The sequence below is a fragment of the Provencibacterium massiliense genome (assembly GCF_900169495.1).
GTDB lineage: Bacteria > Bacillota > Clostridia > Oscillospirales > Ruminococcaceae > Harryflintia > Harryflintia acetispora.
Map to the genome: position 1 here is coordinate 168,144 of NZ_FWCH01000009.1, position 54,274 is coordinate 222,417.

A 54,274-nucleotide genomic window follows, 5' to 3' on the forward strand; every position below is an offset into this window, starting at 1 on the left:
CGCGCGCCCTTGCCCAGGAAATGGATCATGTAGATGGCGGCGGTCACCAGCTGGCTGAGGCCGGTGGCGATGGCCGCGCCCTTGATCCCCCAGTGGAGGCCGAGCACGAAGACCGCGTCCAGCACGATGTTGGTCACCGCGCCCGCGCAGATGCCCAAGGTCGAGAGGACCGGATGCCCGTCGGCCTTGATGAGCACCTCCATGGCGTAGGAGACCAGGAAGCTGCCGTTAAAGACGATGATCGGCCCCAGGTAGTGCTTGACATATTCCATGGTCCCGTCCGCCTCGCTGGCGCCCAACAGGGTGGCCAGCCGCTCGAGATTCAGCAGCGCAAGGGTCAGGATGACGAAGGAAATCAGGATGAGCAGCACGATGGTGCGGGAGAAGGCCTCCTGGGCCTTGCGCTCCTCCCCCTGGCCGAGATAGATCGAGGCGACGGTCGCGGTCCCCATCCCGAACAGGAGGGAGGTCGCGAAGATGAAGCTCACAAACGGCATGGAAAGGTTGACCGAGGCGAGCGCCAGCTCCCCGACCCCGTGGGCCACGAACAGGCCGTCCACCATGGTGTAGATCGCAAAAATCCACATCGAGGTGACCGAGGGTACGGCGTATTTTAAGAATTGTCTGAGACGCGATGTTTTTGCCGGTGGCATGGGTATGACCTCCAAACTAAGATGTTGTGTGTTCCGACGATTCTTATTATAAACCTTGGTACCGTCCCAAGGTCAAGGGTTTATTTTAAAAGGTTTTGAGGTGGGCGGCTTGAAGGAATATTATAAGATCGGTGAAATCTCGAAGCTCTATGACATCGGCACCGACTCGCTGCGCTACTATGAGGAGCTGGGGTTGCTGAATCCCAAGAGGGACTCCAACGGCTACCGGCTGTACAGCCTGCGGGACATCTCCAGGCTCAACGTGATCCGGGAGCTGCGCACCCTGGGGTTTTCGATGGAGCGGATCAAGAGCTATCTCGACCACCGCACGCTGCACTCCACCTTGGAGCTGCTGGACGACGAGCTGGGGATGATTGAGCGCAAGATCGCCGGGCTGCGCCGGCAGCAGCGAGACATCCAGGGCCGGATCAAAAATTTGAGCCCACGCGGCGGGGTGCGCTTCGAGGAAATCAGGGAGGAGCAATTTCCTGAGCGCCCGGTGCTGATGCTGGCGGGGGAGATCACCCGGGATGAAGAATTTGATTTTCTCATCAAACGCCTCAGCCGCCGGACCGAGAATACGCTCTATATCCTGGGGAATACCTACATCGGGGCGACGCTGCCGCTGGAATATCTGCAAAACGATATTTACAATCAGTTTAATTCTGCATTTTTTATACTGAACAACCGGCATATCAAGCCAGATTTCATCCTGCCGGGCGGAACCTATCTGACCATGACCTACCGGGGACCCTATACGCAGAGCAAACGGCTGTATGGGAGCCTGAAGGAATACGCCAGGGAGCATGGGTGGGTTTTCAGCCACGATCCGATCGAGCTGTACCGGGTGGACATCAATGAGACAGCGGACCCGCAGGAATTTGTGACCGAGATACAGGCGAGTGTGAAGGAAAAATAGGGTTGGGGGATTTCACCTGCCAGACTGCTGGTGGCGGGTGGCCCAATCTTCGCTTGGGCCACGGGGAAACCCCTTGATAGGGTTTCCCCACGCAAAAACCTCCCACTGGGAGCTTTTTGCTCCCCTTCCTGATCTTTGGAGGGCTTTTGTAATCGCGAGTGGCAGCAACCTGGGAAAGGTCGCGGGCTCTGCCCGCACCCGCCCAAGGGTTTGTAAAACCCTTGGGAATCCCGGGATTAAAACCGGCATTTTCTGCACAGACAGAAAAGAGGCCCGGGACCATCGGTCCCGGGCCTCTTTTTGTAATAATCTTATTTCAGGTTCGCCTTGAGGGTGTCGAGCTCGTCATGCAGCTCCTTGGGTAGTCTGTCGCCGAAGGTCTTGTAGAACTCCTCGATCCCGTCCGCTTCCTCTTTCCAGAGGTTCTTGTCGACGTCCAGCAGTCCTTTGACGGTCTCGACGGAGATGTCGCCGAGGCCCTCGATGTTGATGTCCTCCGCCTTCGGCTCGAAGCCGATCGGGGTCTCCACCGCGTCGGCCTTGCCCTCGCAGCGGTCGAGGATCCACATCAGGACTCTCATGTTGTCGCCAAAGCCCGGCCAGATGAAGTGGCCTTCGTCGTCGGTTCTGAACCAGTTGACGTTGAAGATCTTCGGGGCCTTGTCGCCCAGGCGCTTGCCCATCTCCAGCCAGTGGCCGAAGTAGTCGCCCATGTGATAGCCGCAGAACGGACGCATGGCCATCGGGTCGCGGCGTACAACGCCGACCGCGCCGGTCGCCGCAGCGGTGGTCTCAGAAGCCATGATCGAGCCGACGAACACGCCGTGCTGCCAGCTTCTGGACTGGTAGACCAGCGGAGCGGTCTTGGCGCGGCGGCCGCCGAAGATGATCGCAGAGATCGGAACACCGGTCGGATCATCAAACTTCGGGCTGACGCAGGGGCAATTTTTCGCCGGAGCGGTGAAGCGGCTGTTGGGATGCGCGCCCTTCGAGCCGTCGGTGCAGTCCCACTTCTCGCCCTTCCAGTTGAGCGCGTTCTTCGGCGGGTTCTTGTCGAGCCCCTCCCACCAAACGGTGTTGTCGTCGAGGTTATGCACAACGTTGGTGAAGATGGTGTTCTTCTTGGTGGATTCCAGGGCGTTGAAGTTGCTGTGCGCGTTGGTGCCCGGCGCCACGCCGAAGAAGCCGGCCTCCGGGTTGATCGCCCAGAGTCTGCCGTCGTCGCCGATTCTCATCCAGGCGATGTCGTCGCCGACCGTCCAGACCTTGTAGCCCTTGTTCTTGTAGACCTCGGGCGGGATGAGCATGGCCAGGTTGGTCTTGCCGCAGGCGGACGGGAAGGCCGCCGCGATGTACTTGACCTCGCCCTGCGGGTTCTCGATGCCCAGGATCAGCATATGCTCGGCCATCCAGCCCTCGTTCTTGCCTTGGTAGGAGGCGATGCGCAGCGCAAAGCACTTCTTGCCCAGCAGAACGTTGCCGCCGTAACCGGAGTTGATGCTCCAGATGGTGTTGTCCTCGGGGAAGTGGACGATGTAGCGCTTCTCCTCGTCGATGTCCGCCTTGGAATGGAGGCCGCGCACAAAATCGTTGGAGGTGTCGCCCAGCTGCTTGAAAGCGTCAACGCCCATACGGGTCATGATGTCCATGTTCAGCACGACGTAGATCGAGTCGGTCAGCTCGACGCCGACCTTCGAGAGCTTGGAGCCGATCGGGCCCATGCAGTAGGGGATCACATACATGGTGCGGCCCTTCATCACGCCGTCGTACATCTTGGTCAGGCGCTCGTACATCACCTTCGGGTCTTCCCAGTTGTTGATCGGGCCCGCGTCCTCTTTATTGCGGGTGCAGATATAGGTTCTGCCCTCCACGCGCGCCACGTCGTTGACCGCGGTGCGGTGCAGCAAGCACCCGGGGAGCTTCTCCTCGTTGAGCTTGAGCATTTCGCCGGTGGAGCAAGCCTCCTCGCGCAGCGCTTTGAGCTGCTCCTCGCTGCCGTCGATCCAGACAACCTTGTCCGGTTTGCACAGCGCGACCATCTCGTCGACCCAGTTGAGTACGTTCTTGTTGTTGGTCATTCCTGTTTGCCTCCATTTCCGCCGGCAGCATGCCGGCTTGTATTGCGTGCCTCCGGCGCATTGTCCAAAGGCCATTCTTGATGATGCCCGCAGAAAACATCAAATTTTCCACAACTATCATTATAGAGAAATGTAAAGCGCTTTTCAAGCGCTTTCGTTAAAATTTCTACAAAATTTCATGAAAAGTTCAAACTGTGCCCTTCCTCTTTAACGATTCCTGTATAGCCTGTCCAGCCGACCGCCAAAAAGAAGGACGGGGCGCGGCTACCGCCGCACCCCGTCCGCCCGCTGGCGAGCCTTTTATAAAAGAGGCCTACTAGCAACCGCAGCCGCAGCCGCCCTCGCAGCCGCAACCACCGCAACCGCCGCAACCATTGCCGCACCCGCAGCCATTGCCGCAGCCATTGCCGCCCCAGCCGCCGCAGCAGCAGATCAGGACGATGATGATAAGTATCCACCAGCAACCGTTGAATCCGTACATAAGAATTTTCCTCCTAAATTGAGATTTCACCATATACTATGCCTTGTGGGTAAAAATGGTTCCCTTTCGCCGTTCTTTCGGAAGAATAAGATTTGGGGCCCGCGACCATACTTGTTAATGGTTCTGACAAAGCAATTTCTGCATAAATTGGTAGAGGGCAAATCGCCTTGCAAAGCCTGCGGCACCATGCCGCCGGAAGGTCTTGCCGTCAGCCTTAGCACTGGGAGGTCATCACTCTTTGTACCGTTTTTCATCACTCACACAAAAAGCCAACGAGGCGCTCAACTGCGCCATACAGCTTGCCGGAGAGCTCGGGCATACTTATGTAGGCAGCGAGCATCTGCTCCTTGGACTGCTGCACGACGAACAAAACGTTTGCCGCCTTGCTTTCCCGGACAAAAAGGTGACCTACGAGCGGCTGTATCAGCTGATCAGCGATGCGGTCGGCCGCGGATGTCCCTGTGTGCTTACCCCTTCCGATTTTACGCCGCGGCTGCGGCGGATTCTCGAAATGGCAACCATCTACTCTAGGATATGCACGCAGCCCAATGTTGGTACCGATCATATTTTCATGGCGCTGTTAAAAGAGCCGGAATGCTATGCCCTGCGCTTTTTAAAACTGATGGAAATCGATCCGGAGCGCCTCTACCGTACCCTGACGGCGGCCGCCGCGGCCGCCGCCCCGACCGCGGCCGAGCGCGCCGCCCAGCCGAAGGGCGCCACCGGCAAGAAGGGGCTGCTCGAGCGCTTTTGCCGCAACCTGACCGCCCTGGCGCACCAGGGCCTGCTCGACCCGGTGATCGGGCGTGAGGAGGAGCTGCGCCGGGTGGTGCAGATCCTTTCCCGCAGGCAGAAAAACAACCCCTGCCTCGTCGGGGAGGCGGGGGTCGGCAAGACGGCCATCGTCGAGGGGCTCGCCCAGATGATCGCCTCGGGCGACGTGCCGGCGAGGCTGCTGCCCAAGCAGGTGCTTTCGGTCGACATCGCCCTGCTGGTGGCGGGCACCAAGTACCGCGGAGAATTCGAGGAGCGCTTTAAAAAGCTGCTCGACGAGGTGGTGGCCGCCGGGAACGTCATCCTCTTCATCGATGAGCTGCACACCATCATGGGCGCGGGCGCGGCCGAGGGGGCGGTGGACGCCGCCAACATCTTAAAGCCGCAGCTCGCGCGCGGGGAGATCCAGCTCATCGGCGCCACCACCATCAAGGAATACCGCAAGCACATCGAAAAGGACTGCGCCCTCGAGCGGCGCTTCCAGTGCGTGCAGGTGGGCGAGCCGGGGGTCGAGCAGTCGATCGCCATCATCAAGGGGGTGCGCGAGCGGTATGAGCAGCACCACGGCATGCTGATCACCGACGAGGCCATCGAGGCGGCGGTCAGCCTCTCCCGCCGCTACGTCCCCGAGCGCTATCTGCCGGACAAGGCGATCGACCTGATCGACGAGGCCTGCGCCATGGTCACCCTGGACGCCAAGAAGGAAGCGGATTCCTCCCTGGAGGGGCGCTGCGAGGCGGCGCTGCTCGAGGGCGACTTCGAGCTGGCCTCCACCCTGAGCCCCCAGCGCCTGGCCCAGGACCGGGACGGCAGTTACCAGTTCGGGCTGCTCTCGGGCGCCTCAACCCCCTGCCGCTCGCTGGGGGCGCAGGACATCAAGCGCCTGATCACCCTCTCGACCGGGATCGCAACCGACGCCGACGCGGATGAGGGGATGAGCGCCGGGGCCCTGGCCGAACGCCTCAAAAAACGGGTAATCGGGCAGGAGAAGGCCATCGAAGCGGTCTCACACGCCATCGCCCGCGCCAAGAGCGGGCTGAGCGACGAGCGGCGCCCGATCGGTTCATTCATCTTCCTGGGGCCGAGCGGAGTCGGCAAGACCGAGCTGGCCAAGGCGCTGGCCGAGGCCATCTTCCAGGATGAGCACAGCCTCATCCGGGTGGACATGAGCGAATATATGGAGAAGCACACCGTCTCCCGCCTGATCGGGGCTCCGCCCGGCTACGTCGGGCACGACGACGGCGGCATGCTCACCGACCGGGTGCGCACCCACCCCTATTCGCTGGTGCTGCTCGACGAGATCGAAAAGGCCCATCCGGACATCTTCAACCTCCTCCTGCAGATATTGGAGGAGGGCGAGGTCACCGACTCGCAGGGGCGGGTGGTGAGCTTCCGCAACACCGTCATCATCATGACCTCCAACCTGGGGGTGGGGCAGCTCGGACAGATGGCCTCCTTGGGGTTCGGCGCCGAGAGCTCGGACGGATACAAGAAGAGCGAGGGGATTGCCGGGCTGCGGCGCTTCCTGCGCCCCGAGCTGCTCGGGCGGGTGGACGAGATCGTCTCGTTCGGCACCCTGAGCGACCAGGAGATCGCCAAGGTCGCCTCGCGGGAGCTGGAGATGCTGCGCGAGCGCCTGGAGCGCAAGGGGGTCAGCGCCTCCTTCACCGAGGCGCTGGTCAAAGAGACCGCGCGCCGGGGCTATCACAAGGCGAGCGGAGCGCGCGAGCTGCGCCGGGTGATCGCCGCCGAAATCGCCGACCCGCTTTCGGATAAGATCCTGCACGGCGAGCTTTCGCAGGGGGACGAGATTGTCTGCGACTTCGACGGGAAGGAATACCGGTTCCAGATCGGGCAGGGCGCGGCGGTCTGAAGTGTCCGCGCCTTTCTGTAATTTGCAAAATAATTGGGATTCACAAGGGCCGGGGGGTCCTTGTGTGGAGGTTTGGGGGCAAAGCCTCCAAGGTTTTTTCGCCTCAATAAAAAGAGGAAAGGGTGAATCGCGCGTAGCGCGAGGGGGAAAACCCCGAGATGGGTTTTCCCCACCTCCTTAGTAAAACAAGGTCCCGGGCGCCGCCAATCAGGCAGCGCCCGGGACCTTTCGCAAAGAGGATTTACAGGTTGCTCCAGCGCAGGTTCTTGCCTCCGTCGATCAGGATGGATTCGCCGTGGATATAATCCGAGTCGTCGCTGGCGAGGAAGAGCGCCAGGTTGGCGATGTCCTGCACGGTGCCCATGCGCCGGGCGGGGATCTTGTCGAATTTGCGCTTGGTCTCCTCGGTATAGCCCGAGTTCATGCGCGTGTCGATGGCGCCCGGGCAGAGGATGTTGCAGCGCACGCCCTTGGTGCCGTATTCCGCGTCGACCTCCTGGGTCAGGCCCATCATGCCGAACTTCGCGGTGATATAGGGCAGCGGCGACAGGCCGGTGCCGCGGATCCCGCTGGCCGAGCCGATGTTGACGATGACGCCCTTGCCCTGCTCGACCATATGGGGGATGGTGTACTTGCAGATCAGGAACACGCCGCGGATATCCACGTCCATGATGAAGTCGAACTGCTCCGCGGTGATCTCGCACAGCGGGCGCGGCGGGATGAACACGCCCGCGCAGTTGACCAGGATGTCGATCCGCCCGAAGGCTTTGATCGTCTGGTCGACCATCGAGATGATATCCTCTTCCTTGGCCAGGTTCACGTCGATCCCGATCGACTTGCGGCCGGTCTCCTGGATGAGCCGCACGACCTCCTCGCCGTCCTTGCCGTCGGTCGGGGTGGCGCCGGAGTAGTAGCTGACGGCCACGTCGGCCCCCTCGCGGGCGAAGCGCAGGGCGATTTCGCGCCCCATTCCGTTGGAAGCGCCGGTGACGAGAGCAACCTTGTTTTCAAGTTTCATAACGTTTTCCTCCTCAATCTATTCAATTTGTGTTCCCCGTAGAGTCATTTCGCAGCAGCCTTCTGGGCCACCCGGCGGGAATTGATCCGCATGGCCGCCAGCAGGGCGATCAGCGCCAGCGCGGCGAGCACGCCGGAAAGCACGAACACGTTGACATAGCTCCCGAAGGCCTCCACGCACTTGGCGGCCGACATGGGCCCGATGAACGAGGCCACCGTATAGCCGCTGTACATGACCGACCAGTTGGAGGACATGTGGGTGACGCCGAAGGTGTCCGAGCAAAGCGCCGGGAAGACGGACATAATACTCCCGAAGCAGAACCCCACGACGGACAGCGCCAGCACAAAGGTCGGGAAGGAGTGCACAACCCCGAAGAAGAACATATCCGCCGCGGTGATGATAATGATGGCCAGCACCGTGCGGTAGCGGCCGATCTTATCCGAGAGCGAGCCCATGATCAGGCGTCCGGCAAAGCTCATGACCGCCAGCAGGCTGACCATCATGGCCCCCTGGGAGCCGGTCATGCCCACCAGCTCCTGCCCGATCCCCGAGGCGTGGCCGGTCATGATCATGCCGGCGGTGGCGCCCGTCATCAGCACGAACCAGAGCAGATAGAATACAGGGTCCTTGACCATTTCGCCGGTGCGCTTCTCCTGCAGGATGCCCGTTTTCACTGTGGCGACGGGCGGCTCCCAGCCCTCGGGCTTCCAGCCCTTGGGGGGCGCGGTGATCAGCCAGAAGGTGGCGGCCATCAGCACCAGGAAAATGGCCCCCAGGCCCTTGAAGGAATTCTGTACGCCGAAGCGCTCGAGCAGGAAATAGCCCAGCGGGGCGAAGGGCAGCGGGGAGAGGCCCGAGGCGCCGATAACCAGCCCGTTGGCCAGGCCCTTGCGGTCGGGGAACCAGCGCGGGATGGTGGAAACCACCGTGTTGTACCCGAAGCCGGTCCCGATCCCGACGATCAGGCTGAAGAATATGTAGAGCTGCGGCAGGCTACGGGCAAAGCCTGTCAAAAACCAGCCGCCGCCCCAGAAGATGAGCGCCACCAGCATGAGCTTCCGCGGGCCCACCTTGTTCTGCAGCTGCCCGGAGACAAGGTTTGCAAAGAACGTGACGAGCAGCAGCATGGAATAGGCCAGGGACACCTGGCTGAGCTGCCAGCCGTTCGCCTCCATCAGGGGGGCGTTGAAGATGCTCCACACATACGTGGCGCCGAGGCAGATGTTGTTGATTACCAAAGCCGCAAGAATGACCCAACGATTTCTTTCTTTTACCAAAGCCGATCCCTCCATCAAACGAATTTGTTTCTGACGGCAGCGCCGCCGCGCCTCCTCCTTTCACAAAATAATCATGGATATTTGAAATATTTTATTAAATTTCAATATTCATTGACAATATTATAACAAATTGATAAGATGAAATAAATCAACAGTTTACTGTCCAGCATGCCAACGAAATGATGTCAGAAGGGGCGGTAAAAGGGGCATAACGTTAAAAAAGCCTATTTTTCATCCATCTGTCGTCCCGGCTTCGCCGGGGCCGGGGCGGGTCCCGGGAAAGGAGTGGTCGTCCGCGTGGATATCCGGTACATGAAATATTTTTTGCAGATTTGCAAGGCGGGGAGCATACATAGGGTGGCCAAGGAATCCTACATCAGCCAGCAGGGGCTCAGCCGGATCATCGCCGCCATGGAAAGCGAGCTGGGCTTTTCTTTGCTGCACCGTTCCCGCAGCGGGGTGACCCCCACGCTGCAGGGCGAGGTGTTTTACAAATACGCCCGGCGGATCGTGAGCGAATACGAAGCCATGCACGAGGAGCTCGGGCTGATTATGGAGCCCGTCCACGAACAGGTGAGCGTGGTTTACGCCTATGGGGTGCTCAGCCAGCTCACCATGCAGATCCCCAACGCATTCCGCATCGACCATCCCGAGATCGACCTGCTGATCGGCGAATATCCCTACTTTTCCGCCGAACGCATGGTGCAGGACGAGAAGTTCGACCTGGGCTTTGCGTACCTGCCCATCGACCGGGAACGCTTCGATTTTACCCCGGTCTTTAAGGCCCCCTGGCCGCTGCTGGTCCACAAGGACAATCCCCTTTCAAAAAAGAGCACCGTCACCTGCGCCGAGGTCGCGCAGCAGAACCTGGTGCTCATGAGCGAGAGCTTCAAGGGGCATTTCACCTTCCTCAACCGCTGCCGGCAGCTGGGGATCACCCTCAACGTCATTGCCACCATCAACGACCTTTCCGAGTCCTACAAGTGGGTCCAGGACAACGAAGCCGTGGCTTTCTCGACCTTTCAGGCCTGCTCCCAGATCAACGACCCCGACATTTGCACCCTGGTGCTGGACGACGAGGTCTGCGTGGCCAACATCGGGATCATCTGCCGCCGGAGGGAGCCGCTTTCCCCTGCCGCGCAGACCTTTTACGACTACACCGTCGATTATGTGGACGACCTGCCGCCCGAAAAGCGGGAAATCCGCTGGCCCCGGACATAATAGTAGGCGGGGGAAGCTAAAAAAGGCAGCGCCGGAAGATATCTTCCGGCGCTGCCTTTTCATTTGTTTTTAGTGGATTTCAGGGCCCTGTTCGTCCTGCCCCTCCTGGCCGTAGCTCCCGTCGCCCGGTTGGCCATAGTTTTGCTCCCCACCCTCCTGGGGGAAGCCGGGAGTCTGCGGAATGTGCGGCGGCACGAAGCCCGAATAATCGGGGTGCAGCTGCTCATACTCGTCGATGGCGGTGTTGAAGAAGGCCACCGAGGCGGCGTTGATGTAGAGGCTGACCGCGAAAATCCCCGCGATGAAGACGATCAGCATGAGCATGAGCAGGGCAATCGAGCCCAGCCCCGGCCCGGCAATGGCGACAAAAACGGTCACCACCAGGAAGGGGACGATACACAGCAGCATCCAGCCGATGAAGGAAAGCTGGAAGGTGAAGTAACGCCAGACGTACTTGCCGCCGATCTTAAAGGAGCTGCCCAGCAGCTTGCCGAAGGTGATCGAACGGTTGCGCAGCGCGATGAAGTAGCTGGCCATCATGAAGGAAGAGATCAGCATGGCCAGCACCATGACCAGCAGCATGCACAGCAGGAACGAGCCCAGCATGGAGGAAAGGTTGATATTGGACTGAACCCCGCCCAGCAGCCCGATGGATACGCTGGCGAAGATGCTGCCCAGCATGATGATCATGATCGGAATCATCACCGCCATCATGATGACGGTCAGGATCAGGTTGACCCCGATGACCTTGAGCGAAACCCGGTAATTGGAAAAGAAATCGAACAGGTTGCCCACCCGGCACTGGCGCTTGTAATAGACCATATTGTTGATGTGCAGCAGCCCGAGCATCAGCGGATAGGTGATGAACAGGATGGCGATCGACCAGATGAAGGTCAGCGCCTGGCTGTTCCCAAAGAACATGGAAATTAAGGACAGCCCCACCGAAATGCCGAAATATGCAAGATAGCTGCCCACGAGCAGGCCCTTGTTTTCCCCAATCATCTGCCGGCCCACCGCGCGCGCCTCTTTTGCTTTAATCAAACTAACATCTCCCTCGTCAAAACATCGTTTTATCTATATGATAGCATGGAATGGTCTAATGTCAATCAAATTTTGGAGCTTCTTGCAGGATGGCCTCGTAAAATGCTATAATGGGCCTCATGATACGGGAAAGGGGATTTTTATGGTGCAGAAGATCGCGGGATACATGCGCAAGGCGATCGCCGAATACCAGATGCTCGAGCCGGGGGACCGCCTGGCGCTGGGCATTTCGGGCGGCAAGGACTCTCTCGCCATGCTCGCGGGGCTCTGCCGGCTGCGGGAATATCTGGATATCCCCTTCGATATGGAGGCCTTCACCCTCGACCCCGGCTTTTCGGGGGAGCAGACCGACTATTCCCCCATTGAAGCGCTCTGCCGGGAATGGGGGGTGCCCTATACCGTGCGGCGCACCGGGATTGGGGAGATCATCTTTGACGTACGAAAGGAGCAAAATCCCTGCAGCCTCTGCGCGCGCATGCGCCGGGGCGCGCTGCACGACCTGTGCAAGGAACACGGCTGCAACAAGCTGGCCCTCGGCCACAACTGGGACGACGCGGTGGAGACCTTTGTGATGAACCTCTTCCAGGAGGGGCGGATCGGCTGCTTTTCGCCGGTGACCTATCTTTCGCGCAAGGATCTGACCGTCATCCGGCCGCTGATCTACGCGCCTGAGAAGGAGATTCTCGGCGCGGTGCGCAAGGAGGGGCTGCCCATCGTCAAGTCGAAATGCCCGGTGGACAAGACCACCAACCGCCAGCAGACCAAGGACTGGCTCGCCGAGATGGACCAAAAGGACCACGGCTTCTCCAAACGGCTCTTCGGCGCGATGAAGCGCGCCCATGTCGACGGCTGGTGAGCGCACAGGGCGCGCCCGAAAAATTACTGATTCAAGCATAAACATGCCTGTTCCTTCCAATAGTAGCATTGAAAAAATCTTTGGAGGGAACGATATGGAATTCAAGGACAGCAAGACCTTTTCCAACCTGATGGCCGCCTTCGCAGGCGAGAGCCAGGCGCGCAGCAAATACAGCTCCTATGCCGACAAGGCCCGCAAGGATGGGTACGAGCAGATCGGGGATATTTTCGACATGACCTCGGACAACGAGTGGAAACACGCCGAAATCTGGCTCAAGTACCTGCGCGGGGGCGAACTGCCAGGCACGCTGGACAACCTTAAGGACGCCGCAGACGGCGAGCATTACGAGTGGACCGAGATGTACCCCGACTTTGCCAAGGTAGCCAAGGAGGAGGGCTTCACCGAGATCGCCGCCAAGTTCGAGCTGGTGGCCAAGGTGGAGAAGGAGCACCATGAGCGCTACGTTAAACTGCGGGACAACCTGAGCCAAAACCTGGTCTTCAAGCGCCCCACCTCGATCACCTGGATCTGCCGCGCCTGCGGCCACATCCACGTCGGGGAGAGCGCCCCGGTGGTCTGCCCGATCTGTGGACGCCCGCAGGCCTTCTTTGAAGAGAAGAGCGACAACTATTAATTAAGAAAAACCTGGGAGGGACCGCCGCGAGGCGGTCCCGAATAAAAAAGTATCGTACGAGCGAACGGCATAGTCAGTTGACTATGCCGTTTTGCTGTTCGTCGCGTTCGTATCCGGCAGTTCAATCACACCAACACATCAGCTCCGTTTGCAGGATAGCAACCCTTTCCCGTAGCTCCTTCTGTTCGGCTTCGTAACCGCCGGACAGCTTTGTAAACCGTTCGTCAGAGATTTTTCCAGATACGCCGTCCTCATAAAGCCGCCCCAAAAGCCTGTCCCGCTCTTTGCCCGCCACACGGCCCGGATTTTCATGAAGGAAGCCCACAAGAGAGACAGCATCAGCGCGCCGGAAAGCTCCGTGGCCGAAGAGCTCAAAAAGGGTTTAGAGGCGGCGGCGAGCTTCAAAGCAAGCGAGTTGGAACGGCTGGTCATGATTTTCTGCAAGCAGACGAGGCTGAAATACAACCGCTTAACGGAGGAAGAAAAACAGTGGCTTGTCCGGAGCGCGCACAAGCTCGAGCCGGCGAAAAGCCCGATCAGTCGGGGAAGCAAGAGGCGGTGACGGGTTGGACGGGGCTACTCAGACTTAAGTAGGTTAGGCAGGTCCATAAAATGTCCTAAAAACCTGAACTACACATAACCTAATGAGTATGGTACTATGTAAAGAGAATACATTGAATTGAAAGGACGTGCCTTATGTGTGAAAAAAGCCGCTGCTCTTGGGCGGGGGATCTCCCCATATACATAGACTACCACGACAATGAGTGGGGACGGCCCGTACATGACGATGACAAGCTGTTTGAAATGTTGATTTTAGAGGGAATGCAGGCCGGGTTGAGCTGGCTTACCGTTCTCAAAAAAAGAGAGGCGTTCCGGGAAGCGTTCGATGGATTCCAGCCAGGCAAGGTAGCTCTTTACGATGAGAGAAAAATACAGGAGCTGCTGGCAAACGAAGGAATCATCAGAAACCGTCTCAAACTGAACGCCGCTGTAACAAATGCCCAAGCGTTTCTAAAAATACAAGAAAAGTACGGGAGCTTTCATAAATTCATTTGGGCATATGTGAATGATACTCCAATTCAAAACCACTGGGAGAAAATGGAGCAGGTGCCGGCCACAACCCCACTCTCGGACCGAATCAGCAAAGATTTGAAAAAGATGGGATTTCGATTTGTCGGCTCGACGATCGTCTATGCGTTCATGCAGGCTACGGGCATGGTGAATGACCATATGACGGAGTGCTTTGTATATCAGGAGGGCAAGGCATAATTTTACATCCGATGTTGCACATTTCCATAAGGAGTATTAAAAAGAATGTGTCCCATTGTGGGACACATTCTTTGCTTATAGGGGGGATTCTCCCCAACGAAGCAAACATTTTGGTCCGTAGGGCCAAAATGGGCAAGTGTGCATACGCTTGCCGCTATTGTTTTAGCGAAACCGCCCCTTCCCCAGCCGGCGCGGTTTCCCCCGTCCCGTCCGGGACGAGTTTCAGCAGCACGGAGGCGTAGAACACCCCGCCTTTCTGCTCAAACTGCACCGTGCCGCCGTACCGGGCGGCGATCTCCCGCACCGAGGCGGCCCCGATTCCGGCCCCCTCCCGTTTGGAGGAAAGCGGCGTGTCCCCGTCGAATACCACGGGCGTCGCGCATGGATTGTCCACCAGAATTAAAAGCGTGGAGCCGCCCCGACGCTTTACCCGGAGCTTGATGGCCTGCGGCCCTCCCGCCGCCTCCCGCTTGCAGGCTTCCACCGCGTTTTCCAGCAGGTTCCCCAGCAGCACCGTGATGTCCGTGCCGGACACCGGGCAGTCGTCCGGGTAGTCTACTCCCGCTTCAAACTCGATTCCGTTATCCCGCGCCAAGGCCGCGTAATAGCAGACAATGGCGTTTACCACGTCGTTGCGGCAATACCGCTCCCAAGTGTCCGGAGGCAGGTGGTTCTGATAGAGGTCGATGTATTCCGCAAGGCCCTCCTTGTCGTCATGCTCTATGTAGGACTGTACCACGGCCAAATGCTGCCGGAGGTCATGGCGGGCCTTGCGTGTTTCATCCATGTGCGCCGCCAGCAGGTCATATTGCTTTTTCTGCGCCAGCAGGCTCCGGTCGGCGTACCGGAGCGATTCTTCCAGCTGCGTCCGGCTCCGTGAGATTTCCAGCACCCGGAGCGCCACATGGGACACATAACAGGCCCCGAACAGCATGAGGTAGCGGCAGACTAGAAACTGCCATGAGGCGAAGGCGTACACGTCGGTCACGGTACAGTAAAGCAGGCCGAACAGCGTGGAAAACAGCGGGATCTTCCAGAACCGCCGCCAGATTTCCGGGTCCTCGATTTTCAGCGCGTCCCGCACCGTATGGAGGAAAAACCGGAGAAGAAACGGACAGGTAATCAGGTAGATCACAATGCGGGCGACGTTGTAGACCAGATAGGGGTGCCGGCCGGACATGTCCGGGAAAAAACGGCTTTCAATAAAGTTCGCGTTGCCCATGACAAAAAACTGCCACGCCAGCGTGAGCAGCCAGGTAAACAGGAGCTTGGGCAGGGTGTCCTTAATCAGCGAAAAGGCGCAGGCCAGATATGCCAGCATAAAGACGTAACGGAGAATGGTCGTCCACCGGGCCGCCGCCTCATAGCCGCCCAGGTTGACGGCGTAAAAGGACGCGCTGTACGCCGTCGTCAACACCAACTGCACCAGCACCACATACCGGAAGGGAATCCGCAGCCTGCCGCGAAAAATCCAGTACCGGGGCATGGTAAAGGGAATGGTATCGAGGAACGGGAACAGCAGCACCATCAGCGTGTCCATCATGTTCATCATAAAAGCGCGTCCTCCCTTTCCCGCTGGAACAGATAGGAGCTGTACAGCCCCTCCAGCGTCTTTTTCTCCCGCTGGGCAAAGGGGACGCTGGCCCCATTGTCCATCAGGAACGCCAGGGCGTCGATGCGCTCCACCCGTTCGGCGTTGACGATACAGCCCTTGTAGCAGGTCAAAAATTGCGGGTAGGGGGCCAGCAGACCGTTCAGCTCCCCAAAGGGGACGCGGAACCGGAGGACGCCCCGCCGCTCCGTGTGGATTTGGGTATAGTGTTCGTCCTTGTCACACCAGAGGATTTCACGGAGCAAGACGCGCTCCTGCTTCACGCGGATAAAACGTGCGCCCCGTATCTTCTCCACCCCGCAAAGCTCCATTGTCTTTTCAAAATCGCCGTAGCCATAGGGCTTTACCAGATACCCGCAAGCCCGCACCCCGTAGCTCTCGACGGCGTGGCTCTCGCTGGTGGTGACGAACACCAGCGCCGCCAGCTTGTCCCTCTCGCGGATTTTCCGGGCCGTTTCAATGCCGGAAAGCCCGTCCATGTACTGGTCGATAAAAATAATGTCCCACGCCTCCGGCTGGAATTGGGACAAAAATTCCTCCCCGCTGGAAAACTCCTTCACGCTGGGTGTCTCCCCGGCGTAATGCTCGCTAAAATATTGGTGCAGGCACTTTTGTAAATCCTCCCGGCACGTTTCCAGGTCGTCTATGATTGCGGCTTTCATGTCCGAGGCCCTCCTTCCTTATCATAAATTTTTTTGATGTCAAGACCATTTTACCGCAAAAATCCCGTTTTGGCCATGCAAGTCGCGACCAAAAATGTCAAGTTACGGCCACCCTCTTGAATACCGCCATTTTTTCGATTATCGTGAAAGTGTAGAAAACGATCTGGACAGGAAGGAGGCCGCGTATGTGGAACATGATTGTCTGCGACGGTGACAAGCCGGAGCGGGAGCAGCTGATGGAGTTGGCCCGCCGGTGCTTGGAGAAAATGGAGATGGAGGCAACGGTCACGGGCTGCGCGGGCTGGCCGGAGCTGGACGGCATGGCAAAGCAGGCGCTGCCGGACGCGGTGATCGTGGCGCAAAGCGGCGTGGAGGGGCTGAACACCATCACCAGCGCGCGGCTGCTGTCCCGGAAAATCATCTGGTTTTCCGATCTGGATTTCGGGGTGCAGGCGTACCGGCTGTGTGTGCCGTTCTTCTGCCAAAAGCCGGTTACGCGCTATAAGATGGAGCAGGCGCTCTCCCGGTTCATGGAGGATTGCCAAGGGGCCGGGTAAACAGGGATTCAAATAAGCAATCAAAGCGGATTGGAAGGGGGTATACTCCCTTATCCGTCCGCATACCAAGCGATAGGCGGGAACGGTTTATGATTAGAAATGGGAAACGGATAAGGGCGGTGCTGCTGGCCGCCGCGCTGGTGTTTACCCAGCTGGGGGCCACGGCCTACGCGGCGGAACCCCCGGCAGACGCCGGCCTGTGCGAACACCACCCGGAGCACACCGCGAAGTGCGGCTATACGGAGGCCCGGCCGGGCCACGATTGCGAGCACCAACACACGCCGGACTGCTACGCAGACGAGCCAATCTGCGGCATGGACGAGGACGCGGAGCAGACGGACGCCGACGCGGGCCACACGCACGGGCAGGCGTGTTACGCGCTGGACTGCCCCCATGAGCGCGGGGAGCATGATGCCGATTGCGGCTACATGGAGGCTGTCCCGGACCGGTCCTGCGGCTTCGTCTGCAAGGTCTGCGCCGGGGAGCCGGACAAGGACATCGGCAAAGAGGAACCCGCCGCGGACAAAAACGATTTGACCCCGCCCGAGAAAACGGGGCCGAAAAACGTTTCGCCGAAGGGCGGGGAGGCTGTCACCGTCACGGCCTTTGACGGTCTGGACGACGAGGTGGAACGTCAGATTGTCCCGGCCGGTACGCCGCTGGACGATCTGACCCTGCCCGCCACGCTGGGCGCGTCGGGCTACATCGTGGCCGGCGGCGCCGACCCGGAGCCGGAGGCAATCACCATAACCGGCGTGGCGTGGGAGCCGGACAGCCCGTGGGACGATACCGCCGGGCAGGGCGGCTATACCTTCACCCCGATCCTTCCGGCCGGTTATACGCTGGCCGGCGGCGTGGAGCCGCCGGAAATCAATGTGCGGATCGGCGGGGCAATCACGTTTGCCCTTCAAAGCAGCGTTCTGACCGCGGAGTTTGACAACAACGGCAGCGGCGGCACAGACGCGGACAACAACAAAATGAACGACGCCATTGCCGCCGCGCTTGCCGTCCTCCCGGCCGACAGCTACAAAACCATTACCACCATCAAGCTCACCGGCGACGCGGCGGAGATTACAAAATGGAACTGGAAATACCTGATCGGCCGATACGACGAAAGCAGCGGCTGGGACAGCCTGACGGCCCTCGACCTGTCCGGCATGACGAACCTGACCACGGTTAAGAATGATACGGGCTATACAGGCTCCAATCCGACAAAGCTGAAAACCGTGGAGCTGCCGGGCGGCGTGGCTGAAATAGGGGATTCTGCGTTTTCGAGCTGCTCGAGCCTTAACGAGATCATCATGGAACCCATGACCGCGCCGACGCTGGGGAATGACGTTTTTAAGGGCACAAACATCACTTTCTACGTCCCCAAGGACGGAACAGGGTATAACAGCGGCGGCTGGGAGAACTTGCACACGGTGGAGTACAGCCCCACCACGGCGCTCTCCCTTCCGGCCACGCTGATACTGTGGTCAAATGGACGCCGTACGCTGACCGCCACATTCACGCCGGACGACGCTACATTCAAGGATATTAGTTGGGAAAGCAGCGATACCGGCGTCGCCACGGTGGACAAGAACGGCAACGTAACCGCCGTGGCGGCAGGAACGGCGACCATCACCGCCACCTCCCGGCAAGGAAGAAAAACGGCCACCTGCGCCGTTACCGTGAAAACCGCGCCGCCGGCCCTTTCCATCACGCTGAACATCATTGCCCCCAGCCACGGCGTCCTCACCGTCCGCGAGGGCGATTCCACCGGCCGCCTGCTGGCGGACGGGGATCGCATCTCCGACGGGACGGTAGTTTGGGCGACGGCCAGCGCCGACCCGGGCTGGCAGGTGGACGGCATCGAGATTGCGGGCAGACGTACGCCACGCGATACCGTGTCGACGATGCTGGTTGGCGACGGCGTCTGCGAGATCTCCGCCAAAATCTCCCCCCGCCCCTATGATGCGCAGGATCATACCTCCAGCCGCCATTATACCACCACCCCGGAACCGTCGAAACCCGATAACCCCGTGCTGGCCGTGGTCGAGCTGCCCGTGTCCGTGGGGAGCGGCGCGGCCACCGGCAAGCCGGACGACGGGCGCACGGCGTCGGCCATAGCCGGGGCCGGGAGGAACGCCAAGGCTAAGACAAACGGGATTGCCGTACAGTACGACGCGAAAACGTCCCTGGCCTACGACGGCTTTTCCATCGTGATTGCGCGGGCCACCCTTGACCGGCTGATCGCCGCCAAGGTAAAGTATGTCACCTTGAACACCTCCATTGTGGATATGACCTTTGACCTTGCCGCCCTGCAAGAGATCGCCGCAAAGTCTACCGGCGACATTACCCTGACCGCCGTCCGGGAAACCGGCCTTGCCGGGGACGCGCTGGACGCTGTCGGCTCCCGCCCGGCCTACCGGCTGGCCGTGGGTTATACCGGCGCGGACGGCAAGACGGCCACCGTCCAGAGCTTCGGCGCGGGCCGCGTCACCCTGGGGCTCGCCTACAAGCCAGCCGCCACCGAGCAGACCGGCGCCCTGTTCCTGGTTTACAGCGCGGACGGCAAGGACGCCCAGTGGCTGTACCAGTCCAGCTACGACAGGAACAGCGGGAATGTGATCGCCTCCACCGGGCATCTCAGCGTGTACGGCGTGGGCTATCAGACGGCCCCGGCCTTTACCGACACCGGGAACCATTGGGCCAAGGCGGATATTGATTTCGTGGCAAGCCGGGGCCTGTTCCAAGGCGCAGACGGCGCCTTGGGCACGCCGGAAGCCACGTTTTCCCCGGACGGCACCATCACGCGGGGCATGTTCGTAACGGCGCTGGGACGGTTGGCCGGGATAGACCCCGCCGCTTATCCTTCCAGCCGGTTTAACGACGTTGCCGGTGCCTCTATCTATGCCCCCTATGTGGAGTGGGCGGCCTCCAAGGGTATTGTGAGCGGCACGGGCGAAAAGACCTTCTCGCCCGATTCGGCGATCACCCGTGAACAGATGGCGGTCATTATGCAGCGGTACGCCCAAAGGCTGGGGTACACCCTCCCCGTGGCGCGGAAGGCCGTGACATTTACGGACGAGAACCAGATCACCGGCAGCATAAAGGGCGCGGTGCAGCGGGTCCAGCAGGCCGGGATTATGAGCGGCAAGGGCAACAACCGCTTCGGTCCCAAGGACGCCGCTACCCGCGCCGAGGCCGCCGTGGCGCTACGCCGGTTTGTGGAGGTCGTCATCGACCGCGGCACGGCGGGCGGCTGGGGACAGAACGACGCCGGACGCTGGCTCTACTATCTGGACGGCAAGCCCGTCAGCGGCTGGAAACAGATAGAGGGGAAATGGTACTGGTTTGACGCCGCGGGCCTCATGCAAGCCGGGGGCTGGAAGCAGGTCGGCGATAGCTGGTACTACTTCTACCCGGACGGCAGCATGGCCGTGAGCACCAAGGTGGACGGCTATGAGGTCGGGCCGGACGGGGTACGGAAGGAAAAGGAATAGTCAAGAACTGCAAAACAGGGGCGCGAATGATTCAACGTCATTCGCGCCCTTGTTTCGTTTGGAAGTGGATTTGCCCCACACTTTCCCTTGCCGCTCTTTATATCCGTCCGTGAGTTTTGGGCGGGATTTCACCTGAAACAAAGCAGCCCACAGCGCATAGCATAAGGCCAAATTGCTTGCTTAAAAGGACGCGATGATTTGCTGTTTTTACATATGGGCAGACAGTAAATCCCAGAGGGCTGCTTAAACTTGCGCTGCTTGGGTTAAGGTGGGCAAAATTGGGGGTTGGACGACCAAACTGAATCGTCTATTGTCCCCACCTACCCCGCGAACTCGGCGGGATCTTCCCGCGCGCCCTCATTGTCAAGAACTAAATTATCGCCGCCTGAAAAGAAAGTATAGTCTATGTAGCGGCCCTGCCCGTCCTGATAGTAAACGCTTTTATCGCGGCGGCGTTTTAATCCGCATACCTTCTGGCAAAAAGGGAGGGACCGCCGCGAGGCGGTCCCTCCAGTTTTATGTGTCCCGGGATCGCTGTAGCAGCCACTGCGCGGCGATCCCCGCGGCGGTAATCAAAATCATCCCGATCCCCGAAATCAAGAACCACATATGCACCCCGACCCATTCGGCCACCGGGCTGCCGATAAGCAGCCCGACCGGCATGGAAAAGGAACCCGCCAGCGCCAGGAGGGAAAATGCCCGTCCCATCTTTTCGGGCGGGATGCTCGACTGCATGTAGGCGACGAGCGGGATGCTGTGCACGTTGCCAAAGCCCCCCATCACCCCGCAGGTGACGGTGAATACGCACCACGCCCACATGGTGGGGGGCAGCATGCCGCAGAGCGCGGCCGTGACGCCGATTCCCAGGAGCCCGAGATAGGCCACCGCCAGGTGCCGCCGCACCTTGATCACGCTCCCGAACAGCAGCGCGGACACCATCATCCCCAGCGCATACGCCACTTCGACCGCGCTGCCGTGCCAGGCCGAGGCGCCGAAATAGTCGCTGGTCATCAGCGGGTAGAAGGAGGCCAGCGGCAGATAGAAGATCATGCAGAGCGTCTCCACCGAAACGATCAGCAGCAGGGGCCGGTCCTCCAGATAGACCCGAAGGCCCTCTTTAAGCTCGCCCAGCGTGCTCCTGTGCTCCTGCGGCGCCGGCTCGAGCTTCGGGACGGCGACCGCCGCCAGGAGGCCGCTCGCGGCGAGCGCCCCCAGAAGGTCGGTCAGCAGCACCACCGGCAGCGGGAAGGCGGCATAGAGCGCCGCCCCTAGCGCCGGGCCCAGCAGAAAGGAGCCGGACGCGAGCAGCTGGTTCCACCCGCCCACCTTGGTCAGTTCCCCGGCCGGAACGATCTGCGGGATCAGCGCCTGGATGGCCGGCTGGTGGAAGGTGCTGCCCACGCTGCGTAAACCCAGGATCACCAGCGCCGTCCAGACCGGCATGTCGTAGATCCAGAGCAGGACTGCGAACGCGGCGGCGACCAGGCCGATAAACAGGTCGGCCGCGATGCAGATATGCTTTCTTTGGTAGCGGTCGGCGGCTATACCCGCCGCGGGGCTGAGAAAGGTCATCGGCAAAAAGGCCACCAGCCCCGAGAGGCCCATCATGATGGCCGAGCCCGTCTCGCTGGCGATCCACCAGATCAGCGCGAACTGCACGGCCGAGCTGCCGATCAGGGAGGCCATCTGCCCGATGGCAATGGTAAAAAACTTTCTTTTCCAGGTCTTGTTCATTGGGATCTCCATAGTCGGGCCCGCCGGCTGTTATTCCTGCTTTTGGGCCGCCGGTTCGTCCTCGCGCATATTCTGCAAAATGGTGCGCATCTCCTCCAAAATGTCCTCGCCCGGGCGCAGGCGCACCGCGATGTAGGGGCGCTTGCCGCCCGAGACCATCACCCGGCCCTTTAGGCGGGAGGCGAGCAGTCCGGCCCCCTTCATGTCCAGCGGCTCCTGGAAGAGGAGCACCGCGTCGTCGCGCTGCTGGATCTCGCTGATCCCGAGGTTGGCCGCCATGTTGCGCAGCAGCGAGACGTCGATTAAGCCCAGCACCGCCAGCGGCGGCTCGCCGAAGCGGTCGATCAGCTCGTCGATCACGTCGCGCGCGTCCTCGTCGCTGCCGATGGCGGCGATCTTCTTGTAGATGTCGATCCGCTGGGTGAGGTTCTGGATATACTCCTCCGGGATGTGGGCCGACACCCGCAGATCGATCATGCACGCCTCCGAGCGCTGCTGCACCGGCTCGCCCTTCTGCTCCATCACCGCGTCGCTCAAGAGTTTTAAGTACATCTCGTAACCGACCGATTCCATATGCCCGTGCTGGGCCGCGCCCAGGATATTCCCGGCGCCTCTTATCTCGAGGTCCCGCATGGCGATTCGGAAGCCCGACCCGAAGGAGGTAAATTCCCGGATCGCGCTCAGGCGCTTGGAGGCCACGTCCGAGAGCTCCTTGCCCGGACGGAAGGTGAAGTAGGCGAAGGCCCGCCTGCTGCTGCGCCCGACCCGCCCGCGCAGCTGGTAGAGCTGGGAGAGGCCCATGTTGTCCGCGTCCTCGATGATCAAGGTGTTGCAGTTGGCCACGTCCACCCCGGTCTCGATGATGGTGGTGCAGACCAGCACGTCGATCTCATGGTCGACCAGCTGCTGCCAGATATTCGAGAGCTCCTCCTCGTTCATCCGCCCGTGCGCCACGGTGATCCGCGCGTCGGGCAGCAGCTCCTGCAGCCTTTTCGCGGTGGAGTGGATGCTGTCGATCCGGTTGTGGAGGTAGAACACCTGCCCGTCGCGGCGCAGCTCCCGCCGCACGGCCTCGGCGATCACCCCCCAGTCGTGCTCCAGCACATAGGTCTGCACCGGGCGGCGGTCCACCGGGGCCTCCTCGATGGTGGACATGTCCCGTATCCCGCTCATCGCCATGTTGAGCGTGCGCGGGATCGGGGTGGCCGAGAGGGTGAGCACGTCCACATTGGTACGCAGCTGCTTGAAGCGCTCCTTGTGCGCCACGCCGAAGCGCTGCTCCTCGTCGATGACCACCAGCCCAAGATCCTTAAATTCCACGTCCTTTTGCACCACGCGGTGGGTGCCCACCACGATGTCCACCTCGCCCTTTTTGAGCCGGCGCACCACCTCGGCCTGCTGCTTCGGAGTGCGGAAGCGGGAGAGCAGCTCGACCGTGACCGGGAAGCCCTCGAAGCGCCGGCGGATGGTGCCGAAGTGCTGCCAGGCGAGGATGGTGGTGGGAACCAGCACCGCGCACTGCTTGCCGGCCTCCACGCACTTGAAGGCGGCGCGAAGCGCCACCTCGGTCTTGCCAAAGCCCACGTCCCCGCAGAGCAGCCGGTCCATCGGCACCGGGCGGCACATGTCCGCCTTGATCTCCTGGATGCAGCGCAGCTGGTCGTCCGTCTCCTCGTATTCAAACCGCCCGTCAAAGTCCCGCTGCCAGTCGTCGTCCTCGGGGAAGGCGTAGCCCTTGGTGTTCATCCGCTGGCCATAGAGCTTGATCAGCTCCCCGGCCATCTCGTCGACCGCCTTCTTGACCCGCTGGCGGGTCTTCTGCCACTCGAGGGAGTTGAGCTTATTGAGCCGCACCGCCTTGTCGTCCGAACCGCCCACGTACCGGCTGACCATGTCCAGCTGGTTGACCGGCACGAAGAGCGCATCGGTCCCGGCGTAGCGGATTTTGATATAGTCCTTGGTGACCCCGTGGATCTCCCGCTTGATGATCCCCTCGAACACGCCGATCCCGTGGGAGACGTGGACCACGTAGTCCCCGGGTGTGAGGTCGGAGAGGCTCTTGAGCGCCTCCCCCTTCTTGTGCCGGCCCCGGCGCTTGGGGGCGACCTGCCGGTGCTTTTGGTGGGTGAGGACCGCCAGCTTTATTTCAGGGTACTCGAAGCCGGCGCTCAGCGTCCCGGCGGTGACCGAGACCTTGCCCGGCGCGCAGGCCCCGTCCGGGGAGAGTGCGGCGTCGATCCCCTCCTTGATAAGGTCGGCGCACAGGGTGGCCGCCGCCTTCTCGCCCCCGGCGTAGATCAGCACCCGGTAGCGCTGGGAGAGGAAGTTTTGCAGATCGTCCACCAGCACCGAGAGGTCCCCGCTCCAGCTCGAGAGCTGGATGGCGCTCACCTGCAGCAGCTCCTTTAGGGGGATGTCGGCCATGCTGCGCGCAAAGGTGTCCATCACCACCGAGCGGTTTTTACAAAGCCGCGCGGTGAGGGCGGCAAAGTCGTCGTAGAAGTCGCAAAGCGCCGGGAAGAGCACCCCCTCCTCCAGGAGGGCGGCGGTGTCCTCGTCCAGCTGCCACCTCGAATTTTTGAGCGCCTGCACGCAGGTGATGGGTTCGCACAGAAAGATGGTCGGCTTATAAAAATGCTCGAACAACGTCGCCGGCTGCTCGTAGAGCAGGGCGATGTATTTGTCGATGTTTTGCAGGGTGGCGCCGCCGGCGATCCGCTCGACATCCGCCTCGATGTGCTCGCGGGCTCTGGCGGCAAACTTGCCGCGAAGGGTCTTCGCCTGCGCTTGCAGCTTGCGCACCAGGGCGGCCGGCTCGCCGAGGAGCACCTCGCGCGCCGGGGTGATCTGCACGCTCTCGAGGGGGTTTTCCCGCCGCTGGCTCTCCACCTTGAAGGTCCAGATGCTGTCGATCTCGTCCCCCCAGAACTCGATCCGCAGCGGGTCGGGATAGAGGGGGGCGAAGATGTCGAGGATCCCGCCGCGCAGGGCGAACTGGCAGACCCCCTCGACCTGTTCGGCGCGGGTGTAGCCGCAGCTGATCAGGACCTCCACCAGCTCCTCGATGTTGTAGCTCTCGGTGCAGCGCAGCTCAAGGGTATGCCGGCGCAGCGCCTCGGGCGGGATGGTGTGCAGCAGCGCCGCCTCGGCGCTGGCGGTGACCACCCGCAGCGAGCCGTGCGCGAGGGAGGAGAGCACCCCGAGGCGCGCGTGCTCGTATTCGAGCGAGGCGCCCTCCACCTCCCGCAGCGTCAGCTGGCGCGCGGGGAAGGGGGCGGCGTACTCCCCGCCCCACAAAGCGTTGATGTCCTCGGCCATGCGCACGGCGGACGCCTCGTCCGGGGTGATGACCAGGGCGGGGGACTCCTCCCCGGCTGCGAGGGAATAGATGAAGTGCGCCTTGTGAATGCCGCCAAGGCCTATCACGCAGGCCGGGCAGTTGCCGGCGCGCAGGGCATGGCGCAGGGTGTCAAACTGCTCGAGGCCATCGAGCAGGGACTGGTTCTTTCGCTTTTCCAAATTCTCGGCTCCTTTGCTCAGGCTCCGTTATAGCGGTTCATGGCTTCGGCGATGTTTCCGCCAAGGATCAGCTCCACCGCGTCGGTACAGCGCTCAATGGCGTTCGCCAGTTGTCTAAGCTCGTCCGGTGTAAAGCGGCTGAGCACCCAGTCGGCCAGGTCGTAGTCCGGGTGGGGCTTTTTGCCCACCCCCAGGCGCACCCGGGGGAACTGGTCCGAGCCGGAGAGGTAGATGATGTTCTTCATCCCGTTGTGGCCCCCGTCGCTCCCGCGGCGGCGCACCCGCAGCTTCCCAGGCTCCAGGGTGATGTCGTCGTAGAGGATCAGGGTGCGCTCAGGCGGGATCTTATAAAACTGCATCGCCTCGCAGACCGCCTGCCCGGACAGGTTCATGAAGGTCGAGGGCTTCATCAGCAGCGCCCGGTGCCCGCCGATCATGCAGTCGTTGCAGGAGGATTTGAACTTGAGCCTATCCAGGCGCACCCCCGCCCGCCCTGCCAGCGCGTCGGCGGCCATGAAGCCGGCATTGTGCCGGGTCATTTCATATTTTGCCCCGGGATTTCCAAGCCCCGCGACGATATACTCCAGCTTGCCGGACGGCTGGTACTCCGAAAAAAAGTCCTTCATTTTCTGAAACATGGGGTCGTGCGCTCCTTTGCCGGTTAAAAATTTACGCTTGCGGGCATGCAATTAGCCCTTAATTCCGCGAAAGGGGGGAATTAAGGGCGAAATGCAACTGATTCTCGGGTAATCTCAGGATGGGACGGCGGGCGGCAGAATATGCGCGCCCGCCGAAAAGGACAATGAATCGTTAATGGCTACACAAAGAGGGGGGAGACCGGCTTATCCTTATAGATGCGCTCGATCGCCTCGGCGAAGACGGGGGCCACCGGCAGCACGGTGATCATATCCGAGCTCTTCTCCTCGGGCAGCGGGATGGTGTCCAGAATCACCAGCTCCTTGATGACGCTCTGTTCCAGCCGGCTGATGGCCGCCCCGGAGAGCACGCCGTGGGTCGCGCAGGCAAAGACCTCCTTGGCCCCGCCCTTCTCGACCAGGGCGCCCGCGGCGTTGCAAAGCGTCCCGGCGGTGTCGATCAAATCGTCGACGATGATGGCGCTCTTGCCGCGCACGTCGCCGATGATGTTCATCACCTCGCTGACGTTCGCCTTCGGGCGGCGCTTGTCGATGATCGCCAAGGGCGCGTCGAAGCGCTCGGCGAACTTGCGCGCCCGGCCGACCGAGCCGAGGTCGGGGGAGACGATGACGATGTCCTCCTTGTTGGGGAAGCGCTCATCGAAGTGGGGGATCAGGATCGGCACGCCCAGCAGATGGTCCACCGGGATGTCGAAGAAGCCCTGGATCTGGGGCGCGTGCAGGTCCATGGTCAGGACCCGGTCGGCCCCGGCCGCCGCGATCAGGTCGGCGCACAGCTTGGCGGAGATCGGGTCGCGGGCCTTGGCCTTGCGGTCCTGGCGCGCATAGCCGAAATAGGGGATGACCGCCGTGATCCGCCCGGCCGAGGCGCGCTTGAAGGCGTCGAGCATGATCAGCAGCTCCATGATGTTGTTGTTCACCGGCGAGCAGGTGGACTGCACCACGAAGACGTCCGAACCGCGGACCGATTCGCCGATCGAGACCGAGATTTCGCCGTCCGAGAAGGTCGTCACCTCGCTCTTGCCGACCGGCAACCCGAGGATTTTCGCCATCTGGGCCGCTACGTGCGGACAGGAGTTTGCCGCGAAGATTTTGATGTCCTTACCGTGTAGATTCATGCCTTTTTACCACCATTTCCTTTTATGTATTGCACTTTACGCCGCCCGCCCGGGCGGCGACAGCTTCCCTACCCTACCGCTTTTTGATCCTGAATTTCTGCGCCCAGCCGGGCTTTACCACCTGCCTTGCGCGCGCAATGGCCAGCGCCCCGTCCGGCACGTCCTCGGTGATGGTGGAGCCGGACGCGGTGTACGCGTTGTCCCCGATCCTCACCGGAGCGACCAGGCTGTTGTTGCAGCCGACGAAGGCGTCGTCCCCGATGACGGTGCGGTACTTGCGGTTCCCGTCGTAATTGGCGACGGCCACCCCGCAGCCGAAGTTGCACCGCGCGCCCACGTCGCTGTCCCCGATATAGCTCAGGTGCGCCACGCTGGTGCGCTCCCCGATATGGCAGTTCTTGAGCTCCACGAAGTCCCCGATCTTGGCCCCGTTCGCCACCACGCAGTCCGGGCGCAGCTGGGTGAACGGGCCGATCCTGGCCCCGTCCCCCACCCTGGAGGAATAGATCTGGCTGGAGTTGATGAGCGTGCCGTCCCCGATCACGCTGCTGTCGATCAGCGAACCGCCGGTGATGGTGCAGCCCTTGCCGATGGAGGTTTTCCCCTTGATGATGACCCCCGGATAGATCGCGGTGTCCGGCCCGACCGTGGCGTCGGGCGAGATGAGCACCCCGTCGGCGCAGACGATGTCGACGCCCTGTTCCATCAGCGTATCCAGCACCCGCATGCGGGCGATCTCGCCGAGCTTTAAGAGGCCCTTGCGGTCGTTGGCCCCGAGCACGATGTCCCGGTTCGGCGAGCAGTAGGCCCGCACCCGCCGCCCGTCGCGCACCGCCACCTTGACGGTATCGGGCAGGTAGTATTCCCCCTGCACGTTGTCGTTTTCGATTTTCGGCAGCGCCTCGAGCAGAAAATCCACCTTAAACCAGAAGGAGCCGGAATTGATCTCCCGGATCGCCCGGGCCGCGTCGTCCGCGTCGGCCTCCTCCACGATGGCGGCCACGTTCTTCTGGTTGCGCACGATCCGCCCGTAGCCGGTCGGGTCGTCCACCTCGGCGGTGACCACCGTGACGTCGCACTCCTGCTCGCGGTGCAGCCGAAGCGCGCCCCGAATTGTCTCGTCGTCAATGAAGGGCGCGTCGCCGTTCAGGACCAGCACGTCCCCGCCGCGGTGCGCCTCTAAAAATTCCTTTGCCTGCATGACCGCATGCCCGGTGCCCAGGCGCTCCTGCTGCACCGCAAAATGCGTCGTCCCGTCGAACAATCCGCGGATCTGCTCCCCCTCGGGGGAGATCACCACGCACATCTCGTCGATCTCGGCTTTCTTGCACCAGTCCCGCACCCAACAGATCATCGGCTTAAAAAGCACCTCGCTGAGGACCTTGGGCTTTTCGCTCTTCATGCGCTTTCCGTTTCCGGCCGCCAGGATCAGGGCGGCGAGCTTCGAAGAAGACGGCAAATGCAGCACCTCCGCGCATAGTGATTCACCGTTTGGGCCATATTCCCAGAGAAGGGAACCCCCAACCGGTGTCATTTCATCCATACTCTCTTTACAGCCTCTTTATTATCGCAATTTTTGGAGGCTTTTTCAAGGGGCAGGGGAGCGAAATTTAACAATTATTTGAATTCACACAAAAATGCAAAATTTTTTCAATAAAATGTGGAAATGCCGACTGGCTTTTGTTATAATGAAGAAGAGCGTGCAGACAGGCAGCAAAAATGCCGGTCCGCACCCTTTTGGCGGACGGAAAACTGTCGCGGAAGGACTTCCGCATGAACAGGTTTTCAAATAGAGCAGATTAAGATATTGGGAGGTAAAACAATGGCAAAGTATGTCTATCAGTTCTCTGAGGGCAACGGCAAGATGCGCGAGCTCCTCGGAGGAAAGGGCGCGAACCTCGCCGAGATGACCAACCTCGGCATGCCGGTTCCCTACGGCTTCACCGTTTCCACCGAGGCCTGCACCCGTTACTACGACGACGGCAAGGTCATCGCTCCGGAGATTGAAAAGGAAATCTTCGAGCATCTGGGCAAGCTGGAGGAGAAGGCCGGCAAGAAGTTCGGCGACGTGAACAACCCGCTCCTCGTGTCCGTGCGCTCCGGCGCCCGCGCTTCCATGCCCGGCATGATGGACACCATCCTCAACCTCGGCCTCAACGACGAAGTGGTCGAGGGCTTCGCGAAGCTGACCAACAACGACCGCTTCGCTTACGACTCCTACCGCCGCTTCATCCAGATGTTCTCGGACGTCGTCATGGAGCTGCCGAAGTCCAACTTCGAGAAGATCATCGACGAGATGAAGGAGAAGAAGGGCGTCAAGCTGGACACCGAGCTGGACGCTGACGACCTCAAGGAGATGGTCAAGCGCTTCAAGGCCTTCTACAAGGAGCAGAAGGGCACCGACTTCCCCTGCGAGCCCAAGGACCAGCTGATGGAAGCGGTCAAGGCCGTGTTCCGTTCCTGGGACAACCCGCGCGCCATCTACTACCGCAGAATGAACGACATCCCCTCCGACTGGGGCACCGCCGTCAACGTACAGATGATGGTGTTCGGCAACACCGGCGACACCTCCGGTACCGGCGTTGCGTTCTCCCGCAACCCCTCCACCGGTGAAAAGAAGCTCTACGGCGAGTTCCTGATGAACGCCCAGGGCGAGGACGTGGTAGCGGGCATCCGCACCCCGCAATCGATCGACGAGCTCAAGAACATCATGCCCGAGATCTACGACCAGTTCGTCGGGATCGTGAACAAGCTCGAGGACCACTACCGCGACATGCAGGACATGGAGTTCACCATCGAGAACCGCAAGCTCTACATGCTGCAGACCCGTAACGGCAAGAGAACCGCCACCGCGGCCATCAACATCGCCGTCGACCTGGTCAGCGAGGGCATGATCGACAAGAAGCAGGCCGTTTTGATGATCGACCCCAAGCAGCTCGATGCGCTGCTCCACCCGCAGTTCGACGCGGCCGCCATCAAGAAGGCGCAGCCGGTCGGCAGCGCGCTTCCGGCTTCCCCGGGCGCCGCGTGCGGCAAGGTCGTCTTCTCGGCTGAGGACGCGGTTGCGTTCAGCCAGAAGGGCGACAAGGTCGTCCTGGTCCGTCTGGAGACCTCCCCTGAGGACATCGAGGGCATGAACCACGCCGAGGGCATCCTGACCGTGCGCGGCGGCATGACCTCCCACGCGGCGGTTGTCGCGCGCGGCATGGGCACCTGCTGCGTCGCCGGCTGCGGCGATATCGTGATCGACGAGGAGAAGAAGGTCTTCACCCTCGGCGGCCAGACCTTCCACGAGGGCGACTTCATCTCCCTCGACGGCACCACCGGTAAGATTTACGGCGAGGCCATCCCGACCGTCCCGGCCAGCCTGTCCGGCAACTTCGGCACCATCATGGAGTGGACCGACGAGTTCCGCAAGATGGGCGTGCGCACCAACGCCGATACCCCGAGAGACGCCAAGCAGGCCCGCAAGTTCGGCGCCGAGGGCATTGGCCTTTGCCGCACCGAGCACATGTTCTTCGAGGGCGAGCGGATCAAGGCCATCCGCGAGATGATCTGCTCCAAGACCGTTGAGCAGCGCAAGAAGGCGCTGGCCAAGCTGCTGCCGATGCAGAGGGGCGACTTCGAGGGCATCTACGAGGCCATGGAAGGGTGCCCTGTCACCATCCGCTTCCTCGACCCGCCGCTGCACGAGTTCGTCCCGCACGACGAAGCGGACATCCGCGCGCTGGCCGACGAGATGGGCATGAAGTACGAGGAAGTCAAGGCGACCATCGACGGGCTGCACGAGTTCAACCCCATGATGGGTCACCGTGGCTGCCGTCTGGCCGTCTCCTACCCGGAGATCGCCGAAATGCAGACCCAGGCCGTGATCGAGGCCGCCATCAACGTGCAGAAGAAGCATGCTGACTGGAAGGTCGTTCCCGAGATCATGATCCCGCTGGTCGGTGAGATCAAGGAGCTGCAGTTCGTCAAGAAGACCGTCGTCACCACCGCCGACGAGATCATCAAGAAATCCGGCGTGGACCTGCACTACAAGGTCGGCACCATGATCGAGATCCCGCGCGCGGCGCTCACCGCCGACGAGATCGCGAAGGATGCCGAGTTCTTCAGCTTCGGCACCAACGACCTGACCCAGATGACCTTCGGCTTCAGCCGCGACGATGCGGGCCACTTCCTGGAGTACTACTACCAGAACAAGATCTACGAGTCCGATCCGTTTGCGAAGCTGGACCAGGTCGGCGTTGGCAAGCTGGTGCAGATGGCTGCCAAGCTGGGCCGCGAGACCAGACCGGACATCAAGCTGGGGATCTGCGGCGAGCACGGCGGCGACCCGAGCACCATCGAGTTCTGCTACAAGACCGGGCTCAACTACGTTTCCTGCTCCCCGTTCCGTGTTCCGATCGCCCGCCTTGCCGCTGCGCAGGCCGCGATCAAGTACGACAAATAAGTCTTACGGGATTCATCAAAAAAAGGGCTGTGGAATATTCCACAGCCCTTTTTTGTCCATGGGGATACCGAATTCAGGGTTTCCAAAGGGTCAAAGACCCTTTGGCGGGTGCGGGCGGAGCCCGCAACCTTTAGCGCCAGCGAAGCGCGGGGAGGGGAATCAAACCTTCCACTGGAAGGTTTGACGAGGAACCCCCAAGAGGGGGTTCCCTCCACTTTGTCCAAATATCAGGGGAATCCTATTCGCTTTCTTCTTTCCTCGGATAAGGTACCTCTACGTCGGTCAACCCCGCCAAATAGTCCATGCTGGTCCTCAATGCGACCGCAATCCTTTTGCATTGTTCAAAAGTAAAGTGACGCTTGCCATTTTCTAATTTAGCGTAATCGCTTTGATCAATGCCAGTAAGCATCTGCATTTTAATTTGGGTGTATCCTCTTGCTTTTCTCAAGTCCCTCAGTCGACTCATTCAAATCACCATCTATATTATGGCAATTTGACCTATTGACATTAGGGTGTAATTGACCTATTCTATTGAGGGGTGATTTTTTGGACGTTTGTATGGAAATGCTCTGCTGGGAAATGGGAAAGCTCGTTTTGGAAAAGCTTCCTTTGCCGCACACTGATTATTTGAAATTGGTTCAGGACCATGCGGTCCGTGTCTTGGAGGAAATTGTAACGGTTGTTCGTACACCAGACTTGAACGATTTTGAAGTCGTCGAGGAAATTGTTCGAATTCTTGAAAAGCACAACATTTCCGCGGGTTCCTGTCACGATTTTTAAAGTTGCCTATTTGTGGGAACCCCTCTTGGGGTTCCCCTCTCGGACCTCCACCGGAGGTCCGATTCACCCTTCCTACGCTTTTTACGATTTATGAGGGCTCCTCGCCCTCAAACTCCCCGCCAAAGGGGCGTCGCCCCCTTGGGACCCCGTTTTTGCACGCAACAGAAAAACGCGGTGGATTTTCCACCGCGTTTTTTATTCGTTCTTCGCTGTGTTCTCATTCAGAGCGCGGGCTGAGCTTTGCCGCACGCACGCTAGTCCTTTCGCGTATCGGGGGCGGCAGCCTGCCGCCGCGGGCTGAGCTTTGCCGCCCGTACGCTAGTCCTTTCGCGTATCGGGAGTGGCAGCTCGCCACATGCTTAGATGGCTTTGCCCATCTCAAAGGCCTGTTTGAGCCAGTCGCCCTGCTCAATATCGCCCTTGTCCAACACGCTGTCCGCGATCAGCACGCCCCGGTCCTTCCAGCCGAGATAGCCGGTCAGAATCCGGTAGACGTTCTCCACCCCCGCGAATTCGTCGCGCTCGTCGGTGGCCGCCGTCATCAGCAGCACGCTCTCCTTGATTTTGAGCTTGCGCGGGCAGTCGTCCTTATAATACGGATAGAGCCGGTCGCAGACCGACACGATCTGGGAGGGCAGATTGTAAAAATACAGCGGCGCCGCCAGCACACAGACGTCCGCCGACTCGAGCGCCGGGAAAATCGCCTGCATGTCGTCGTCCCGCACGCAGGGGCGCTGCCCCTGCTTCCAGCAGCGCTCGCATGCAAGGCACCCGCCGATCTGCTGGTGGCCTACGCTCACCATGCTCACCTCATGGCCCTGCTCCATCGCGCCCTTGGCAAAGCTCATTGCCAGCATGTCGCTGTTGCCGCCCCGCCGCGGACTGGATGTGAGCACCAAAATGTTCTTCCTCATTCCTCCTGCGCCTCCTCGCTTGTCACCGTTGTATTGACCGCGCCTTTGCGCTTCGCCTGAAAAAAGGCGCGCAGCGCCCCGGCGCACTCCTCCTCGAGCACCCCGCCCACTGCCTCCGGGCGGTGGTTGAAGGGCAGTGCGAACAGGTCGGTCACCGACCCGCAGCAGCCCGCCTTGGGGTCCCTCGCCCCGTAGACCACCCGGCGCAACCGGGAATTGATGATCGCCCCCGCGCACATCGGGCAGGGCTCCAGCGTCACATAGAGCTCGCACTCGTGCAGCCGCCAGCCGCCGAGCGTTTTACAGGCCTCGTCGATCGCCAGGCATTCGGCGTGCGCCAGCGCACTTTTCCCCGTCTCGCGGCGGTTGTGCGCCTTGGCGATCAGCTCGCCGGATCGTACCACCAGCGCGCCCACCGGCACCTCGCCGAGCGCGGCGGCGGCTTTGGCCTCTTCGAGCGCCAGGCGCATCCATGCACGGTCGTCCATCTTGCCCTCCGTCGATTAAAAAAGATTGAGTATGATCTGCACCACCAGCAAAACCACCACCGCGAGAAGCGGCACCGAGCCGAAGAAGGCGGACAGCTTGCGGCGTTCGGCGCGCGGCACGTCCCGGTGCAGCGGGGTGAAAAACTGGGGCCGGGTGCGCAGCAGGTAGAGCGCCCCGACGACCCCCGCAGCCAGGTAAACCACGTTGAGCCCGATATAGGCCCGGCTGACCGATTCCTCCGGCAAGCCCACCAGGAAGAAATTGAGCAGCAGCGGGACCAGGTTGTTGATAAAATGGCAGAGCATGGGCACCAGCAGCGTGCCAGTGCGCAGGGCCAGAAAGCCCAGCAGCATCCCGGTGATGAACGCGTTTGGGAATTGCACCAGGTTGCGGTGCAGTAGGGCGAACAGAAGCGTCGAGCAAAAGAGCGCGAACGGCTCGCCGAAGCGGCGCAGGCTCTGCAAAATGGCTCCCCGGAAAAGCAGCTCCTCGAAAATCGCCGGCATCAGCGCCGAGGAGGCCGCCGCCAGCATCAGCGACCGGACGTTGTCCGCCTCGGGCAGGCCGGGACCGGTGGGGTGCAGGTTCACCAGCGCCAGCAGCGCGGAGAGCAGCATGGCCACCATTGAGCCGATAACCGAGGAGGCCAGGACCAACCCGGCCGCCGGAAGCGCCTCGCCCGCGCGGGGCAGGCGGCGCGGGAAGACGGTGTGAGCGCCCAGATGCAAAAATGCACACAGCAGCAGGATGGGCAGGCAATAGCAGATCAGGCTGCTCCAGATGCTGATCACCTCGATGGTGTCGGACGAGGCGATAAACTGGTTGTTATAAATGCGGATGGCCGGGTTCCCCATGCGCATGAGCATGACCACCACCAGCGGCACAAAATTCTGCAATGCCAAAAACGCTATGAGCGTACAACCCAAAGCGTTTGAATAAACCCGTATCATACTGTTCATATCCGGTTTGCGGGGCCCGTCGGTGAACCCGTAGCCCTGCACGTAGACAAACTCGCGGTCCGGTCCGTCTAGATACTCATTCATGGCAGCACCTGCAGCAATCAGCTTTCGTTAGTTGTATTATACCACAGATTATGCATGAAAAAATAAATGGATTGTAAACAAGGCGTTCCTAACCAACGTCCCGGTACCACTTGCCACTTCTGAAGCGCAGGAGGTTTAATACCCCGCGCATCCCAAGATCGGTCGCCATGCCGCACCAGATCCCGTAGATGCCGAGCCCGCAGGGGAAGGCCAGGATATAAGCCGATACCAGGCGGATGCCCCACATGCAAAACAGCGAAACGAAGAACTGGTAGCGCACGTCGCCGCCTCCGCGCATGACGCCCACCAGCACGATGGAGGCGTTGAGCAGCGGCTGGATGAGCGCCTCGATGCGCAACACCCCGCTGGCAAAGTGGATGACCTGCGGGTCAGAGGTGAAGATGGACACCAGCGGCTCGGCGAAGATGAAGAGCACCACCAGCATGACCGCACCCAGGATCAGCCCCATGCGGGTGACGATCCGCCCGAAACGAAACGCCATCTCCCGGTCCTCCGCGCCCTTGGCCTGGCCGACTAGGGTGGTGGCGGCGAACTGGATCCCGTTGGCGGGCAGGTAGGAAATCCCCTCGGCGGTGTTGGCGATGGTGTGCGCCGCCAGCGCCACCGTGCCCAGGCGGGAGACCATGGTGGTGTAGATGATCGCCCCAAAGGAAATGGTGAAGCGCTCAAAGGCGACCGGCAGCCCGAAGTAGGCCGCCGTGCGCCAGATGTGCGGGGAAAAGCGCCAGTCCTGGCGCAGGCTGATGTGCGCCTCCCCCTTGCGGCAAAAGGTGGTGATGAGCAGCAACAGCCCGATCGTCCCCATCGAGATGGCCGAGGCGGTGGCCGCCCCGCGCACTCCCCAGCCCAGCCCCGGTAGGGTGATGGGCCCCAGGAAGGACTGGTAGGTCTTGGTGGGGAAGATGAAGAGGGTGTTGAGAATCACATTCAAAACGTTGGTCAGCACGTTGAGCAGCATGGGGGTCTTGGTGTCCCCCGAGCAGCGCAGGATGGCCGAATAGACCGCCGAGCCCATGTGCAGCACCATGATCGAGGAGATGATGCGAAAGTAAGCCCCCGCATCCTCCACGATCCCCGGGTCGGCCCCCAGCCAGACCGGCAGGGGAGAAGCGATCGCCTGGCAGAAGAGGGTGACGAGAATGCCGAAGGAAAACACCGAGAGCACCGCCTGCCGGATCGCCCGGCGGCACTCCTCGTAGTCCCCGGCGCCGATATTCTGCGCCACCTGGATGGAGAAGCCTATCCCGAAGGCGGCGAACAGGCCGTTGAGCATGTTGAGGCAGGAAGCCGTGATCCCCACCGCCGCCGTGGCATGCGCGCCCAGGGAGCCGACCATCGCGGTATCGACATAGTTGACCATGGTGAGCATGATCTGCTCGATGATCGCCGGCCAGGACAGCAGCAGCACCGTCTGCACCGGATTTTTCCCGAGGCTGAGGACGTTGATCGACTTTTCTGCGGCCAATGAGAACCCTTCCTTCTTCTTTTTGTGCGTCTGTTATCCGGTCAGTGCAGCGCCCCGTACCAGCGGCCGCTGTAAAAGCGCCAGAGGTTGAGGACCCCGCGCATGGCGATGTCCGCCGCCATGCCGCACCAAATCCCGTAAAGTCCCAGATCAAAGACGAACGCCATCAAAAAGGCCACCGGCAGGCGGACCCCCCACATACAGACGAGCCCGACATAGAACTGGAAGCGCGCGTCGCCCCCGCCGCGCATGGCGCCGGCCAAAACGATCTCGCAGTTTTGCAGCGGCTGGACCAGCGCCTCGATCCGCAGAGCCCCCGCGCCCAGCGCGATCACCGCGAGGTCCCGGGTGAAAATCCCCACCAGCCCGCGCGCGCCGAAGAAGAGGAGCGCGAACATCACAACCCCCATCACGATCCCCATCTTGGTGACGATTTTCCCGAACTGGAAGGCCATGTCCCGGTTTTCGGCCCCCTTGGCCTGGCCGACCAGGGTGGTGGCCGCAAAGGAAATCCCCACCGCCGGCAGGTAGGAGATGCTCTCGGCGGTGTTGGCTAAAGTGTGCGCCGCCAGCGCCACCGTGCCGAGATGGGTGACCATCATGGTGAAGATGATCTGCCCGCAGGAGACGGTGACCCGCTCGAAGGCCACCGGCAGCCCGAAACGAAGCGCCAGCCGCCAGACCAGCGGATCGGGCCGCCAATTTTGATGAAAGTCGATGTGCGCCTCGCCCTTGCGCAGGAAGGTGGTGAGCAGCAGCAAGAGCCCCACCGTGCCCATCGAGATGGCCGAGGCGATAGCGGCGCCCCGCACCCCCATCCCGAGCCCTGGCAGGGTGAAGCTGCCGAAGGGGGTGTGGTGGACCGAGGGCTCGAAGATAAACAGGGTGTTGAGGATGATATTCATCACGTTGGTCAGGATATTGAGGAGCATAGGGGTCTTGGTGTCCCCTGAGCAGCGCAGGATGGCCGAAAAGACGGCCGAGCCCATGTGCAGCACCATGACCGAGGTGAGGATGCGAAAGTAGGCCCCTGCCTCCCGCGCCACCTCGGGCGGGGCGCCCAGCCACAGAGGGAGCTGCCCGCCGATCAGCTGACAGACCAGGGTGGTCAGCGCGCCGAAGCCCAGCACCGAGAGCACCGACTGGCGGATGGCCTGGCGGCAGCCCTCGTAGTCCTCGGCGCCGATGCACTGGGCCACCTGCACCGAAAAGCCCACCCCGAAGGCGGAAAACAGGCCGTTGATCAGCCACATGGTGGAGGTGGTGACCCCCACCGCGGCGGTCGCCTGCGCGCCGATGGCCCCGACCATCGCCGTGTCCACGTAGCCCACCAGGGTGAGCATGATCTGCTCGATGATCGCCGGCCAGGCGAGCAGGATGACCGTATGGACCGGGGAGCGGCCCAGTCCCAGCACATTGACCGATTTTGGCGCCATTGCCTCCACCTCCCGCTCTGCTAATTCTCCTCGGATTGCGCGAGCGCCCGCTCGCACAGACGCTCAAGGTCGCTGTAAACCTCCAGCTGCCCGGCCTCGCGCCGCAGCGCGGCCGCACCGCGCAGCCCCTTAAAATACCAGGCCGCGTGGCTTCTCGCCTCGCGCAGGGCGATGTACTCCCCCTTGTGCGCGACGGCCATCTTAATCTGCCGCAGCAGGATCTCCATGCGCCGCTCCATCGGGGGGGCGGGGAGCAGGGCGCCGTCGCGCAGGTACCGCTCAATCTGGCCGAAGACCCAGGGCGCGCCCAGCGCGCCCCGCCCGACCATGACCAGCGCGCAGCCGGTCTCGTCAAGCATCCGTTTGGCGCTTACCGGGTCGCAGACGTCCCCGTTGCCGATCACCGGGATCGAGAGGCTCTTTACCACCTGCCGGATGGCGGCGAGGTCGGCCCTGCCCGCGTACATCTGCTGGCGGGTGCGCCCGTGCACCGTGACGGCCGCGGCCCCGCTCTCCTGCGCAATGCGCGCCAGCTCGACGGCGTTTTGGTGCTCGTCGTCCCAGCCGAGACGCAGCTTGACGGTGACCGGGATATCCACCGCCCGCGCCACCGCTTCGATGATTTTCCCCGCCAAAACGGGGGTCTTCATCAGGGCGCTGCCCGCCCCGCCGCCCACGATCTTGGGCGCGGGGCAGCCCATGTTGATGTCGATGATATCGGGCGAGAAGCGCAAGGCACTCCTCGCGCAGTCGGCCATCAGGGCGGGCTCGGTGCCGAAAATCTGCACCGCCATCGGGTGCTCGGGCTCCGTCACCTCGAGCAGCAGGGCGGTCTTTTTATCGCTGTAGTGCATCCCCTTGGCGCTGGCCATCTCGCCCACCAGATAGGAGGCCCCGAGCTCCTTGCAGATCGTGCGGAACGAGCGGTCCGCCACCCCCGCCATCGGGGCCAGGGCGGTGTGCCCTTCGATGGTAACATTGCCGATCTGCAAAGAATTTCCCTCCCATTCGCCCCCGTTTTTTTGGAGCGATTTTACACGCGCTATACGAACCATTTTAACGGTTTGCACTTTCAAATGCAAGGGGTTGTTTTTTGTGGTATACTACTTCTATAGATTCGGACCATCCTTAAATTTTGGAGGCAATTTGTCATGAAGCTGCTCTGTCTGGACTCCAACAGCATACTCAACCGCGCGTTCTACGGGATCAAGCTCCTCTCCACCAAGGACGGGGTTTACACCAACGCCATCTTCGGCTATATGAACATCTTCAAAAAGCTGCTCGACGAGGTGCGCCCCGACGCGGTGGCCTGCGCCTTCGACCTGCGCGCGCCCACCTTCCGGCACAAGATGTACGACGGCTACAAGGCCCAGCGCAAGGGGATGCCCGAAGAGCTCGCCATGCAGCTTCCCCTGGTGCAGGAGCTGCTGCAGCATCTCGGCTACAAGATCGTGCAGGTCGAGGGGTACGAGGCCGACGACATCCTGGGCACCTTCTGTGCCCTGTGCGAGCGCCAGGGGGCGGAGTGCGTGATCGCCACCGGGGACCGCGACTCTCTGCAGCTGGTGAGCGAGCAGACCACCGTGCTGCTGGCCTCGACCAAGATGGGCAAGCCCGCCACCACCGTCTGCACCCCCCAGTATATCAAGGAGACCTACGGGATCGAGCCGCGCCAGCTCATCGACGTCAAGTCCCTGATGGGCGACAGCTCGGACAACATCCCGGGTGTCAGCGGAATCGGGGAGAAGGGCGCCCTGGGGCTCATTTCAAAAAGCGGCTCGCTGCAAGCGCTCTACCAGAACCTCGACTCCCTGGGGCTGAGCCCGAAGCTGCGCGAGAAGCTGGAGGCCGGGCGGGAGAGCGCCTTCATGAGCTACGAGCTGGCCACCATCTGCCGCGAGGTACCGCTGGACGGGGAGCTGTCCCACTATCTCCCTGGCGAGCCGGATTACCCGGCGGCGGCCGGGCTGCTCTCGAGGCTGCAGATGTTCTCCCTCATCAAGCGCCTGGAGATCCCCGAGGGCGCGGCGGCCGCCGCGCCCGCCAGCGAGGAGGCTGTGCCGGCCGCGCCCGCCAGCGAGGAGGCTGTGCCGGCCGCACCGCTATGTAAGGAGGTGGCCGACGGGAGCGCCCAGGACCTTGGCGCGCTGCTGGCGGAGAAGGAGCGGGTGCTGGACCTCTGCCCGCTGATCGCAGAGGACGCGCTGCGCGCCTTCGCCATCGACACGGACGGCAAGGTGCTGCGCTTTACAGAGGATCTGCCGGATTACCAGGCCCTGGCGAAAAAACTGCTGGAGTCACCCAATCCCAAGCGGGTGCGGGACCTCAAAGCGCTCTACCGCTATTCGTATAAAAATGATATTAATCTACAAAACGTAATATTCGATCTCGAGCTGGCGGCCTATCTGCTCAGCCCGAATTCCACCGAATACACCGTCGGGCAGCTGATGGGCGAATACGCGCTGCCGTCCTGCGAGGCGGTCTTCCCCGACGGGGAGGAGGAGCCCGAGCCCCCGGAGAAGCCGAAGGGCAAAAAGCCGGCCGGCGACCCGCTGCGCGCGCTTTGCCGGGACTGCGCGCAGATGGGCGCGCTCTGCGACAAGCTGCAAAGCGAGGTGGAGCAGGGCGGGCTTTCCACCGTGCTGGACACCATCGAGCTGCCGCTGGCCGGGGTGCTCGCGGCGATGGAGCTCTGGGGCTTTCGGGTGGACGGCGGAGGGATCGAGGAATTTGGCAAGGCGCTGGACGGCGACATCGCGGGGCTGGAGGAGAGCATCTACGCTTTAGCCGGCGAACAGTTCAACATCAACTCCCCCAAGCAGCTCGGGGAAATCCTCTTCGAGAAGCTCGGCCTGCCCGCCCGGCGCAAGACCAAGAGCGGCTATTCCACCGACGCGGCGGTGCTCGAGTCGCTGGAGGACTATCACCTGATCGTCCCGCAGATCCTCGAATACCGCAAGCTGACCAAATTAAAGTCCACCTACGTGGACGGACTCTTAAAGGTGGTGGGCCCGGACGGGCGGATTCATTCGGTCTTTAAGCAGACCGAGACGCGCACCGGGCGGATCAGCTCGACCGAGCCGAACATGCAGAACATCCCGGTGCGCACCAAGCTGGGCAGCCAGATGCGCCGCTTCTTCGTCTGCGAGCCGGGCTGGGTGCTCCTGGACGCCGACTACTCCCAGATCGAGCTGCGGGTGCTGGCCCACATCTCGGGGGATAAGGCGATGCGCGAGGCGTTTCGCACCGGCGAGGACATCCACACCCAGACCGCTGCACAGGTGTTCGATCTGCCCCCCCTGATGGTCACGCCCGAGATGCGCTCCCGCGCCAAGGCGGTCAATTTCGGGATCGTCTACGGGATCGGCGCCTTCTCGCTGGCCAAAAACATCGGCGTCTCGGTGGCCGAGGCGGACCGGTATATCAAGAGCTACCTTGCCACCTACAGCGGGGTCAAGCGGTATATGGACGAGACAGTGGAGAAGGCGAAGCGCGACGGCTACGTCACCACCATCCTGGGAAGGCGGCGGTACCTGCCCGAGCTGCAGAGCTCCAACAAGAACATCCAGGCCTTCGGCAAGCGGGTGGCGATGAATACCCCCATCCAGGGGACGGCGGCGGACATCATCAAGCTGGCGATGATCAAGGTCTATAACCGCCTGAAAAAGGAGAACATGCGCGCCCGCCTGATTTTGCAGGTACACGACGAGCTGATCGTCGAGGCCCCGAAGGATGAGCAGGACCGCGCCGGGATGATCCTGCGCGAGGAGATGGAGAACGCCGTCCATCTCGCGGTGGACATGAAGGTGGACCTGGGCGCGGGGGAGAGCTGGTATGACGCAAAGTAGCCTTCGTCCCGCGCGGGAAAGCGACCTGCAAGCGCTCCACGAAATCGAGCGCGCCTGCTTCGGCAGCCAGGGCTGGAGCGAGGAGAGCCTGCGCGCGCTGCTGCAAAACCCGCTTTCCGACGTGCTGGTGCTCGAATCGGACGGAAGGGCCTGCGGCTACGCCGGGATGAACAGCGTGCTGGACGAGGGGTATATAAACGACATCGCGGTGCTGCCCGAATTTCGCCGCCGGGGCTTCGGCCAGGCGCTGCTGGAAGGGCTCATCGCCCGCGCGGGGGAGCGGCAGCTCCGCTTTTTGACCCTGGAGGCGCGGGAGTCGAACCGCGCGGCGCTCGCCCTCTATGAAAAAAACGGCTTCCTGCGCGCCGGGATACGCAGGGGCTTCTACGCGGCGCCCCGGGAGGACGCCATTTTGCTGACCCGATATTTTGACTGAGAAGGGATGGACAGCCATATGCCTTTGGATATTCTGGCGATCGAGAGCTCCTGCGACGAAACCGCCGCCGCCGTGGTGCGCGACGGGCAGCAGGTGCTTTCCAACGTGATTAACACGCAGGTGGCCGAGCACGGGAAATACGGCGGGGTGGGGCCGGAAATCGCCTCCCGCCGGCATATCGAGAACATCGTCGGGGTGGTGGACGAGGCGCTGTCCGCCGCCGGGCACACGCCGGACACGGTCGGCGCCATCGCGGTCACCGCCGCGCCGGGCCTGATCGGCGCGCTGCTGGTGGGAGTCAACTACGCCAAGGGGCTCTCGCTGGTCTCGGGGAAGCCCCTGGTGCCGGTGCATCACCTGCGCGGGCATGTGGCGGCCAACTACCTGGCCCACCCCGAGCTGGAACCGCCCTATCTCGCATTGGTGGTCTCGGGCGGGCACAGCCATATCGTGGAGGTGCTGGATTACACCGGGTATCGGACCATCGGCCAGACGAGGGACGACGCGGCGGGCGAGGCCTTCGACAAGGCCGCGCGGGCGATGGGGCTGCCCTATCCGGGCGGGGTGAGTATCGACAAAATCACCCCGCAGGGTGACCCGCATGCCTTCGAGCTGCCCACCCCGCATGTGAGCGGGAGCGAATACGACTTCAGCTTCTCCGGGCTCAAGACGGCGGTGGTGAACCTTCTACACAACGCGCAGCAGAAGGGCGAGGCGGTGCCGGTCCCCGACCTGGCCGCGTCCTTCGCCTATAAAGTGGTGGACATTTTGGTAAACAACACCCTGCGCGCGGCGGAGGATTTCCATTACCGCACCATCGCCCTGGCGGGCGGGGTGAGCGCCAACTCCACCCTGCGCAAAAGGATGGAGGAGGAATGTGCCGGACGGGGGATCGCCCTCTACCTGCCGCCGCTCTCCCTGTGCGGGGACAATGCCGCGATGATCGGCGCGCAGGCTTACTACCAGCTGCAGGCGGGCTACACGGCGGACCTTTCCCTCAACGGCGCGGCCTGCATGGACATCCAGGCCGAATTTTCCTAATACGGACCATTTTCCCAAGGCAGGCCCGGCGGGGGAACGTTTTTTTCTTCGGGGCAAAGGCCGGCGCTGCGCGCCCTGTTTATGAAAGGAGGACGACAGGTGGAGCAGAAGAACCATATGCAGGGCAAGGCCGAGCTCTGGCTGATCCTGGTGTCGGCCATCTGGGGAAGCGGCTTTATCGGGACGCGGATCGCCATGGACCAGGGCCTCTCACCCTCCTTCGTGCTGATGACCCGCTTCGCCATCTCGGTGCTGATCTTTGGCGCGGTGTTTTACCGGCACCTGCGCCAAACGCTCGACCGCCGGCACCTCATCGCCGGAGCCAGCGCCGGGCTCTTCCTCTTTTTGGGCTACTTCGTACAGACGCTGGGGCTCAAGTACACCACCCCGGCCAACACCGCCTTCCTCTCGTCCACCAGCGTGGTGATGGTCCCCTTCCTGTGGTGGGCGGTGGCCAAGAAGCGCCCCGGGGTACTGACTGTAATTTCCTCGATACTTTGCTTCATCGGCGCGGCCATCCTCTCGGTGGATTTCTCATCCGGGTTTTCGATCGCCGTCGGCGACCTCTTTTCGCTGATGTGCGCCGTCTTTTACGCCGTGCAGTGCGTGCTGGTCGGACGGTATGTGCTCTACCTCGACGTGCGCACCCTGCTCTTTGTGCAGTTTGGCACCACCACCCTGCTCTCCCTGGTCACCTTCCTGCTGGGGGAGCGGGACTTCGGCTCCTTTTGCTCCCTGCCCGGGATGGCGGCGGTGCTCTATCTCGGGGTCTTCGGCACCTGCGTGTGCTATTTCATCCAGACCTCGGCCCAGCGGTACGTCACCCCGATGCGTATGTCGATCATCATGACCACCGAGTCCCTCTTCGGCTCGCTCTTCTCGGTGCTGCTCGGGTACGACAAGCTGACGCTCAGCATGGTCACCGGGGGGCTGATCATCGTGGGGTCGATCCTGCTGCCCGAGCTCCAGGAGCTGCTGCAGCGCCGCGCCCCCGCCCAAAGCGCCACAGGGGAGGAGGCGCCGCCTGCGCCCCCTCCCGGCGAAGGAAACGATTGACAACATTTCTCCATTACGTTATAATACGTTATGTACATAGGTGTCTTGAAACAAATGGATAGGAGGCCGTATGCCGAACAAAATGACTACGAGAAGGAAGAGCGAGCTCTCGCTCTGGCTGGTCGCCATTGTATGGGGGACCGGGTTTGTGGGGACCAAGTTCGCGATGGACGCGGGGCTCAGCCCCTCCTGCGTGCTGATGCTGCGCTTCGGGGTGGCGACCCTGACGCTCTGGATCATCTTCCGTAAGCACATCCGCGCCACGCTGGACCGCATCCACGTAAAGAGCGGCGTCTTCGTGGGGGTATTTCTGTTTTTGGGCTTCATGCTCCAGACCATCGGCATGAAGTACACTACCCCGGCCAACAACGCCTTCATCACCGCCACCAACGTGGTAATGGTGCCCTTTTTGTGGTGGTTCCTCATCAAAAAGCGCCCGGGCTGGCAGACCTTCCTCTCTACGTTCCTCTGCTTCGTGGGGGTGGCTATCCTTTCGGTGGACTTTTCCGGCGGGTTCTCGGTCTCCCCGGGGGATCTTTTGACGCTGCTCTCCGCCTTCTTTTACGCGGCCCAGATCGTGCTCACCGGGCGGCTGGTGCTCTCGCTGGACGCCACCACCCTGCTCTTTTTGCAGCTGGGGACCACCTCCGTCCTCTCGGCCGTCAGCTTCCTGCTGTTTGATCACGACTTCTCCTCCCTGCTCTCCCTCTCCGGGATCGCCGCCGTGGTCTACATGGGGATTTTCTGCACCTGCCTGTGTTATTTCTGGCAGACCCACGCCCAGCAGTACGTCCCGCCGGCCGAGACCTCGGTCATCCTGGCCTGTGAGTCCCTGTTCGGGACCCTCTACTCCATCCTGCTGGGCTACGACCCGCTGAGTGTGAACATCGTGCTCGGGGGGCTGATCATCTTCGTCGCGGTGCTGCTGCCCGACCTGCTCACGCGAAAGCACCCGCCCGCGCAGGAGCAGGAGGCCTCCGCCGAGGCCGCAGGCGAGCCGTAAAATTTTCATCAAAATCTTGGCAAGCGCCCCGCGCCGTGCTACTATAAGGGAGCAAGCGGGCATTGACCTCCCGATCGGAACGGAGGGATTCTGATGAAGCTCAAGGCACAGGTCATCCGGCGGCGGGACACCGGCCGCCTGACGGGGGAAAACTGCAAGCAGGTCCTGGCGGTGATCGACTACCTGCAAAAGGGGCAGCACCTGCCGCTGGACGAAAAAAACGGCGAGCTGCTCATCCTGCACCTCTGTGACGCGCTCGAGCGGATCGAGCACCGGGAGACCCTGCCCGCCCTCGGCCAGTCGGTCTATGAGGAGGTCACCCGCGAGCCCAATCTCGAGCGGGCGGTCTCGATCTGCCGGGATATCCAGGAGATGATCCCCGAGCTGCAGGCGAGCGAGGCCGAGTACATCATCATGCACGTCGGCGCCATGCTCGGAAATATGAAAAACTGAAAAGTCCCCCGCCGCCCCAGGGCGGCGGGGGACTTTTATTTCTTTACTTCCTGAGCCCGGAGATGAGGTAAAAACCGCTGGTGTCCGCCAGGATGTCCACCGTGAAGTAGGGGGCGAGCTTCTTTGCTTCCTCCTTGGCCGGCAGCAGCCGCTCGGAGAGCTCCTCGACCTTGCCGCCGCTGTGGCGCGCGTTGATGGTCTCCTTGCTCTCGCTGTGGGCGATCATCAGCCGTCCGCCCGGCACGAGCATCTCGTAAACCTTCCCAAAGAGCGCATCCTTATCCGGGAAGTGGGGATAGGCGCAGTAGAGGGTCGCGACCTCAAAGCCCCGCTCCTCCACCGAAAAGAGGTCCCCGGCGACGAGGTGCAGGGCGGGGTCGCTGTATTTCTGTCCCGCACGCTCGATCATCCTGTCCGACAGGTCGATCCCCAAGACCTCCCGGGCGCCGTGCGAAAACAGCGCCGGGAAGAGCACTCCCGTGCCGCAGGCGATGTCCGCCACCCGCTTGCCCCGCACGTCGGACAGGGCGACGATGGCGTCCAGCTTTTGCGGGTCATGGGTACAGGTTTCATCCCAGTGCTCGGCCCGCTCGTCGAAAAAGCGCTTGGTCTCCTCGAGTTTGGTCATTTACGCCACCTTCCTTTCCTCCCGCACACGGCCTTCTATCAGCCCGGCGCGCTGCAGCGCCAGCACCAGCAGCGGGATGACGATCAGCTGCAGCGCGATCCCCGGCAGCGCCGTGGCGAACGCGCCCGTCAGAAACGCCGCGAGCCCGTAGGGCTTGCCCGCCACCCCCATGAAGAGGGCGTTCGCCAGCCCCGAAACCAGCCGTCCGCCGAGCATGGCGCCGATCAGGGAGAGGTAGACATTCCGGCCCTGCTTGCGGTAGAGCAGCCCCGTCAGCGCGCCGTAGGCGCAAAGCTCGCACATCATGGCCGGGGCGGTGGGGAAGATGGGGGGCATGCCGGTGATCACGCTCGAGAGCAGCGGGACGATCAGCCCGCAGATGGCCCCGTACTGCCAGCCGCAGATGAAGCCGCACAGCAGCACCGGGATGTGCATGGGCAGCATGACCGGCCCCGCGCCGATGGCGTGGAACATCACCGGCAGCAGCAGCCCGAGCGCCACAAAGAGGGCGGCTAAAATAAGATCGCGGGTGGTTGGCTTTTTCATTACATTCTGTCCTTTCCCTGAGAAAACAAAAAGCACAGCAAAGCAGGGCCGCTTCATGCGGCCGCCTGCCTTACCGGCTCTCGTTTCAATCGCTTTATATTGTGTCGCCGGCCGCCTTCGTGGCGGTCCCAGCTTGTCGACTTTTCCGACAAGCTGCACGAGGCAACCACCAAGCGCTGCGGCTGACGCCTTGCTCCGCCGGTTTCCCCGTGAGGCCCCTTCCCCTCGCAAACCGGCTCCGCAGGCCCGCCGGGCCTGCTCACCGCCGCTTTGCTCTAGAAGTGTCCCTTCGGCGGGCGAAGCTCGCCTGCGGGACCGATTTTCAGTCTTTCGACACACGCCGGCCGCCTTCATGGCGGCCCTATCTTTTTAAAGTATACCAGCGAGCGCAGAGGGAGTCAAGAATTTAGTTCTTGAGGCTCTGGATCGGGGCGGGGATCTGCCCGCCGCGCCGGATCAGCTTCATGGGAGAATAGCGGCTGACCTTCATCACCGGGCCGCTGCCGAACAGGCCGCCGAACTCGAGCTCCTCGCCCTCCTTGTGGCCGATGGCCGGGATGACCCGCACCGCCGTGGTTTTGGAGTTGATCATCCCGATGGCCGCCTCGTCGGCGATGATCCCGCCGATCACCTCGGCCGGGGTGTCACCCGGGATGACGATCATGTCCAGCCCCACCGAGCAGACGGCGGTCATCGCCTCGAGCTTCTCGATACACAGCGCCCCGCAGCGCGCCGCGTCGATCATCCCCGCATCCTCGCTGACCGGGATGAATGCGCCCGAGAGCCCGCCCACACGGGACGAAGCCATCACGCCGCCCTTTTTGACCGCGTCGTTGAGCATGGCCAGCGCCGCCGTGGTGCCGCAGGCGCCGCAGCTCTCCAGCCCGATCTCCTCGAGGATGTGCGCCACCGAGTCACCCACCGCCGGGGTCGGCGCCAGCGAGAGGTCCACGATCCCGAAGGGGATGCCAAGCCGCCGCGAGGCCTCGCTGCCCACCAGCTGGCCCATGCGGGTGATCTTGAAGGCGGTTTTCTTGATGATGTTGGCGATCTGTGTGAGGTCGTAGTCGTCCGGGGCATTTGCGATCGCCGCGCGCACCACGCCCGGGCCCGAGACGCCGACGTTTAAAACGCAGTCCCCCTCGCCCACGCCGTGGAAGGCGCCGGCCATGAAGGGGTTATCCTCCACCGCGTTGCAAAAGACCACGATCTTGGCCGCGCCGAAGCAGCAGTTATCGGCCGTGAGCTTGGCGCTCTCGAGCACGATGTTTCCCATCAGGGCGACCGCATCCATATTGATCCCGGCCCTGGTGGAGCCCACGTTGACCGAGGAGCAGACCACGTCGGTCTCGGCGAGCGCCCGCGGGATCGAGTCGATCAGCTCGCGGTCCCCGGCGGCAAAGCCCTTTTGCACCAGGGCCGAATACCCGCCGATGAAGTTGACCCCGACCGCCTTGGCGGCCTGGTCCATGGCCTTGGCATAGCGCACCGGGTCCCCGCCGCTGATCCCACAAAGCAGGGCGATCGGGGTGACCGACAGGCGCTTGTTGATGATCGGGATCCCGTATTCCTTCTCGATCGCCTCGCCGGTGCCGACCAGGCGCTCGGCCCGGTGGCAAATCTTTTCGTACACCTTCTGGCAGCTGCGTTCGATGTCGCTGTCCGCGCAGTCCAAAAGGGAAATTCCCATGGTAATGGTGCGGATGTCCAGGTTTTCATCCTGGATCATCCGGATGGTTTCGAGTATTTCAGTGTTGTTGATCATGACGGATGTTTCCTTTCCCCTGCGCTAGATGCGGTGCATCGAATTGAAGATGTCCTCGTGCATGACGTGGATCATCAGCCCCTGCCCCTCGCCCATGCGGCGCATGATGTCGGCAAGCTCGCTGAGCCCACAGGTGAGGTGGTCGATGTCCACCAGCATGATCATCGCGAACATGTCCTGCAGCACGGTCTGGCTGACCTCCGCGATGTTGGCGTTGTACTTGGCGCACTCGTTGCTGACCTTGGCTAAAATCCCCACGGTGTCCTTACCGGTGACGGTGATGACTGCTCTCATATGTTCTTTGTTCCTTTCTGTGATGGCGTTATTCTTCCCCGCGCGCCAGTTCGTCGAGAAAGACCTGCGGGTTCATGTCCGACGGGATATAGAATCCGCAGAGGTTCGGCCTGCAAATCTCGGCGCTGTCCGGCGCACAGGAGCGTTTAAACTGTTGGGTATAAAAGCGGCGGATGAAAATCCCCAGCTTATCGCGGATGAAGGCGGGATCGTATTCCCCGGCGAAGGCGATCGAGGCGTAGTTGTAGACCTTGAGCGGCGCGAAGTGGTAGCGCAGGGTATAGTGCAAAAAGAAGTCGTGCAGCAGGTAGGGCCCCAAAATCTCCTCACTTTTCTGGTGCTGCTCCCCGCTCTGGGCCGGGGGCAGCAGCTCGGGGCTGACCGGGGTGTCCAGGATGTCCTGCAGCGTCTCGCCGACGCCGGGCAGCCAGTCCCGCTGCGCGATCAGGGCGACCAGCTCCCGGATGGTGGTCTTATTGAGGCAGATGTTGACGTTGTACCCCGCCAGGTGGTCCCCCCCGAAGGTGGAAAACCCGAGCGCCGCCTCGGAGAGGTCCCCGGTCCCCACCACCAGGCCGTTTTCCTGGTTGGAAAGGTCGAACAGGATCTGGGCGCGCTCGCGCGCCTGGGCATTTTCATAGACCGCGTCCCGCTTGGCCGGGTCGTGGGCGATGTCCTCAAAATGGGAGGATACGGCGTTGCGGATCGGGATGTCCCGCGTCTCGATCCCCAGCTGCTCCATCAGCAGCAGGGCGTTGTAGTAGGTGCGGTCGGTGGTGCCGAACCCCGGCATGGTCACCCCCAGGATCCTCTGGCGGGGATAGCCCAGCAGGTCGCAGACCCTCGCGCAGCAGAGCAGCGCCAGGGTGGAATCGAGCCCCCCCGAAACCCCGAGCACCAGCCGCTCGAGCCCGGTGTTGTCCAGCCGGCAGGCGAGGGCGCGCGTCTGAAGCGTGAAGAGCTCCTCGAGGTAGCGTTCGCGCTCGCCCGGCTTGTCCGGCAGGTAGGGCGTGCGCGAAACCTCGCGCAGCAGCCCGGCCTTCGCTCCGGTGCAGGGATGGGCGCACAGCGCCTCGCGCTGGCGCTGCGGGGCCGGACGGGCGGCGCGCAGCAGGTCGCAGTCAAAGTCGTGGTAGAGGGCGATCCCCTCCTGCTCGGCGCACTTCTGCGCGAGCAGGTTCCCCTCCTCGGCCACCAATATGTAGCCGCCCCACAGATGCGGCGAGGAGGTGTCCCCCACCCCGCCGTTGACCGCCGCCACGGCGCACGAGGCCGCCGCGGAGAGCGCGCACATCCCCTTGGCCGCCGCCCGGCGGCTGCCGGCATAGACCGGCTCATAGGAGGGGACCAGCACCAGGTCGCACCCGCTGTCCTCCACCTGCGGCAGGTAGTGCGGCAGCCTATGGGGATCGCAGGGCAGCACGGTGAACGAAAGGTCCCCCACCCGAAAGAGGGGAAGCTCCCCCTCATCGGGGGAAAAGCAGTAGAGCTCTCCCTTGTAAATCACCGCGCCCGCCTCATAGGGAATCCCGTTTTTCTGCAGGGGCAGGGTGAGCACCAAAAAGCTCTCCAGCTCCTTGGAGCGCAGCAGCAGCCCGTTTAGGGCCTCCTCGCAGGCGGCCAGCAGCGTTTTGGAGCGCATGAGCTCCCCCGACGAGGGCGGGCAGAGCGCGAAGCGGGGCAGCAGCACAATGTCCGCCGCCGCGCTGCCCGAGTCGGACAGCAGGTCCAACAGGTCCTCCAGCGCCGCCATCGGGTTGGCGGGCGGGGTGCGGTTGACCAGCCCCAGAAGCCGTATGATCGAATTCATCGCAGGCACCATCCTTTCCTGCTTTTACGAAAAGTTTGTTGCCTCTATCTTAGCACATTTTTTACAATCTATAAACCAGAAATTATTTTACACCCCTCATTTTCTGTGCTATGATGAAATCAGAAATTTACAGCGTCTTTTGGAGGGACTCATATGCTCAATATATTTGACAGCCATTCCCACTCGGACAACTCCCCCGACGGGCATCATTCGGTGACCTACCTCTGCGAACAGGCGGTGGATAAGGGCCTGATGGGGCTGTGCATCACCGACCACTGCGACATCGACATCTACAAACGGGACAACTTCGAGCTGCGCATGATCAACTCGAACTTCGAGGTGCGCAAGGCCCAGCTCTTCTTCGGCGACCGGCTCATGCTCACCGCCGGGATCGAGCTCGGCCAGCCGCTGTTCGACCCGGCTCTGGCCGAGCGGGCGCTCGGGCTGCTCAACTACGACTTTGTCCTCGGCTCGGTCCACGTCACCCGCGGCTGGCCCGATTACTACGAGGTCAGCTACAAGGGCCGCCCCATCGAGGAGGTCAACGCGGCGATGGATGCCTACTTCGGCGAGGTGCTCGAAACCGCCAAAAAGGCCGACTTCGACTCCCTGGCCCATCTGACCTATCCGATCCGCTACATCTCGGGGCGGGACGGGATCGAGGTGGACCTGAGGCGCTGGGACGATTTGATCGACGAAATCCTGCGCACGCTGATTGCCCGCGGCAAGGGGCTGGAGCTCAACGTGGCGGGGCTCCACAACGGCTGGGGCCAGCTCTGCCCGCCGAAGGAAATCTTTGCGCGCTACCGGGAGCTGGGCGGCGAGATCGTCACCCTCGGCTCGGACTCCCATCTTGCGCAGGACCTCGGGGTCGGGATCGCAGAGGGGATGGAAGTGCTCCAGTCGTGCGGCTTCGAGTATTTCGCCTTTTATAAGAAGCGCCAGGCGCGCATGCTTGGAATAAGGTAAATGGGGCTGTCCGCCCCAAACCCCGAGGTCTTTTCTTTGTTTGAAAGAAAAGACCCAAAAGAAGCAAACAAAGGAGGGGACACCCCTCCTTTGAGACTACCCCTCGCGCGACCACGCGCGGACGATACACACTTTGCGCCCGCCGCAAAATGCGAAGCCCCGCTCCGGTTTTCCGGAGCGGGGCTTTTTGCCCGCGCAGGCAACTGATGGCAACAACGATTGCACCCCCTTCGGGGGCCCTTTCCCGCGCAGGGGGTCTCCCTCGCCGGAGCTTTTCTGGGAGGGGCGCAAAGTAATCGGGATTCTCAAGGGTTTGACAAACCCTTGAGCGGGTGCGGGCAGCGCCCGCGGCCTTTCCGGGTCGCTGCCACTCGCGGCCACCAATCCCCCCCGGATCAGGAAGGGGAGCTTGGGCGCACGCATTTTTGGCGCCCGACCAAAAATGCAGGCTCGCTTCGCGAGCGGTGCGCCTCACGGGCGGGAAACGAGGCGTTTCCCCCCGTATACCCCCTTTCGGGGCGGTTAGCTGCCACTCGCGGCCACAAATCCTCCCCCGGATCAGGAAGGGGAGCAAAAAGCTCCCTGTGGGAGGTTTTTGCGTGGGGAAACCCTATCAAGGGGTTTCCCCATGGCGGCGGGGCCGCCCTCTCCGCGCTCCTTTTCCTGAATTCGCCTTTTTTCTTGCTTTTTCCTGCCTGCCGTGCTACAATGTTCTTACAGGGGTTTCCCCTTAAAAAGAATAGCCATGGCAGGCATAATGTGCCGCAAACACATTACGCCCTGCATGAGGTGAGGCACCACCCCATACAACCGGTATCCCGGCACCACGACTGATGCCATTATAACACATTCTTTTCCCTTTGGAAAGAACAGTGTTTATACCGGTTTCCTTGCGACCAGAGCGCATGGATGGGGCTTTGCCCTCTCCATGCGCTTTTCTTATGCGCCCCGCAAGGGGCTGGGGTGGCGGGATTCCTACGCCCCGCCACCCCAGGGAGGCCCCTGACCATATCAGGTCAGGGGGTATCAAGATGGGAGAAGTATTATTAAACCTTTATTACGGAAAACATCCCTTTTATTCCTGGAAGACAGAGGATGAGCAATATATCATCCTGGAGCGTGAGAGCTCGTACCGGGAGCTGTTTTTAAAAACCAGCCTCCCGGATGACAAGCAAGAAGAGCTGATTGACTATCTTAACGTCCACCAGGAGCGGGACATCTATGTGGAGGAGCTCATCTTTAAAAAAGCCTTCGCCCTGGGGCAGCGCGTCATGTACGAATCCCTTTCCTGCTCCGGCGAGGAAGCTCCCGAATACGACGACTAAAAAGGCCTCCCCGCTCGGGGAGGCCTTTTTCCGGAGCCGCTCATGAGAGGCAAAGCGCCCCTTTGCTTTATTCCTGGTAAGTGAATATCTTGAGCTTGGGGGCGGTGACGTGCACCCGCTCGCCGGGCTTGCCGTCCTTGTGGTTGTAGTACCACACGTCGCCCATTTCCCACAGGCCGTTCGGATCGTTCAGGCCGAAGCTCGCCGGGAAGTTGGCGGGATTCGAGAGGTTGGCGCTGCTCAGGGCGTAGCGCTGGACGTTGACGGCTTTGGGCGGGGCCTCCGTGCCATAGGCGTTGGAGGGACCGTCAAACCAGCGGCAGTCGGTCAGGCTGCTCGCTGCGGTGGTGCAGCCCACGATGCCGCCGGTGTAGGTGGCTTGTCCGCCGCTGATCGCGCAGACGCCGTAGCAGTACCTGACCGAGCCCACCAGGTTTTGGACCAGACCCGCCTGATGGGATGCCGCCGCCTTTCCGTAGGCATAGCAATCCGTCACCAGGCTTCCATTTTGTACCAGGCCGCAAAGGACGCCGGCATGGCCGGAAGAGGCGGTGACCGAGACATTGGCGTAGCACTGGGAGAGCGTCGCGCCCGGCCGGCCGTCGCCGACGATGCCTCCGCCGAAGGCCTCCGAGGAGGTGAAGGCATAGGGAGTCTCGATGGCCAGACGTTGGATGGTGGCCTTTTCCACATAGCCGAAGAGACCCGACGAGTCCGAGGCGGCGATGCTCATATTCCTCACCCAATGTCCGTCCCCGTCATAGGTTCCGTTAAAACGGGTCGCGAAGCTGCCGATGGGGGTCCAGCGGCTGGTGCCCTGCTCGGCCTCGACGTCGATGTCCCGCACCTGTAAGAAGGATTGCCCTTTGCCGAGATGGTTCGGGCTGTTGATGTGCTGCAGCTGTGCGGCGCTCGCCACCTGGTACGGGTCGGCCGCCGTGCCCTTCCCCACGTAGAACGCGCCCGCCGTCCCGGCCGGACACCCGCAGCTCGGCGGGATGGCGAGGGGCGTGTCCACCCCCGCCTCCCGGTCCAGCCCCTCCCGTCCCGGAAGGACGTGGCCGG

At 61.8% G+C, this 54,274-nt stretch carries 43 protein-coding genes and 3 pseudogenes (1 of these 46 running past the window's edge); 19 read left to right on the top strand and 27 right to left on the bottom strand.

The annotated features are described in order from the left end of the window. Positions 1 to 653, bottom strand: a pseudogene (locus tag B5477_RS15265) (MATE family efflux transporter); its annotated part reaches 478 nt to the left of the window's first position; the annotation flags it as partial. A gap of 109 nt (positions 654 to 762) precedes the next feature. Between B5477_RS15265 and B5477_RS02305 the strand changes: the two are divergent. Continuing rightward, complete coding sequence (locus B5477_RS02305) at positions 763 to 1,572, top strand: MerR family transcriptional regulator (protein ID WP_159448899.1); 810 nt, start codon at positions 763 to 765, stop codon at positions 1,570 to 1,572. 311 nt (positions 1,573 to 1,883) lie between these two features. Here B5477_RS02305 and B5477_RS02310 read toward each other — a convergent pair whose 3' ends face one another. Both B5477_RS02310 and B5477_RS15160 read right to left on the bottom strand, forming a co-directional pair. After that, positions 1,884 to 3,725 carry a phosphoenolpyruvate carboxykinase (GTP) gene (locus B5477_RS02310; RefSeq protein ID WP_079698205.1) on the bottom strand — a complete coding sequence of 614 codons (1,842 nt, stop codon included), beginning with the start codon at positions 3,723 to 3,725 and terminating at the stop codon, positions 1,884 to 1,886. Positions 3,726 to 3,966: 241 nt separating this feature from the next. Further along, positions 3,967 to 4,131 carry a hypothetical protein gene (locus tag B5477_RS15160; RefSeq protein ID WP_165873065.1) on the bottom strand — a complete coding sequence of 55 codons (165 nt, stop codon included), beginning with the start codon at positions 4,129 to 4,131 and terminating at the stop codon, positions 3,967 to 3,969. Between the two features lie 238 nt (positions 4,132 to 4,369). On the opposite strand from B5477_RS15160, the gene B5477_RS02320 reads away from it, so the two are divergent. Then, complete coding sequence (locus tag B5477_RS02320; RefSeq protein ID WP_079698207.1) at positions 4,370 to 6,778, top strand: ATP-dependent Clp protease ATP-binding subunit; 2,409 nt, start codon at positions 4,370 to 4,372, stop codon at positions 6,776 to 6,778. Between the two features lie 241 nt (positions 6,779 to 7,019). Here the strand turns inward: B5477_RS02320 and B5477_RS02325 are convergent, their stop codons facing one another. Both B5477_RS02325 and B5477_RS02330 read right to left on the bottom strand, forming a co-directional pair. Beyond that, positions 7,020 to 7,796: an SDR family NAD(P)-dependent oxidoreductase gene (locus B5477_RS02325; RefSeq protein ID WP_079698208.1), complete on the bottom strand. Its 777-nt coding sequence runs from the start codon at positions 7,794 to 7,796 to the stop codon at positions 7,020 to 7,022. Between the two features lie 44 nt (positions 7,797 to 7,840). Beyond that, entirely contained in the window at positions 7,841 to 9,073 is a 1,233-nt protein-coding gene (locus tag B5477_RS02330; RefSeq protein ID WP_159448900.1) for an L-lactate MFS transporter, read from the bottom strand. 297 nt (positions 9,074 to 9,370) lie between these two features. Between B5477_RS02330 and B5477_RS02335 the strand changes: the two genes are divergently transcribed. Continuing rightward, complete coding sequence (locus tag B5477_RS02335) at positions 9,371 to 10,294, top strand: LysR family transcriptional regulator (protein WP_079698210.1); 924 nt, start codon at positions 9,371 to 9,373, stop codon at positions 10,292 to 10,294. Positions 10,295 to 10,363: 69 nt separating this feature from the next. Here the strand turns inward: B5477_RS02335 and B5477_RS02340 are convergent, their stop codons facing one another. Further along, entirely contained in the window at positions 10,364 to 11,335 is a 972-nt protein-coding gene (locus tag B5477_RS02340; protein ID WP_079698211.1) for a DUF975 family protein, read from the bottom strand. Between the two features lie 142 nt (positions 11,336 to 11,477). Here B5477_RS02340 and B5477_RS02345 point away from each other — a divergent pair, with 142 nt between their 5' ends. Together B5477_RS02345 and rbr are read left to right on the top strand one after the other, a co-directional pair. Beyond that, positions 11,478 to 12,191, top strand: a complete 714-nt coding sequence (locus tag B5477_RS02345) for a tRNA 2-thiocytidine biosynthesis TtcA family protein (RefSeq protein WP_341455969.1) — start codon at positions 11,478 to 11,480, stop codon at positions 12,189 to 12,191. 94 nt (positions 12,192 to 12,285) lie between these two features. Next, the gene (gene rbr / locus B5477_RS02350) at positions 12,286 to 12,825 is read left to right on the top strand and encodes a rubrerythrin (protein ID WP_079698212.1); all 540 of its coding nucleotides are present in this window, start codon (positions 12,286 to 12,288) and stop codon (positions 12,823 to 12,825) included. A 139-nt stretch (positions 12,826 to 12,964) separates the two neighbouring features. Here rbr and B5477_RS15505 read toward each other — a convergent pair. After that, positions 12,965 to 13,090 (bottom strand): annotated as a pseudogene (locus B5477_RS15505) (site-specific recombinase); the annotation flags it as partial. Positions 13,091 to 13,135: 45 nt separating this feature from the next. Between B5477_RS15505 and B5477_RS02355 the strand changes: the two are divergent. Continuing rightward, complete coding sequence (locus B5477_RS02355) at positions 13,136 to 13,387, top strand: hypothetical protein (protein WP_079698213.1); 252 nt, start codon at positions 13,136 to 13,138, stop codon at positions 13,385 to 13,387. 134 nt (positions 13,388 to 13,521) lie between these two features. Next, a complete protein-coding gene (locus B5477_RS02360; protein ID WP_079698214.1) occupies positions 13,522 to 14,094 on the top strand; it encodes a DNA-3-methyladenine glycosylase I in 573 nt (190 codons plus the stop codon). A 154-nt stretch (positions 14,095 to 14,248) separates the two neighbouring features. Here B5477_RS02360 and B5477_RS02365 read toward each other — a convergent pair whose 3' ends face one another. Together B5477_RS02365 and B5477_RS02370 are read right to left on the bottom strand one after the other, a co-directional pair. Further along, positions 14,249 to 15,646, bottom strand: a complete 1,398-nt coding sequence (locus B5477_RS02365) for a sensor histidine kinase (protein ID WP_242942097.1) — start codon at positions 15,644 to 15,646, stop codon at positions 14,249 to 14,251. Beyond that, entirely contained in the window at positions 15,643 to 16,368 is a 726-nt protein-coding gene (locus B5477_RS02370) for a LytR/AlgR family response regulator transcription factor (protein ID WP_079698215.1), read from the bottom strand. Before B5477_RS02370 ends, B5477_RS02365 begins: the two co-directional genes overlap by 4 nt. 185 nt (positions 16,369 to 16,553) lie before the next feature. On the opposite strand from B5477_RS02370, the gene B5477_RS02375 reads away from it, so the two are divergent. Together B5477_RS02375 and B5477_RS15275 are read left to right on the top strand one after the other, a co-directional pair. Beyond that, complete coding sequence (locus B5477_RS02375; protein WP_079698216.1) at positions 16,554 to 16,925, top strand: hypothetical protein; 372 nt, start codon at positions 16,554 to 16,556, stop codon at positions 16,923 to 16,925. 89 nt (positions 16,926 to 17,014) lie between these two features. Continuing rightward, on the top strand, positions 17,015 to 20,410 hold the full coding sequence (locus B5477_RS15275) for an S-layer homology domain-containing protein (protein ID WP_079698217.1): 3,396 nt from the start codon (positions 17,015 to 17,017) through the stop codon (positions 20,408 to 20,410). A gap of 516 nt (positions 20,411 to 20,926) precedes the next feature. Here B5477_RS15275 and B5477_RS02385 read toward each other — a convergent pair. The 5 genes from B5477_RS02385 to glmU all read right to left on the bottom strand — a co-directional run bounded on the left by B5477_RS02385 (position 20,927) and on the right by glmU (position 28,896). Next, positions 20,927 to 22,144 carry an MFS transporter gene (locus B5477_RS02385; RefSeq protein ID WP_079698251.1) on the bottom strand — a complete coding sequence of 406 codons (1,218 nt, stop codon included), beginning with the start codon at positions 22,142 to 22,144 and terminating at the stop codon, positions 20,927 to 20,929. 30 nt (positions 22,145 to 22,174) lie between these two features. Beyond that, positions 22,175 to 25,663 (bottom strand): transcription-repair coupling factor, encoded by a 3,489-nt coding sequence (mfd, locus tag B5477_RS02390; RefSeq protein ID WP_079698218.1) that lies wholly within the window; start codon positions 25,661 to 25,663, stop codon positions 22,175 to 22,177. 17 nt (positions 25,664 to 25,680) lie between these two features. After that, positions 25,681 to 26,301: an aminoacyl-tRNA hydrolase gene (pth, locus tag B5477_RS02395; protein ID WP_242942098.1), complete on the bottom strand. Its 621-nt coding sequence runs from the start codon at positions 26,299 to 26,301 to the stop codon at positions 25,681 to 25,683. A 179-nt stretch (positions 26,302 to 26,480) separates the two neighbouring features. Then, positions 26,481 to 27,437 carry a ribose-phosphate pyrophosphokinase gene (locus B5477_RS02400; RefSeq protein ID WP_079698219.1) on the bottom strand — a complete coding sequence of 319 codons (957 nt, stop codon included), beginning with the start codon at positions 27,435 to 27,437 and terminating at the stop codon, positions 26,481 to 26,483. Between the two features lie 73 nt (positions 27,438 to 27,510). Next, entirely contained in the window at positions 27,511 to 28,896 is a 1,386-nt protein-coding gene (gene glmU / locus B5477_RS02405) for a bifunctional UDP-N-acetylglucosamine diphosphorylase/glucosamine-1-phosphate N-acetyltransferase GlmU (protein WP_242942099.1), read from the bottom strand. Positions 28,897 to 29,259: 363 nt separating this feature from the next. Between glmU and ppdK the strand changes: the two genes are divergently transcribed. Then, a complete protein-coding gene (gene ppdK, locus B5477_RS02410) occupies positions 29,260 to 31,887 on the top strand; it encodes a pyruvate, phosphate dikinase (protein WP_079698220.1) in 2,628 nt (875 codons plus the stop codon). A gap of 238 nt (positions 31,888 to 32,125) precedes the next feature. On the opposite strand, the gene B5477_RS02415 is transcribed toward ppdK, so the two are convergent. Next, positions 32,126 to 32,353: a helix-turn-helix domain-containing protein gene (locus B5477_RS02415; protein ID WP_079698221.1), complete on the bottom strand. Its 228-nt coding sequence runs from the start codon at positions 32,351 to 32,353 to the stop codon at positions 32,126 to 32,128. Between the two features lie 92 nt (positions 32,354 to 32,445). Here B5477_RS02415 and B5477_RS02420 point away from each other — a divergent pair, with 92 nt between their 5' ends. Further along, on the top strand, positions 32,446 to 32,667 hold the full coding sequence (locus B5477_RS02420; RefSeq protein WP_143533527.1) for a hypothetical protein: 222 nt from the start codon (positions 32,446 to 32,448) through the stop codon (positions 32,665 to 32,667). A gap of 359 nt (positions 32,668 to 33,026) precedes the next feature. Here B5477_RS02420 and B5477_RS02425 read toward each other — a convergent pair whose 3' ends face one another. The 6 genes from B5477_RS02425 to dusB all read right to left on the bottom strand — a co-directional run bounded on the left by B5477_RS02425 (position 33,027) and on the right by dusB (position 39,027). Then, positions 33,027 to 33,581 (bottom strand): flavodoxin family protein, encoded by a 555-nt coding sequence (locus tag B5477_RS02425; protein ID WP_079698223.1) that lies wholly within the window; start codon positions 33,579 to 33,581, stop codon positions 33,027 to 33,029. Next, complete coding sequence (locus B5477_RS02430) at positions 33,578 to 34,069, bottom strand: nucleoside deaminase (RefSeq protein ID WP_079698224.1); 492 nt, start codon at positions 34,067 to 34,069, stop codon at positions 33,578 to 33,580. The genes B5477_RS02425 and B5477_RS02430 overlap by 4 nt, the downstream gene beginning before the upstream one ends. A gap of 15 nt (positions 34,070 to 34,084) precedes the next feature. After that, complete coding sequence (locus B5477_RS02435; protein WP_079698225.1) at positions 34,085 to 35,113, bottom strand: CPBP family intramembrane glutamic endopeptidase; 1,029 nt, start codon at positions 35,111 to 35,113, stop codon at positions 34,085 to 34,087. A gap of 88 nt (positions 35,114 to 35,201) precedes the next feature. Beyond that, positions 35,202 to 36,599 (bottom strand): MATE family efflux transporter, encoded by a 1,398-nt coding sequence (locus B5477_RS02440; RefSeq protein ID WP_079698226.1) that lies wholly within the window; start codon positions 36,597 to 36,599, stop codon positions 35,202 to 35,204. A 41-nt stretch (positions 36,600 to 36,640) separates the two neighbouring features. Then, positions 36,641 to 38,035 carry an MATE family efflux transporter gene (locus B5477_RS02445; protein WP_079698227.1) on the bottom strand — a complete coding sequence of 465 codons (1,395 nt, stop codon included), beginning with the start codon at positions 38,033 to 38,035 and terminating at the stop codon, positions 36,641 to 36,643. A gap of 20 nt (positions 38,036 to 38,055) precedes the next feature. Continuing rightward, the gene (dusB, locus tag B5477_RS02450) at positions 38,056 to 39,027 is read right to left on the bottom strand and encodes a tRNA dihydrouridine synthase DusB (protein WP_079698228.1); all 972 of its coding nucleotides are present in this window, start codon (positions 39,025 to 39,027) and stop codon (positions 38,056 to 38,058) included. Positions 39,028 to 39,186: 159 nt separating this feature from the next. On the opposite strand from dusB, the gene polA reads away from it, so the two are divergent. From polA to B5477_RS02480, 6 genes are all read left to right on the top strand, one after another. After that, positions 39,187 to 41,883, top strand: a complete 2,697-nt coding sequence (gene polA, locus B5477_RS02455; protein WP_079698229.1) for a DNA polymerase I — start codon at positions 39,187 to 39,189, stop codon at positions 41,881 to 41,883. Further along, on the top strand, positions 41,870 to 42,319 hold the full coding sequence (gene rimI, locus B5477_RS02460) for a ribosomal protein S18-alanine N-acetyltransferase (protein WP_079698230.1): 450 nt from the start codon (positions 41,870 to 41,872) through the stop codon (positions 42,317 to 42,319). Before polA ends, rimI begins: the two co-directional genes overlap by 14 nt. A gap of 24 nt (positions 42,320 to 42,343) precedes the next feature. After that, entirely contained in the window at positions 42,344 to 43,360 is a 1,017-nt protein-coding gene (gene tsaD / locus B5477_RS02465) for a tRNA (adenosine(37)-N6)-threonylcarbamoyltransferase complex transferase subunit TsaD (RefSeq protein ID WP_079698254.1), read from the top strand. Positions 43,361 to 43,459: 99 nt separating this feature from the next. Further along, entirely contained in the window at positions 43,460 to 44,416 is a 957-nt protein-coding gene (locus B5477_RS02470) for a DMT family transporter (protein WP_159448901.1), read from the top strand. 70 nt (positions 44,417 to 44,486) lie between these two features. Then, entirely contained in the window at positions 44,487 to 45,419 is a 933-nt protein-coding gene (locus tag B5477_RS02475) for a DMT family transporter (protein WP_079698232.1), read from the top strand. 93 nt (positions 45,420 to 45,512) lie between these two features. Continuing rightward, the gene (locus B5477_RS02480) at positions 45,513 to 45,872 is read left to right on the top strand and encodes a hypothetical protein (protein ID WP_079698233.1); all 360 of its coding nucleotides are present in this window, start codon (positions 45,513 to 45,515) and stop codon (positions 45,870 to 45,872) included. 43 nt (positions 45,873 to 45,915) lie between these two features. Here the strand turns inward: B5477_RS02480 and B5477_RS02485 are convergent, their stop codons facing one another. The 5 genes from B5477_RS02485 to nadE form a co-directional block, all read right to left on the bottom strand. Continuing rightward, positions 45,916 to 46,500 carry a class I SAM-dependent DNA methyltransferase gene (locus B5477_RS02485; RefSeq protein ID WP_079698234.1) on the bottom strand — a complete coding sequence of 195 codons (585 nt, stop codon included), beginning with the start codon at positions 46,498 to 46,500 and terminating at the stop codon, positions 45,916 to 45,918. Beyond that, complete coding sequence (locus tag B5477_RS02490) at positions 46,501 to 47,046, bottom strand: ECF transporter S component (RefSeq protein WP_079698235.1); 546 nt, start codon at positions 47,044 to 47,046, stop codon at positions 46,501 to 46,503. It lies immediately after the preceding gene. Positions 47,047 to 47,452: 406 nt separating this feature from the next. After that, on the bottom strand, positions 47,453 to 48,811 hold the full coding sequence (locus B5477_RS02495; protein ID WP_079698236.1) for a PFL family protein: 1,359 nt from the start codon (positions 48,809 to 48,811) through the stop codon (positions 47,453 to 47,455). Positions 48,812 to 48,835: 24 nt separating this feature from the next. Further along, complete coding sequence (locus tag B5477_RS02500; RefSeq protein ID WP_079698237.1) at positions 48,836 to 49,105, bottom strand: ACT domain-containing protein; 270 nt, start codon at positions 49,103 to 49,105, stop codon at positions 48,836 to 48,838. 28 nt (positions 49,106 to 49,133) lie between these two features. Continuing rightward, positions 49,134 to 50,915 (bottom strand): NAD(+) synthase, encoded by a 1,782-nt coding sequence (gene nadE, locus B5477_RS02505; protein WP_159448902.1) that lies wholly within the window; start codon positions 50,913 to 50,915, stop codon positions 49,134 to 49,136. A gap of 153 nt (positions 50,916 to 51,068) precedes the next feature. On the opposite strand from nadE, the gene B5477_RS02510 reads away from it, so the two are divergent. Together B5477_RS02510 and B5477_RS02515 are read left to right on the top strand one after the other, a co-directional pair. Then, entirely contained in the window at positions 51,069 to 51,884 is an 816-nt protein-coding gene (locus tag B5477_RS02510; RefSeq protein ID WP_079698239.1) for a histidinol-phosphatase HisJ family protein, read from the top strand. Between the two features lie 1,031 nt (positions 51,885 to 52,915). Beyond that, positions 52,916 to 53,209, top strand: a complete 294-nt coding sequence (locus B5477_RS02515; RefSeq protein ID WP_079698240.1) for a DUF6809 family protein — start codon at positions 52,916 to 52,918, stop codon at positions 53,207 to 53,209. Positions 53,210 to 53,276: 67 nt separating this feature from the next. On the opposite strand, the pseudogene B5477_RS14995 reads toward B5477_RS02515, so the two are convergent. Beyond that, positions 53,277 to 54,274: pseudogene (locus tag B5477_RS14995) on the bottom strand (hypothetical protein); the annotation flags it as partial.

Coding starts and splice junctions, on each gene's coding strand:
- B5477_RS02310 (WP_079698205.1), bottom strand. CDS start 3,725: ATGGCCTTTGGACAATGCGCCGGAGGCACGCAATACAAGCCGGCATGC.
- B5477_RS15160 (WP_165873065.1), bottom strand. CDS start 4,131: ATGTACGGATTCAACGGTTGCTGGTGGATACTTATCATCATCGTCCTG.
- B5477_RS02325 (WP_079698208.1), bottom strand. CDS start 7,796: ATGAAACTTGAAAACAAGGTTGCTCTCGTCACCGGCGCTTCCAACGGA.
- B5477_RS02345 (WP_341455969.1), top strand. CDS start 11,478: ATGGTGCAGAAGATCGCGGGATACATGCGCAAGGCGATCGCCGAATAC.
- rbr (WP_079698212.1), top strand. CDS start 12,286: ATGGAATTCAAGGACAGCAAGACCTTTTCCAACCTGATGGCCGCCTTC.
- B5477_RS02355 (WP_079698213.1), top strand. CDS start 13,136: ATGAAGGAAGCCCACAAGAGAGACAGCATCAGCGCGCCGGAAAGCTCC.
- B5477_RS02360 (WP_079698214.1), top strand. CDS start 13,522: ATGTGTGAAAAAAGCCGCTGCTCTTGGGCGGGGGATCTCCCCATATAC.
- B5477_RS02365 (WP_242942097.1), bottom strand. CDS start 15,646: ATGATGAACATGATGGACACGCTGATGGTGCTGCTGTTCCCGTTCCTC.
- B5477_RS02370 (WP_079698215.1), bottom strand. CDS start 16,368: ATGAAAGCCGCAATCATAGACGACCTGGAAACGTGCCGGGAGGATTTA.
- B5477_RS02375 (WP_079698216.1), top strand. CDS start 16,554: ATGTGGAACATGATTGTCTGCGACGGTGACAAGCCGGAGCGGGAGCAG.
- B5477_RS15275 (WP_079698217.1), top strand. CDS start 17,015: ATGATTAGAAATGGGAAACGGATAAGGGCGGTGCTGCTGGCCGCCGCG.
- B5477_RS02385 (WP_079698251.1), bottom strand. CDS start 22,144: ATGAACAAGACCTGGAAAAGAAAGTTTTTTACCATTGCCATCGGGCAG.
- pth (WP_242942098.1), bottom strand. CDS start 26,301: ATGTTTCAGAAAATGAAGGACTTTTTTTCGGAGTACCAGCCGTCCGGC.
- B5477_RS02400 (WP_079698219.1), bottom strand. CDS start 27,437: ATGAATCTACACGGTAAGGACATCAAAATCTTCGCGGCAAACTCCTGT.
- ppdK (WP_079698220.1), top strand. CDS start 29,260: ATGGCAAAGTATGTCTATCAGTTCTCTGAGGGCAACGGCAAGATGCGC.
- B5477_RS02415 (WP_079698221.1), bottom strand. CDS start 32,353: ATGAGTCGACTGAGGGACTTGAGAAAAGCAAGAGGATACACCCAAATT.
- B5477_RS02420 (WP_143533527.1), top strand. CDS start 32,446: ATGGAAATGCTCTGCTGGGAAATGGGAAAGCTCGTTTTGGAAAAGCTT.
- B5477_RS02425 (WP_079698223.1), bottom strand. CDS start 33,581: ATGAGGAAGAACATTTTGGTGCTCACATCCAGTCCGCGGCGGGGCGGC.
- B5477_RS02430 (WP_079698224.1), bottom strand. CDS start 34,069: ATGGACGACCGTGCATGGATGCGCCTGGCGCTCGAAGAGGCCAAAGCC.
- B5477_RS02435 (WP_079698225.1), bottom strand. CDS start 35,113: ATGAATGAGTATCTAGACGGACCGGACCGCGAGTTTGTCTACGTGCAG.
- B5477_RS02445 (WP_079698227.1), bottom strand. CDS start 38,035: ATGGCGCCAAAATCGGTCAATGTGCTGGGACTGGGCCGCTCCCCGGTC.
- polA (WP_079698229.1), top strand. CDS start 39,187: ATGAAGCTGCTCTGTCTGGACTCCAACAGCATACTCAACCGCGCGTTC.
- rimI (WP_079698230.1), top strand. CDS start 41,870: ATGACGCAAAGTAGCCTTCGTCCCGCGCGGGAAAGCGACCTGCAAGCG.
- B5477_RS02475 (WP_079698232.1), top strand. CDS start 44,487: ATGCCGAACAAAATGACTACGAGAAGGAAGAGCGAGCTCTCGCTCTGG.
- B5477_RS02480 (WP_079698233.1), top strand. CDS start 45,513: ATGAAGCTCAAGGCACAGGTCATCCGGCGGCGGGACACCGGCCGCCTG.
- B5477_RS02485 (WP_079698234.1), bottom strand. CDS start 46,500: ATGACCAAACTCGAGGAGACCAAGCGCTTTTTCGACGAGCGGGCCGAG.
- B5477_RS02490 (WP_079698235.1), bottom strand. CDS start 47,046: ATGAAAAAGCCAACCACCCGCGATCTTATTTTAGCCGCCCTCTTTGTG.
- B5477_RS02495 (WP_079698236.1), bottom strand. CDS start 48,811: ATGATCAACAACACTGAAATACTCGAAACCATCCGGATGATCCAGGAT.
- B5477_RS02500 (WP_079698237.1), bottom strand. CDS start 49,105: ATGAGAGCAGTCATCACCGTCACCGGTAAGGACACCGTGGGGATTTTA.
- nadE (WP_159448902.1), bottom strand. CDS start 50,915: ATGAATTCGATCATACGGCTTCTGGGGCTGGTCAACCGCACCCCGCCC.
- B5477_RS02510 (WP_079698239.1), top strand. CDS start 51,069: ATGCTCAATATATTTGACAGCCATTCCCACTCGGACAACTCCCCCGAC.
- B5477_RS02515 (WP_079698240.1), top strand. CDS start 52,916: ATGGGAGAAGTATTATTAAACCTTTATTACGGAAAACATCCCTTTTAT.